Source organism: Pedobacter sp. Leaf170 (assembly GCF_920984665.1).
Classification (GTDB): domain Bacteria; phylum Bacteroidota; class Bacteroidia; order Sphingobacteriales; family Sphingobacteriaceae; genus Pedobacter.
On the sequence record NZ_CAKLBP010000007.1, the window covers coordinates 288,145 to 330,076 of the forward strand.

Annotated in this window: 37 protein-coding genes, 1 tRNA gene and 1 other RNA gene (1 of these 39 cut by a window edge); 15 read left to right on the plus strand and 24 right to left on the minus strand. The window is 35.7% G+C overall.

Translation table 11 applies throughout. The features are described 5' to 3' along the window. A protein-coding gene (locus LUA90_RS17005) for a GAF domain-containing protein (RefSeq protein WP_231459949.1) crosses the window boundary here: on the minus strand, window positions 1-24 show its 5' portion. Its footprint begins 453 nt before the window's first position; the window shows 24 of its 477 coding nt (coding positions 1-24); it begins with the start codon at window positions 22-24; its stop codon lies off the left edge, out of view. Between the two features lie 118 nt (window positions 25-142). Between LUA90_RS17005 and LUA90_RS17010 the strand changes: the two genes are divergently transcribed. Then, entirely contained in the window at window positions 143-832 is a 690-nt protein-coding gene (locus LUA90_RS17010) for a DUF3291 domain-containing protein (RefSeq protein WP_231491843.1), read from the plus strand. Between the two features lie 34 nt (window positions 833-866). After that, window positions 867-1,118: a hypothetical protein gene (locus LUA90_RS17015; RefSeq protein WP_231459565.1), complete on the plus strand. Its 252-nt coding sequence runs from the start codon at window positions 867-869 to the stop codon at window positions 1,116-1,118. A gap of 404 nt (window positions 1,119-1,522) precedes the next feature. Here LUA90_RS17015 and LUA90_RS17020 read toward each other — a convergent pair whose 3' ends face one another. From LUA90_RS17020 to LUA90_RS17035, 4 genes are all read right to left on the minus strand, one after another. Beyond that, the gene (locus tag LUA90_RS17020) at window positions 1,523-1,702 is read right to left on the minus strand and encodes a hypothetical protein (RefSeq protein WP_010602585.1); all 180 of its coding nucleotides are present in this window, start codon (window positions 1,700-1,702) and stop codon (window positions 1,523-1,525) included. Between the two features lie 161 nt (window positions 1,703-1,863). Further along, window positions 1,864-2,472, minus strand: coding sequence for a biliverdin-producing heme oxygenase (locus LUA90_RS17025; RefSeq protein WP_231459564.1), 609 nt, complete (start codon window positions 2,470-2,472; stop codon window positions 1,864-1,866). A gap of 77 nt (window positions 2,473-2,549) precedes the next feature. After that, the gene (locus LUA90_RS17030; RefSeq protein ID WP_231491845.1) at window positions 2,550-2,969 is read right to left on the minus strand and encodes a response regulator; all 420 of its coding nucleotides are present in this window, start codon (window positions 2,967-2,969) and stop codon (window positions 2,550-2,552) included. Between the two features lie 4 nt (window positions 2,970-2,973). Continuing rightward, window positions 2,974-5,184: an ATP-binding protein gene (locus LUA90_RS17035; RefSeq protein WP_231491847.1), complete on the minus strand. Its 2,211-nt coding sequence runs from the start codon at window positions 5,182-5,184 to the stop codon at window positions 2,974-2,976. A 137-nt stretch (window positions 5,185-5,321) separates the two neighbouring features. Between LUA90_RS17035 and LUA90_RS17040 the strand changes: the two genes are divergently transcribed. Beyond that, window positions 5,322-5,699: a response regulator transcription factor gene (locus LUA90_RS17040; RefSeq protein ID WP_231459558.1), complete on the plus strand. Its 378-nt coding sequence runs from the start codon at window positions 5,322-5,324 to the stop codon at window positions 5,697-5,699. A 36-nt stretch (window positions 5,700-5,735) separates the two neighbouring features. On the opposite strand, the gene LUA90_RS17045 is transcribed toward LUA90_RS17040, so the two are convergent. Together LUA90_RS17045 and LUA90_RS17050 are read right to left on the minus strand one after the other, a co-directional pair. Then, a complete protein-coding gene (locus LUA90_RS17045; RefSeq protein WP_231459557.1) occupies window positions 5,736-5,888 on the minus strand; it encodes a hypothetical protein in 153 nt (50 codons plus the stop codon). A 39-nt stretch (window positions 5,889-5,927) separates the two neighbouring features. After that, entirely contained in the window at window positions 5,928-6,272 is a 345-nt protein-coding gene (locus tag LUA90_RS17050; RefSeq protein WP_231459556.1) for an STAS/SEC14 domain-containing protein, read from the minus strand. A gap of 141 nt (window positions 6,273-6,413) precedes the next feature. On the opposite strand from LUA90_RS17050, the gene LUA90_RS17055 reads away from it, so the two are divergent. Continuing rightward, a complete protein-coding gene (locus LUA90_RS17055; RefSeq protein ID WP_231459555.1) occupies window positions 6,414-7,532 on the plus strand; it encodes an alpha/beta hydrolase in 1,119 nt (372 codons plus the stop codon). 59 nt (window positions 7,533-7,591) lie between these two features. On the opposite strand, the gene LUA90_RS17060 is transcribed toward LUA90_RS17055, so the two are convergent. Continuing rightward, a complete protein-coding gene (locus tag LUA90_RS17060; protein ID WP_231491849.1) occupies window positions 7,592-8,362 on the minus strand; it encodes a Ku protein in 771 nt (256 codons plus the stop codon). 125 nt (window positions 8,363-8,487) lie between these two features. Between LUA90_RS17060 and LUA90_RS17065 the strand changes: the two genes are divergently transcribed. Next, the gene (locus LUA90_RS17065) at window positions 8,488-10,758 is read left to right on the plus strand and encodes a glycosyltransferase (RefSeq protein ID WP_231491851.1); all 2,271 of its coding nucleotides are present in this window, start codon (window positions 8,488-8,490) and stop codon (window positions 10,756-10,758) included. Window positions 10,759-10,951: 193 nt separating this feature from the next. Here LUA90_RS17065 and LUA90_RS17070 read toward each other — a convergent pair whose 3' ends face one another. Next, complete coding sequence (locus tag LUA90_RS17070) at window positions 10,952-12,427, minus strand: glycoside hydrolase family 130 protein (protein ID WP_231459551.1); 1,476 nt, start codon at window positions 12,425-12,427, stop codon at window positions 10,952-10,954. A 179-nt stretch (window positions 12,428-12,606) separates the two neighbouring features. Between LUA90_RS17070 and LUA90_RS17075 the strand changes: the two genes are divergently transcribed. Then, on the plus strand, window positions 12,607-13,749 hold the full coding sequence (locus tag LUA90_RS17075; protein ID WP_231459550.1) for a HAMP domain-containing sensor histidine kinase: 1,143 nt from the start codon (window positions 12,607-12,609) through the stop codon (window positions 13,747-13,749). Here the strand turns inward: LUA90_RS17075 and LUA90_RS17080 are convergent, their stop codons facing one another. The 3 genes from LUA90_RS17080 to gltB form a co-directional block, all read right to left on the minus strand. Further along, a complete protein-coding gene (locus tag LUA90_RS17080; protein WP_231491853.1) occupies window positions 13,750-14,841 on the minus strand; it encodes a metallophosphoesterase in 1,092 nt (363 codons plus the stop codon). A gap of 185 nt (window positions 14,842-15,026) precedes the next feature. Then, on the minus strand, window positions 15,027-16,493 hold the full coding sequence (locus LUA90_RS17085) for a glutamate synthase subunit beta (RefSeq protein WP_231459547.1): 1,467 nt from the start codon (window positions 16,491-16,493) through the stop codon (window positions 15,027-15,029). A gap of 2 nt (window positions 16,494-16,495) precedes the next feature. Then, window positions 16,496-20,995 (minus strand): glutamate synthase large subunit, encoded by a 4,500-nt coding sequence (gltB, locus tag LUA90_RS17090; RefSeq protein ID WP_231491855.1) that lies wholly within the window; start codon window positions 20,993-20,995, stop codon window positions 16,496-16,498. A 759-nt stretch (window positions 20,996-21,754) separates the two neighbouring features. On the opposite strand from gltB, the gene ffs reads away from it, so the two are divergent. Continuing rightward, an RNA gene (gene ffs, locus LUA90_RS17095) (signal recognition particle sRNA small type) lies at window positions 21,755-21,854 on the plus strand. 113 nt (window positions 21,855-21,967) lie between these two features. Continuing rightward, the gene (gene fsa / locus LUA90_RS17100; protein ID WP_231459545.1) at window positions 21,968-22,627 is read left to right on the plus strand and encodes a fructose-6-phosphate aldolase; all 660 of its coding nucleotides are present in this window, start codon (window positions 21,968-21,970) and stop codon (window positions 22,625-22,627) included. Window positions 22,628-22,703: 76 nt separating this feature from the next. Here fsa and LUA90_RS17105 read toward each other — a convergent pair whose 3' ends face one another. From LUA90_RS17105 to LUA90_RS17115, 3 genes are all read right to left on the minus strand, one after another. Further along, window positions 22,704-24,605, minus strand: coding sequence for a S9 family peptidase (locus LUA90_RS17105; protein ID WP_231459544.1), 1,902 nt, complete (start codon window positions 24,603-24,605; stop codon window positions 22,704-22,706). 72 nt (window positions 24,606-24,677) lie between these two features. Beyond that, complete coding sequence (locus tag LUA90_RS17110) at window positions 24,678-25,172, minus strand: HAD-IIIA family hydrolase (protein ID WP_231459543.1); 495 nt, start codon at window positions 25,170-25,172, stop codon at window positions 24,678-24,680. Between the two features lie 317 nt (window positions 25,173-25,489). Continuing rightward, window positions 25,490-26,776 (minus strand): sugar MFS transporter, encoded by a 1,287-nt coding sequence (locus tag LUA90_RS17115; RefSeq protein WP_231459539.1) that lies wholly within the window; start codon window positions 26,774-26,776, stop codon window positions 25,490-25,492. Between the two features lie 530 nt (window positions 26,777-27,306). On the opposite strand from LUA90_RS17115, the gene LUA90_RS17120 reads away from it, so the two are divergent. From LUA90_RS17120 to LUA90_RS17135, 4 genes are all read left to right on the plus strand, one after another. Continuing rightward, window positions 27,307-27,379: transfer RNA gene (locus LUA90_RS17120), tRNA-Lys, on the plus strand. 246 nt (window positions 27,380-27,625) lie between these two features. Further along, window positions 27,626-28,837 carry a site-specific integrase gene (locus tag LUA90_RS17125; RefSeq protein ID WP_231491857.1) on the plus strand — a complete coding sequence of 404 codons (1,212 nt, stop codon included), beginning with the start codon at window positions 27,626-27,628 and terminating at the stop codon, window positions 28,835-28,837. Between the two features lie 68 nt (window positions 28,838-28,905). Continuing rightward, window positions 28,906-29,409: a hypothetical protein gene (locus tag LUA90_RS17130; protein ID WP_231491859.1), complete on the plus strand. Its 504-nt coding sequence runs from the start codon at window positions 28,906-28,908 to the stop codon at window positions 29,407-29,409. Window positions 29,410-29,420: 11 nt separating this feature from the next. After that, entirely contained in the window at window positions 29,421-30,071 is a 651-nt protein-coding gene (locus LUA90_RS17135; protein WP_231491860.1) for a nucleotidyl transferase AbiEii/AbiGii toxin family protein, read from the plus strand. A gap of 557 nt (window positions 30,072-30,628) precedes the next feature. On the opposite strand, the gene LUA90_RS17140 is transcribed toward LUA90_RS17135, so the two are convergent. Genes LUA90_RS17140 through LUA90_RS17150 form a run of 3 tightly spaced genes read right to left on the minus strand, consistent with a single transcriptional unit; the run spans window position 30,629 to window position 33,084 of the window. Next, window positions 30,629-30,901: a hypothetical protein gene (locus LUA90_RS17140; protein ID WP_131539906.1), complete on the minus strand. Its 273-nt coding sequence runs from the start codon at window positions 30,899-30,901 to the stop codon at window positions 30,629-30,631. Window positions 30,902-30,911: 10 nt separating this feature from the next. After that, complete coding sequence (locus tag LUA90_RS17145) at window positions 30,912-32,240, minus strand: hypothetical protein (protein WP_231491862.1); 1,329 nt, start codon at window positions 32,238-32,240, stop codon at window positions 30,912-30,914. Continuing rightward, complete coding sequence (locus LUA90_RS17150; protein WP_231491864.1) at window positions 32,197-33,084, minus strand: HEPN domain-containing protein; 888 nt, start codon at window positions 33,082-33,084, stop codon at window positions 32,197-32,199. The genes LUA90_RS17145 and LUA90_RS17150 overlap by 44 nt, the downstream gene beginning before the upstream one ends. A gap of 123 nt (window positions 33,085-33,207) precedes the next feature. Between LUA90_RS17150 and LUA90_RS17155 the strand changes: the two genes are divergently transcribed. The 3 genes from LUA90_RS17155 (at window position 33,208) to LUA90_RS17165 (ending at window position 37,827) form a co-directional block, all read left to right on the plus strand. Then, window positions 33,208-33,570 carry a helix-turn-helix domain-containing protein gene (locus LUA90_RS17155; protein ID WP_231491866.1) on the plus strand — a complete coding sequence of 121 codons (363 nt, stop codon included), beginning with the start codon at window positions 33,208-33,210 and terminating at the stop codon, window positions 33,568-33,570. A gap of 656 nt (window positions 33,571-34,226) precedes the next feature. After that, on the plus strand, window positions 34,227-35,213 hold the full coding sequence (locus LUA90_RS17160; protein WP_231491867.1) for an AAA family ATPase: 987 nt from the start codon (window positions 34,227-34,229) through the stop codon (window positions 35,211-35,213). Continuing rightward, on the plus strand, window positions 35,206-37,827 hold the full coding sequence (locus tag LUA90_RS17165; RefSeq protein ID WP_231491869.1) for a S8 family peptidase: 2,622 nt from the start codon (window positions 35,206-35,208) through the stop codon (window positions 37,825-37,827). Before LUA90_RS17160 ends, LUA90_RS17165 begins: the two co-directional genes overlap by 8 nt. Window positions 37,828-38,211: 384 nt before the next feature. Here the strand turns inward: LUA90_RS17165 and LUA90_RS17170 are convergent, their stop codons facing one another. The 6 genes from LUA90_RS17170 to LUA90_RS17195 form a co-directional block, all read right to left on the minus strand. Further along, the gene (locus tag LUA90_RS17170; protein ID WP_231491870.1) at window positions 38,212-38,898 is read right to left on the minus strand and encodes a hypothetical protein; all 687 of its coding nucleotides are present in this window, start codon (window positions 38,896-38,898) and stop codon (window positions 38,212-38,214) included. Window positions 38,899-39,150: 252 nt separating this feature from the next. Next, window positions 39,151-40,128 (minus strand): DUF5712 family protein, encoded by a 978-nt coding sequence (locus LUA90_RS17175; RefSeq protein ID WP_231491871.1) that lies wholly within the window; start codon window positions 40,126-40,128, stop codon window positions 39,151-39,153. Between the two features lie 3 nt (window positions 40,129-40,131). Continuing rightward, complete coding sequence (locus LUA90_RS17180) at window positions 40,132-40,731, minus strand: BfmA/BtgA family mobilization protein (protein ID WP_231491872.1); 600 nt, start codon at window positions 40,729-40,731, stop codon at window positions 40,132-40,134. Next, the gene (locus tag LUA90_RS17185; RefSeq protein WP_231491873.1) at window positions 40,691-41,008 is read right to left on the minus strand and encodes a hypothetical protein; all 318 of its coding nucleotides are present in this window, start codon (window positions 41,006-41,008) and stop codon (window positions 40,691-40,693) included. Before LUA90_RS17185 ends, LUA90_RS17180 begins: the two co-directional genes overlap by 41 nt. A 1-nt stretch (window position 41,009) precedes the next feature. Further along, entirely contained in the window at window positions 41,010-41,270 is a 261-nt protein-coding gene (locus LUA90_RS17190) for a helix-turn-helix domain-containing protein (RefSeq protein WP_231491874.1), read from the minus strand. A 469-nt stretch (window positions 41,271-41,739) separates the two neighbouring features. Continuing rightward, window positions 41,740-41,932, minus strand: a 193-nt coding sequence (locus tag LUA90_RS17195; protein ID WP_231491875.1) for a hypothetical protein, incomplete at its 5' end; no start/stop codon positions are given.

Genomic DNA, 41,932 nt, shown 5'->3' on the forward strand with positions numbered 1-41,932 from the left:
ATCAATAGTTAAATCTTCTGCCATAATGCAAGCAAAGTTAATCATGATAACCATGTTTTTAAGATTTCACTTTGATAATGACAAAAATTTGAAAACATGGACTTATAATTTGATTAGTTTTGAATGAATTAATGATTAATAAATGATTGTAGCATTAACCATAACAAAGTTTAAACCCATAACAATACCATTCGCTTTTATAGGAATGGCTATTTTGAGGCTACCATTAATACTAAATAGAAAGTGCTCATTCTGGAAATTGATGGGTGCCGGAAAAGATGCACAAGTAGATTTAGGTCCGGATTTTAAGCATTGGGCAATATTGACAGCGTGGGAGAATAAAGCAGATTGCGATGACTTCTACAAACATTCATTCCCAATTAAATGGTTTCGCATGTTTGGTATTGAAGAATTTACTGTATTACTTAAACCTTTAACATCACATGGTTTATGGTCAGGAAAACAGCCATTTAAGATTGAAAAATCTAATGAAAATAAATCTGGAAAAGTGGCAGTAATTACAAGAGCCGCCATTAAATTAAATAAGCGTAAAGAATTTAGAGACAACATTTCTAGAGCTGCAAAAGAAATGCGCAAAGCAGAAGGATTTATAATATCTGCCGGCGTTGGTGAAAACCCTTATTTAGATCAGGCAACTTTTTCTATTTGGGAGAATGTAGAGGCGATGAAAAATTATGCCTATAAATCTGTCGACCACTCAGACGTTATAAAATTAACCAGGCAACGGAAATGGTATTCGGAAGAATTATTTGCTCGTTTCGCAATAATACAATGTACAGGGAGCCTAAACAGACAATCCATATCTCTTTAAAAACACAATAAATTTATTTAAACAATATAAAACCATGAGAGTTGTAGCAGAACTTCCGCACCCGGAATGTAAAATATCAATTTTTTCGATGAACCAAAAGTTCATAGTGAAATTTGAACAGGGCACATTTGAACAAAGCTATAAATTAGCAGAGTTAGACTTAAGTGGGGGTGGCGTAAATGATGTGTTTGAAATCTTAGATGAAGAGTTTATAGCTACCGTGATTGAGCGCTTTAAAACGATGCGCATTGATTTTGGATTAGCTTATAAAAGACATCAATATTAGTATGTAACAAATTGATTTACAGTACATAAAATTATTAAACAGAATTTTATTTTGAATTTAAAGCCCAAATACAGCAATTAAAGCTCAGCTATATAATTATTTACTTGAGCAATATAAATCTAAATAGCTGATATTCAATTATTAATAATAGCAAACAAAATTATATTTTGATGCCTCGTATAGCCAAATAAATGATAATTTGAGCTGAATTGAGCAATCTGCATCCATTAGTAGATCAAAATAAATGTACAAGAAAATTATTCAGGTTAGATTTGATGTCGGGATTGAATAATAGTGAATTGACTATGCTAACAGACATTCACCATTACCCTTATGGAAATGGTACAAAAGCAAAAAGGTCCCGATTTATAGTCGGGACCTTTTTATTTGTACTCGCGAAATTATTATTTTCCAGAGTTTTTCTTGTCAGTTACTTCTGCACGGATTTCTTGTGCTAAAACTTTAAGATCTTGCATTGCTTTACGCACACGAGTACCAGCAGCTGCATTGCCAGCGTTATAAAATTTTTCTACATCTGCTTCTATTGCAGCTACAGCAGCTTTAACTTTTGAGAATTTTTCCATCGCTAATTGATGTTTTTAAGGTTTAAAAAATTTATTTCATCAATAATACATATTTACCTCGAATTAACAAGAGAATGCAAATATAAATTTGAAAGAAGTTTTGCACATTTTGAAAAGCCCTAACATGCCTTTGCAATATAATGAGGGTATATTTTGGATTTTCAACCTAAAAAAACAGGTGTATTCCAGTTCATCTGTTTGGATAATTTTATCAGATTTTCAAAGGTTTTATTGGCGCTATTAATGGTTCTATCGTAGTCTTGCTCCTGCACCGTTTCATTTAACACAGCAACAAAAGTTTTCCATTTTGCGCTTAAATCATCACCATAAACACCATAATAATTTAAACCAGCTTCTTTGCCTTCAAAGTTAGAATTGGCTAAAATATGCTTCTTAATCACGTTTCCGCCTAATGTGGCGCCTTCTAGTACATAAAGCGCACCTAAAACTTCAGCATTATTGGGCGCTGGCAAATACAATTCAAAATTTAATGGAGGTAAGGTTAAAACATCAATGTTCCAATAAGTCAAATCCTTTTGTAATGATTCAAGCTTCAATCTATTTTTCATATCGAGCTGGCTTGCAATGCTGTCATCTAACATATTTGCCAAGCTATGTTCTAATTTTTGATGGATGATGTAATTAATGGTAAGCAACTTTTTATAATTTTCGATGCTTAAAGTTTTGTTCATAATATCATTAACAAACATTAATGATTCTAACTGTTGGTGTTTATCTCCGGTTTGATTTCTTAATAAATTGGCAATCATTGTGATTTAAAATATCGATGGTTGTAAAAAAGAAAAGATTCGGCGTAAACCGAATCTTCAATCTATATAAGTAAAAATTAATTTAAGCGTAAATGCTGGTTAAACCAGAAATCGTGTACCGAATGTACACATTGTACCAAATTGTCGTATCCGTTTGGTTTAGTTAAGTAAGCATTAGCTCCAAACTCTATTGATGCTTTAATATCATCAGGATTATCAGAGGTAGAAAACAATATTACCGGTACAGACTTTAAATAAGGAATATCTCGGATAAATTTAAGTAAATCTAAACCAGATAAGCCTGGTAAGTTTAAATCCAGCAATATCAGCTTGGGTTTTGTTTTAGTATCGGCAAAGTTTTGAAGTTTTCGAAGCGCTTCTGTTCCATCCTCAACAATCGTTAAGTTTAAACTGTCTTTCACTTCCTGAATTGCACTCTGCATAAAAAATGCATAGTCCACATCGTCTTCTACGTAAAATATATCGGGCGTTTTCATCTTATTATTTTTTAAAAGCTACGTAAAATGTAGAACCTTCATTTAGTTTACTATCAAACCAAACTCTGCCATTATGTTTTTCTACAACTCTTTTTACAATAGCCAAGCCTACTCCAGTTCCATCTATCTCTTTAACGTTGTCCATGCGCTTAAAAAGCTCAAAAACCCTATCGTAATAACGATTATCAATTCCTATACCATTATCGGTAATTGTATAAATTATCTCATCTCCATCTATATATGAAGATACCTCGATTTTTGGTTTTGTTGCTTTAGATGAATATTTAACCGCATTACTAATCAGATTTGTAAATGCTTGCGCAATGAATGTTTTATCTCCCTTTAAATCTGTTAATTGCCCTAAAATTAGTTCGGCATTGTCTGCTTTAAAAGCATTCCACACTTCATGGGTAATTTCTTTAATTAAAGATTCCATATCAACCACTTCAAAATCAATTTCAGAGCGGCCAACCCTCGCTAAATTTAGTATCTCTTTGATTAAGAAATTCATTTTGTTGGCACCTGTTAATATCCTTTCCAGCATCTTTCTGCCGCCTTCATCAATACTTTTATTTTTAAGCAATAATTCGGTATAGGTTTTTACAGAGGTAAGAGGTGTTCTTAAATCGTGAGAAATTGTATAGCTAAAGGTATCCAACTCATCATAAGCTGCCTGTAGCTTTTCATTTAACAATCTGATTTCGTTAGCCTTTTTATTTACATCGGTAATAATAACCTCGCGAATGCGAAGAACAGATGCAATTTCTTCTGCAAGCCATTTTTCGGAAGTGTTATTAACAACCTGAGACCATTTCTCAAAAGATTTTCTTGGAGATAAACCTTCTAAGCCATCAGGCAATATTTCTGTTGGTTTTTCTGGGTTACCCGCCCATTGAACTGTGGTAATTTGTTCTGGTTTAAACCAGATTATCATTTCGTTTAAATCTTTACTTAAGTTACACGCCAAAATACCCGAACCTAAATTTTTGTATTTTTTAGCAGGATGAAAAATTTCAGGTAATCGATGTGTATAATAAATGGATTCTTCATTAATGCTCTTCAACCACTCTGCTAATTCCCATATATCTTCATCAGCAGGAACATTGCCTAAGGTTTTTAATTTATTTTCAAAAATTATGGCTACACCTGTTCCTAGCGTGATATCGAAAAGTGATTTTTTATGACCCGCTAATGCATCTATTAAATATTTATCTCTTGATAAATGCTCTGTTAATATGGTAGCAGTATCTTTAAATTTTTCAATAATTTCAGAGTCTTCCTCGCCCTGGCGATATTCTAAAGCCGAAGAAAGGATTTCACCGATTAATTTAGAGCCTTCTCTTGCTTTATAATCGATAAATTTAGCACTGTAATTATGACATGCGATTAAGCCCCAAAGTTCTCCTTTACAAATAAGTGATATGCTAAAGCTAGAATGCACACCCATATTTTTTAAGTATTGAATATGAATTGGCGAAACGGCTCTTAAAACACCATTGGTTAAATCTAGTGGTTTGTCTTCTTCAAAAGTAATAATTTTAGCATCCTCTGCGTTTACATCAGCAATTAAACGGGTTAAATTAAGTTTATATAATTCTCTTGCTTGTTTAGGAATATCTGATGCCGGGTAGTGCAAACCAAAAAAAGGCTCTAATTTTGATTCCAGCTCTTCGGCAACCACTTCACCATGCCCTTCTTCCTGAAATTTGTAAACCATTACTCTATCGTAATCGATGAGCTTTTTAACCTCAATAGCGGCGCCTTTTAAAAGTGCAGCAACTGTTTTCCCTTGCAGCATAGCTGATGCAGAACGGCCAATAGCACTTTGAAGATCGTATTGTAATGTTACCGGTTCAAACTCCAATAACCAATTATCTACCGATTCAGAAATTATTAGGTAGTAAGGCTTAACGCCTATAGCAGTTGGATGTGGACTTATAGCATGAAAACTCTTTCTTATCACTCCAAGCCTCAATAAATCTTCAATATCAAATTGAATCTCATTTTGGGTGAAAAAACTATTTAAAATGCTTACAGATTTGTTCAGAAAGTTTTTAGCAGATTCACCCAAAAAAGTTTCAGCATTTTCACTAATATATGATATAGTATGATTAGCTTTTTTTACCGCAACAAGAAAGCCATGTGATTGCACTTTGCCGGGAATGTGAATTGGCTCTTTGTCACAATTGGTTAAATCTACTGAGAAATTATTCATAAAAATATTTGTATACAAAAGTATCAGATTTATCGGCTTTACAAACTCCTGTACTTTAAATAGATTTAAAATTTTTCATTTCAGTTTTGCGGTTTATTTTTTATTATATATTTGTTCAAAATTAAAAGTTCATCCCGTTGGCAAAAAAACACATTTTGGTTGTAGAAGACAACCATGCAATTTTAGATGTAATTACCCTAATACTTGAAAGCGAAGCTTTTGATGTTGAAGGTTTAAATAAAGGTGCCGACTTTATTAAACATGTTCATGATTTTTTACCTGATGTTATCATTATGGACATAATGCTTCCGGATATTGATGGCAGGGTTTTATTGAAAGAATTAAAACAAAATCCAGAAACCAAACATATTCCTGTTTTAATGATTTCGGCAAGATATAACTCGACAAACTATATGCTTGATGATATTGCTGCAGATGATTTTATGGCAAAGCCTTTTAATATTGATGAGCTGATGGATAAAATTTATGCACTTTTAAAAAAATCTAAAGCTTAGGCAATAATCGATTTCAGCTATTTTATATATCTACAATTATTTTTTCTTAGATTTTTCTTTAGATGTTTTCTCTACACTAACCTTTTCTGCATCCTTTGCCGAGGTTACTTTATCGCCTGCTCCTTTTGCTTTTGATTCTTTTGGTGCAGTTGCTTTGCTTTTTTCTGCTGATGTTTTCGAATTTTTCATAATTAATTTTCCTTTACACAATTAAACTTTTAGCCATTCTTATGCGGCTTCAACTTCATCTGGCTTAAATCCTTTTGAACTTCCTGGTGTTGCAATTGTAAAAACATTTGTAAACCACTCCACTCCTTTTTCGTGACTAAGCACTGCAATTTTTTTCCACTTTGTGAAATTTTCTAACCCGGGTTTAGCATCCTGAATCCAAGCTCCAGCAGTGAAGTTTTTCACATCGGTCTCTAAAATCAGTAAATACCTTATTTCGCCAAATTTTTCCACTGTTCTTGCCAACCCGGGTAATAAAACAGTTTTTATATCCTCGCTTGTTACTTCACCTGTGGCTCTAACGCCGAAAATATTATCCTGTAAACCCGTTATTTCTGCTAGCATTCTTCAATTTTATAATATTAGAACATTATGTATTGAAAGAAGTTTGGATTTTAAACAAATTCTAAAAGGTTGTGAATCTTATAAAACAGTTATCTGATAGATGATGTTATAAATCAAAATTTAAACGAAGAAATTAAATCTATGAAAATCAATTTATTAAAGATTCCAACTGCCATTGTAGCACTGGCGATTACGATATCTGCATGTAATAGCGACTCAAATAAATCGAACACAACCGATTCCTTAACAACAGATTCAAATGCTGTTTCATCTTTAAAACCTGCTGGTCCGCCGCCAGAATGGGGAAAAACCATTAAACCTGAAATGCAGGCGGTTATTGAGAAACTGGTAAGCTATGGCGATAAGCCGCTAGAAACATTGAGCGCTGTTGATGCCCGTAAAAATCATACACCAACAGATGCTGTTATGGACTTAGTTTCGGCGAATAAAATAGAAATTCCTGCACCAATGGTAGACACGGTTGGAAAAGATATTGATGCAAATGGCGCCAAAATTCATTTAAGAATTTACACACCGAAAGAGGCAAAAGGACCATATCCGGTTATAGTTTACTATCACGGGGGTGGTTTTGTAATTGCAAACCTTGATGTGTATAATGCATCAGCACAGGCATTGGCAGAACAGGTTAATGCAGTTGTGGTTTCTGTAGCTTACAGACTGGCACCCGAAAATAAATTTCCTGCGGCACACCAGGATGCTTTTGCTGCTTATGAATGGGTTGTTAAAAATGCGGCCAGTTTAAAAGGCGATCCGGCTAAAATTGCTGTTGTGGGCGAAAGTGCAGGTGGTAATCTGGCTGCAAACGTTTCTATAATGGCACGCGATAAAAAAATAATGATTCCGGTTCATCAGGTTTTGGTTTACCCAATTGCACAGGCGAACATGGAAACCGAATCGTATAAAATGTATGCTGATGCAAAGCCGTTAAATAAGGCAATGATGACTTGGTTTACGGAAAAATATCTAAATAATATGGATGAGGCTCAGAATCCTCAAATCTCATTAGTAAATGCGAAATTGCAAGGTTTGCCGCCAACAACAATTATTACGGCAGAAATAGATCCTTTACATGATGATGGTACAATGCTTGCCAATAAATTATCAGCCGCAGGCGTAAAAGTAAACAGTAGAAATTATGAAGGCGTAACCCACGAATTTTTTGGAATGGCGCTGGTTGTTCCGGAAGCAAAACAAGCTCAGGCTTACGCTGCCGAACAATTAAAAACTGCTTTTAAATAAAAAAAATGGGTTTAGCAAAATAGAATGCTAAACCCATTTTTAAATTCAGAGTACTCAAATTAAGCCCCTTTTTTCGAGCCTAAACTCTGCATAAGTTGTTCATATAGATCATCGCTACTTGCTTTCTGCGGTTTCATCTTCTTAACGGTTGCACGCTTTCCTTTGGCTTTAGCTTTAATGATCTTTAGCAGTTCATTGTGATATTCATCCTTAAATGAGCTTAAATCGAACTTGCTCGAATATTGCTTAATCAATGCTAAACCCACATCCATTTCTTTTTTAGTGATGGTAATATCTGTAACCTTGGTTACTTCTGCTAAACTTCGGATTTCTTCCTCAAAGCGAATTTTGGTGATCACAATAACGCCATCCATTGGATGAATAACACACAGATTTTCATTGTTACGTAATACGAACCTTGCAACGCCTGCTTTTCCCGACTTTTCTAACGCTTTAAGCAGTAAAGCATAAGCTTTTCTGCCTTGCTTTTCTGGCTCGGTATAATACGAGGTTTCATAATAAATAGGATTGATTTCTTTTATATCTACAAAATTTTCAAGCTCGATGATTTTTGTTTTTTCCGGAGCGGCTTCCTCAAAGTCATGCTTATCCAAAATAATATATCTGTCTTTTAGAAAATGCCCTTTTACAATTTTTTCAAAAGGTACTTCTTTATGGGTATTTTCATTAACCCTTAAATATTTAATTTTAGCCTGATCGCGTTCATCAAGCATATCTAAATCCAGATTGCTGCTTTGTACACCAGAAAACAACTTTACCGGAATATTTACAAGTCCAAATCCAATTGATCCTTTCCAAATTGATCTCATATTTTTTGTTTTATTAAGAAACATGCTAATAAATCATATTGTTTTCGATTAGAAATGTCATATTTCTTTACAGGCAAACTATTTATGGCATATCATGTTATTTAAGTATCTATTCCTTTGAAATTATGAAAATTGCTTATATATCAACTTACCCACCTCGCGAATGCGGTCTAGCCACTTTTAATCAAAACCTTGTTAATGCTTTGGCGCTTAATACTGCCTACGAAGCCGACAAAAGTTTTATTGTTGCAATGAACGAATCTGATGATTTAAATGAACATCAGTATCCGCAAGAAGTTAAGTTTGTAATTCGTCAGCAAAACCAACACGACTATTTAGAAGCTGCCAATTTCATCAACAACAGTGAGGTTGATGCCTGTATAATTGAACATGAATTTGGAATTTTTGGAGGAGAAAGCGGTGTATTCTTATTATCCTTAATAAATAATTTAAAAAAGCCATTTATTACGGTATTGCATACGGTGTTAAAAGAACCGAATTTTATGCAACAAACCATAATTAAAGAAATTGCAGCTAAAGCAGCTAAAATTGTGGTAATGAGCAAAAAAGCAGTTTTATTTTTAACAAGCATTTACCAAATTCCTTCTACTCACATACAGCTTATCGAGCATGGCGTACCTGATTTGGAGCCATCAGTGGATAATGAGTTGCTACAAACTGATTTATTTAAAGGTAGAAAGGTGTTATTTACGTTTGGTTTAATCAGCAGAAATAAAGGGTTAGAAACCGTTGTAAAAGCTTTACCATCTATTGTAAAAAAACGCCCTGAAGTATTATATGTAATTTTAGGTAATACCCATCCGGGTGTTGTAAAACATAACGGTGAAGAATATCGCGATAGCTTAAAATATTTAGCGAAGAAACTTGGCGTAGAGAATAATATCGCCTTTGTAAATAAGTTTGTATCAGAGTCTGAATTACATCAATATTTAACAGCTTGCTATTTATACATTACCCCTTACTTAAATGAGGCACAAATAACAAGTGGAACATTATCTTATGCCGTTGGTGCAGGTGCCGCAGTTATCTCCACACCATACTGGCATGCACAAGAGTTGCTTGCGGATGATAGAGGAAAGATTTTTGATTTTAAAAACGATGAACAATTGGCAACAATTGTAAATGATTTATTAGAAAATGAGCAAAATCATATAAAACTTAAAGAGAATGCATACCGTTACGGTTTAAAATTGAGATGGCCTGAAATTGGAAATACTTATATCAATACTTTAAATGAAGCGATTAGCTCAGTATCAAAACCTAAGAGAGAAATACCGCCGATAATTGATGTTGAACGTATGCCTGCCTTAAATTTGAGCCATATCGAATTGCTAACAGACGATACAGGCATAATTCAACACGCAAAATTTGGAATACCGAATTTAAAAGAAGGTTATTGCATTGATGATAACGCCAGGGCTTTGATATTGGTACTATTAGCTTACGAACAAGATAAAAATAAAAAAGCATTGAAGCTGATGCCTGTGTATTTGAGTTTTATTCAATACATGCAATTGGAAGACGGTAATTTTAGAAATTTCCTAAGTTTCAACAGGAATTATTTAGATGAAGTTGGCTCTGAAGATTCTTTTGGAAGAACGGTTTGGTCGTTAGGTTATTTAATTTGTGCAGCACCAAATAATTCATACCGGGAATTTGGACGTGAGCTTTTCTCAAATTCTGTTCGGCACTTTAAAGATTTAAAATATATCCGTTCTATAGCAAATACAATTATTGGGGTAAGCTATTATCTAAAGGCACACGATGGTGATGAACTTTTAATTGAGGAAATAAATCGTTTATCAGCTGTTCTGGTTGATGCTTACCGTAAAAATAAAGAAGACAAATGGCATTGGTTTGAAGATATTTTAACCTACGATAATGCGATTTTGCCATTGGCCTTATTAAGTCATTACGAGGTAACCGGAAATTTAGAATCTTTAGAGATTGCGATGGAATCAATAGAATTTCTAAATAGTTTTTCTTTTGAAAACGGATACTTAAATCCGGTTGGAAATGCTGGTTGGATGAAGAAACATGGCAAAAACCCGGTTTACGATCAGCAGGCATTAGAAACGATGGCGATGGTTTTACTCTATCACAAAGCCTTTGAAATTACACGTGATAATAAATATTTGAATTTGATGCACATCAGCTATGAGTGGTTTTTAGGTAGAAACAGCCTACATATTCCTTTGTATGATTTTGAAACACATGGTTGTGCAGATGGTCTGCAATTTAATAGTGTAAACAGAAACCAGGGCGCTGAAAGTACTTTAGCTTATTTCATATCTCACTTAACGGTGCTAAAGGCCGCAGAGATTGAATTTCAAACCCTTTCCTCTCCTTTAGTTGATGCAGAGAAAGTTTGTTAATGAATATATTTTGAATGCAAAAAGCCGGATTTTAAAAAAATCCGGCTTTTTGTTTTAAGAAGTTTTTTATGCTCATAAGTACGGTTAAGACTTTTTGCACAATGTTATTCTGAACTTTGCAATGAACAGGAAAGTATCGGAGAACTAATACTTACACAAATTTTAAGAAAAAAAACTATTTATTACCCTATGATTATTCTTCTGCATTATTCTCCAACAATTTGTTCAAAAGCAATTCTAAATTAACCGTTGCAAAGGTTGAGCTGTAATCTGATAATCCGTAAGGAATAATCAATTCGCCATTGCTGATAATTGAACCGCAAGAATACACTACATTAGGTACATAACCTTCGCGTTCATCTCCGTTAGGAATAATTAATGGTTCTTTTAAATGGCCAATTTCTTTTGTCGGATCTTCTAAATCAAGCAATCTAACACCAATGCAATATCTACGCATTGGCCCTACACCATGTGTCATTAAAAGCCACCCTTTATCTGTTTCTATGGGCGAACCACAGTTACCTACCTGCACCAAATCCCAATCGTAACGTGGCTGTTTTAATAAAATTGGATTTTCCCATACGTTAATCTTGTCTGAAAACATCAGATAATTATTCCATCCGTCTATCCTACTCATCATCACATATTTGCCTTTAATTTTCCTAGGAAATAAGGCTAAATTTTTGTTCTGTGCACCATCGCCATACAAAGGAATTACCTTAAACTCGTAAAAATCTTCGGTTTGAACCAGTTTTGGTATAATTAAAGAACCATCAAAAGCTGTATAAGTAGCATAATAAACCACTTTTCCATCATCTTTAATAAATTTTACAAATCTGGCATCTTCAATTCCTTTTCTTTCAAATTCAGAAATCGGGAAAATTACCCTGTCAGATAAATCGGTATCTTTCGAAAAGCTGATGGTATGGTAAGTATCAGAGAGCCAAAGCACTTTATCGTACTCTATAAGTCTGTTCTGATTATCCTGATGTAAAATTTTTGAATCTTTGATGATGTTACTCAAACTGGTGTACTCAAATTTATCGTCGAGCTTGCTTTCCATTTCTTCCAAAACCGAAGGGTCGATTTGTGCATAAGCAGCCTTTTTCAAGAACATTTTTTTAACGTAAATTGCATTGCGAATTACTTCAGCTTCATCAACATAATTACCTACCGGTAAAACAGATATGTTATTTTTCGCATCAATTAAAGCACGTCTGAAAACAATAGAAGATATATGTCCTTCACCTACAGCCCTGAAGCTGATTATAACACGTTTTTCACCTTCTACTAAATCAGTTTGGTCAGGATCATCTATAATACTTGGATTAAAAAAAGCTGCCGATTCGATTGAATATTCATGTGTAAAGTAAGCTCCGATTAATAACTTGGTGTAAGGATGTAAATCTTCTAAATCTACGTTTAAGGCGGTAAGCTGTTTTTTAAGCTTTTTACAATGCCTGTTTAGTATTTTAGTAATATTTCTGTGCCTTTTAGAATACTCTTGCAATATTGGCGACACTAAAGAAAAAACTTTCTCATCAGAAAACTGCAGCACTTTTTTAATGACTTCCAAAGCTCGTTCTTCTCCGTTAAAAAAGAAACGGGCAATTACTCTTTTTGTATCAGGGTTAACTTTAACCGGTTTTCGTTCTATGTGTAATCTCATTTTTATGTGTTTATTAGCGATAAATTAAGACAAAATCTTCATCTATTTCTACAATATTTAGTAACTAATTTTTAGCTATAATTGTTTCATTTGTTTTGCTGATAATGTGGTTCTAATAATAAATAATCACAATGTGATAATAATATTTAACTTTAAAATTTTTAAAATATTCTATTTATATGTCTGAAACTGAAATTTCTGAAACTAACGTACTGAATAAAGAAAATAATCGCTTGAAAAAGTTAGCTCGTTACGAGATTTTAGATACGAAACCAGAATTAGCTTTTAATACAATAGCAAATTTAGCTGCCAATATTTTTGAAAGTGAAAATGCAGCCATTTCTTTTGTTGATGAAGAAAACGTTTTTTACAAAGCCTCAGCTTCACAAAAATTTGATAATGTAGATGAACTTTGTAGAAAAGTAATTCAGAACACTGATGTAACAATAGTTAAGGATAATATTTTAGTTCCATTTTTTATTGCTGCGCCATTAATTACGCCTGAAGGCTTTATAGTGGGTACAATACATGTAACTAGCCACCAGAAAATTGAGCCTACTCAAAAACAAATTGAGATGCTTAAAATGCTTGCCGGTTTGGTTATCGATAAATTAGAAAACAGATTTGCCATGCGTACGACAATGCGCACACAGGATAACCGAGTGAATATGCTTGTGCATGATTTAAAAAATCCAATGACTACCATTTCCCTTCAATCTGAGTTGATTGGCAGAATGCCTGGCTTGGATGAGCGTAGCAAAATGATTGCGGGAAAAATAAACGCACAATCGAAGAACATTGTAGAAAGCTTAAACCATATTGTAAGTACGGCAAGAAGCGAAAATGCAGCGGTAAAACTTCAAAAAGGAAAGGTTGATTTTAAAAGTTTACTGAATAAAATTTCAAATGATTTTGGAGAAAGACTGAATAAAAGAATTTTACTATTAAAAATAGATGCACCTGAAGTTATAGAAGTTTATGGCGATGAAGAAAAATTATATTTGGCTATTGAAGCCCTGATTAAAAACGCCATCAAGTTTTCGAACTCGGGAGCAGAAATTCATTTAATTTGTTCACTTTCAGAAAATATTCTTAATATTTCAATTATAGATAAAGGCGTTGGTATTGAAGAAGGCGATTTAGAAAAGCTTTTTATAAAATTTGCGAATTTTAATAATTCCCCAAAACAACTTCAAAGTTCAGAAGGATTAGGTTTACTACTTGCCCGAACAATTTTTGAATTACATAAAGGAAAACTTTGGGCAGAAAGTGCAGGAAAAGATAAAGGCACAACCTTCCATGTCGAAATACCTTTAAGGTAATTAAGTTAGGTTTACAAGCACATTTAATTTCATTTCTTCTAAAACAATCCGTTCAGAATCTGTTCGGTTTTTGTACGACCATTTTATTAATCTAACTAAACCATTTTCGATTTCAATTCCGGTAATATCCCCATCGTTAAAACAACAGCAACCTGTATTAAAATAAGCAGATTTGTATTTTTTAAGCGCCGGCATTTCTTCGCCTTTACCAATGAGTTTGTTAAGTTCACCTTTTAATAAGGCTGTTTCTGCCTCATTTTTTTGCTGCTCAGCAAATTGAATTTTGTAGTAAAGCCTTTCCAGATGTGTTAACGAAGCAAAAACCGGTTGATGGGTATGACCAGTAATTAAAGCTACATTATTTTCCTTTTCTACCCAATTGTACATCAACGCGTTATGAACTGTTTTAAGCTGATTATCATAAGCTGGCGTATTTGGATTAATTTTTAAATAGGATTGAAAAGGCGCCCATATTGTGCTAACAAACCATTTGCTAAACCAGTTTCCATCACTCTGCAAATCTCCCTGGTGGCCGTGGGTTAAGAAAATATCTAAATTTTTATCTTCTATATTAAATCGTAAAATTGCGCCTTCATAAATCCGAATGCTTTGGCCATAAATACGGTTCAGATTGAAGGATGATAATGGATCATTATCCCAATACAAATCATGGTTGCCAAATATTTTCGTGAAAGCATTTCTTTCTATAAACTTTCTTTCCAAATCAAATGTTTTCTGGTTGTGCTTAATAACAGATTCCATTAAATTTTCCCAAAGTTCTTCACTATCTCCCAAATTCAAATAATGGAAACCTTCCTGATTATAGAATTCTAAAGCCTTAAGGTAATTTTTCTCAGCAAGGGCAAAATCATCTGCAAAATCTCTTGCTCCTTTATGCTGATCAGAAAAGATAATATATTTCTGATTACCATCAGCGTTAAATATCAGTCCTCTTTTGCCATCACCACTATTTATTTTTTGATAAAGCTTAGTCAATGCTTCATTTATTCTGGTTGCATTTGGTCTGGAACCAAACTTATTCGACATGCGAATTACCCAATTACTCAATAAACGTTGCAACAACTTGCGCATAAATCTTTATTAAATTAGCTTTATCTCTTTAAACCTTCACTGCTGCACTCACCTTGTCATCCTGAGCTTGTCGGAAGACCTTTTAAAAGTAAGAAATAAAACAATTCAACAAGATAAATCTTTCAATAACCAAAAAAGACTGCAATAAATGCAGCCTTTCAGATTTTGAATTATTTAAGTTTAAATTATGCGTAAGCAATGGCATCTTTTGATGGTAGTTTGGTTTTACCCATTAAGTATTCATCTACTTTACGTGCGGCCTCTCTTCCCTCAGAGATTGCCCATACTACTAACGATTGTCCACGGCGAACATCACCAGCGGCAAATATTTTACCAATATTGGTTTGATAGTTATGCTCAGAAGCTTTAACATTTCCTCTGTTATCCAATTCTACACCTAATTTTTCAATTAAACCTTCTTTTTGCGGATGTAAAAAACCCATTGCAAGTAAAACCAATTCGCAAGGCAAATCTCTCTCACTGCCAGCAACTTCTTTAAAGGTTACGGGTCTGCCGTTCGCATCAATTTCCCACTCAACATCTACAACTTTTAGCGCCTTTAGATTTCCGTTTTCATCGGCTATAAAGTTTTTAGTATTTACCGACCAGGCTCTTTGGGCACCTTCCTCATGCGAAGAAGTATTTTTCAATAACATTGCATAATTAGGCCATGGCATATTTTCGGTTCTTGCCTGTGGTGGCATAGGCATAATTTCAAATTGGGTTACCGATTTTGCACCGTGGCGATTTGATGTTCCGATACAATCAGAACCTGTATCACCACCACCAATAACAATTACGTTTTTGCCTGTTGCCATAATATCTTCAGATAAAACTTCTCTGCTGGCTACGCGTTTGTTTTGTTGTTTTAAGAAATCCATTGCGTAATGTACACCTTTTGCTTCCCTACCCGGGATAGGTAAATCTCTTGGAATAGTAGAACCACCGGCTAAGACAATTGCATTAAAATCTCTTAACAAAGTGCTGATTTCTATATTCTCACCAACATTTGCATTGCATTTAAAAATGATGCCTTCGTCTTTCATCAAATCCACACGGCGATCTACCACGTTTTTTTGAAGCTTAAAATCAGGAATGCCATAACGCAATAAACCGCCTGGTGCATCATCGCGTTCAAAAACTGTAACCTCATGTCCGGCTTTGTTTAGTTGCGCTGCGGCAGCCATTCCGGCCGGGCCTGAACCAATAACTGCAACTTTTTTACCTGTACGGATTAATGGTGCCTTTGCCTTGATGTAGCCTTTTTCGAATGCAATTTCAATAATGTGTTTTTCAATTTCCTCAATAGAAACCGGCGGACGATTTATTCCTAATACACAGGCCGATTCGCATGGTGCCGGACAAATTCTTCCGGTAAACTCCGGGAAATTGTTTGTACTTAATAAAATATCTGCTGCTTGCTCCCACTTGCCTTGATAAACGGCATCATTAAATTCTGGTATCACGTTACCCAAAGGGCAACCCGACTGACAGAATGGAACGCCGCAATCCATACAACGGGCAGCTTGTCTGTTTAATTCTGATGATGGCAATTCATTTAAAAATTCACCATAATGTTTAACACGAGTTGAAGCCTCTTCTCTAGTGGGCGCAACTCTATCGTATTCTTGAAATCCTGTTACTTTTCCCATGACTAGTGTGTTTTTACCTGTTGATTACGTTTTGCTAATACTGCTTTATATTCTTTAGGGAATACTTTAACAAAATGACTCGATTGTGTTTTCCAATCACTTAAAATAAATTCCGCAACCTTACTATCTGTCAGTCTGATATGCGTTTTTAATAAAGCTAATATTCGCTCTTCATCTTCAGCTTGTAATGGGTCAAGATCAACCATTTCTTTATTACACTTTCTTGAGAAAGTTTTGTTTGCATCGTATATCCAGGCTACACCGCCGCTCATACCTGCAGCGAAGTTGCTTCCGGTATCACCAAGAATTAAAACTTCTCCGCCCGTCATGTATTCACAACCATGGTCGCCTACACCTTCTACAACCGCAGTTGCACCAGAATTACGAACAGCAAAACGTTCGCCTGCTTTTCCTCTTGCAAATAACTCACCTGAGGTTGCTCCGTAAAGCGCAACATTTCCTATAATTATATTTTGCTCTGGTATAAATGTTGAATTCGCAAAAGGATAAATGGCTAAGCGAGCGCCTGATAATCCTTTCCCAACGTAATCGTTTGCTTCGCCTTCTAATGATAGAGTAACCCCACGCGTATTGAAAGCACCAAAACTTTGACCTGCAGAACCAACAAATTTAAAATTGATGGTATCTGGAGGCAGGCCTGCGCTTAAATGTACTTTGGATATTTCGTTAGATAACATTGTACCCAAAGAACGGTCGGTGTTTTTGACACTGAAGCTTGCAAAAACAGGCTCATTATTTTGTATTGCAGGTTGAGCTGCGGCAATTAATTGATGATCTAAAACATGTTCTAAACCATGATCTTGCTGTTCAGTGTTGTATAAAGGAAGTTCGTTATCTTCAGCTTTAAAAAGAATTGCAGATAAATCTAAGTGTTTTAACTTCCAATCTTCTTCCGGCAATTCACGCACTTTTAAAATATCAGCCTGGCCAACCATTTCATGTATCGTTCTAAAACCTAGCTCAGCCATTATCTCACGTAGTTCTTCAGCAAGGAAATGGAATAGATTAACCACATGGTCTGCATCGCCGCTAAATAACTTTCTTAATTCAGGGTCTTGCGTTGCCACACCAACCGGGCAAGTATTTAAATGACACTTACGCATCATTATACAACCCGCGGTTACTAAGGCAGCCGTTGCTACACCCCATTCTTCGGCACCTAATAAAGCCGCAATGGCAATATCTCTACCTGTTTTTAACTGACCATCAGTTTGTAAAACGATTCTGTTACGTAATCTATTTTTAACTAAAGTTTGATGTGCTTCTGCTAAGCCTAATTCCCATGGTAAACCTGCATGCTGGATAGATGTTAAAGGTGATGCACCAGTTCCACCATCAAAGCCTGAAACCAAAATTACATCAGCATGTGCTTTAGCAACTCCGGCGGCAATTGTACCAACACCAGCTTTAGAAACTAATTTAACATTGATTCTAGCTGCTCGGTTTGCATTTTTCAAATCGTATATCAGCTGTGCTAAATCCTCAATAGAATAAATATCGTGGTGTGGTGGAGGCGAAATTAAACCTACACCTGGCGTTGAGTGACGAACTTTTGCAATCCAATCATCAACTTTATCGCCAGGTAATTGTCCACCTTCTCCTGGTTTTGCCCCCTGAGCCATTTTAATCTGTAACTCATCAGCATTTGTTAAATAATAACTGGTTACGCCAAAACGTGCTGAAGCAACTTGTTTAATTGCCGAACGCATACTATCGCCATTTGGCAATTTTGTATAACGCATTTCATCCTCACCGCCTTCACCAGTATTACTTTTTCCGCCAATACGATTCATCGCGATAGCTAAAGTAGAATGTGCTTCGTGAGAGATTGAACCGAAAGACATCGCCCCTGTTGCAAATCTTTTCAAAATTGATTCTGTAGATTCAACTTCATTTAATGGAACCGGAGTTCTGGTATAATTAAATTCAAACAATCCACGAATGGTATAAGCCTGCTGCGTTTGCTCATTTACTAATTTCGAATATTGCTTAAATACATTGTAGTCATTTCTACGGGTTGCATTTTGCAATAGATGGATGGTTTGCGGGTTAAACAAATGCGCTTCACCTTTTCTGCGGAATTTATAAGTTCCACCGGCTGGTAATAAGTTTTCTGTTTGTGTTGCCGGACCAAAACTACGGTGATGTTTAATTAGAGTTTCTTTTGCAATTTCATCCAAACCTAAACCACCAACGCGAGAAACAGCTCCTGTAAAATACGTATTTACAACCTGTTTATTTAAGCCCAGAATTTCAAAAATCTGTGCGCCTTGATACGACTGTAAGGTCGAAATACCCATCTTTGAGAAGATTTTAAGCAATCCTGCATTCACAGCGTAAATATAATTTTTAGTTAGTTTTTCTGCGGATAAACCAGACTCTGCCTGAAAACCATTTATCGTTTCTAAAGCCAGGTAAGGATTGATTGCCGTAACACCAAAACCTAGTAAAGTTGCAAAGTGATGAACTTCCCAGATATCGCCAGCTTCGATTACAATACCAACCGCACCACGATAACCTTTACGGATTAAATGATGGTGAACTGCAGAAACCGCCAACAAAGAAGGCATTGCAGCATGTTCCGAATCGATTGCCCTATCTGTTAATACGATAACCTGAAAACCATCTTCAACAGCATCAACCGCGTAACGGCAAAGTCTATCCAAAGCCTTCGCCATAGCACCAGGTTTTCCATCAGCTCTAAAATAGGTTTGTAATGTTTTAGCCTGAAAAACACCTGTATCGATACTTCTTAATTTCTCTAATTCCTGATTGGTTAATATTGGATGTTTTATAGCTACGCAATGCGATTGCAAAGGGTTTTCTTCCAAAAGATTACCATTGCTACCCATAAAACTAGCCAAACTCATCACCACTTTTTCCCTAATCGGATCGATTGGCGGGTTGGTTACCTGCGCAAATAGTTGTTTAAAATAATTTGATAAATGTTGCGGACGTTTTGATAAAATCGCTAAGGGTGTATCAGTTCCCATCGAACCAATTGGCTCTTTGGCATCAATAGCCATTGGTTTTAAAAGCAAATCGATATCTTCTCTGCTGTAACCAAAAACCTGCTGATATTTAAAAATAGATTCTTCCGAAAGCCCGGTAAACATTACACGCGGCTCAGGCAATTCCTCTAAGCGAATTTGATATTGGTTAATCCAATCTGCATAAGGACTTTTACTGCAAACCTGCGTTTTAATTTCTTCATCGCTGATGATTCTGCCCTGCTCCATATCCACAACGAACATTTTGCCGGGCGTTAATCTACCTTTTTCTATAATTGTACTTTGGTCGATAGCCAATGCGCCGGCCTCTGACCCCATGATAACACGATCATCAGACGTAATGGCATAACGAGAAGGACGTAAACCGTTTCTATCTAAGGTTGCACCGATCAATTTACCATCTGTAAAGGCAATTGCTGCTGGTCCATCCCAAGGCTCCATTAAAGTTGCATGGAATTCATAGAAAGCCTTTTTCATTGGGTCCATATCTTCATTACCATCCCAGGCTTCTGGTACTAACATCATTAAAACATGTGGCAAGGTTCTGCCTGCATGCAATAATAACTCAATAACGTTATCTAAACAACCCGAATCCGAATTCGTTTCGTCGATAACGGGTAATAACATATCCAGTTCTTCTGGCGTAAAATATGCCGAAGCAAAAGATTTAACACCAGCCCTAAACCAGTTTAAGTTCCCTTGTAAGGTATTAATCTCTCCATTGTGAGCAATAAAACGGAAAGGTTGAGCTAATCTCCAAGATGGGAAAGTATTGGTTGCAAAACGTGAGTGTACCAAGCCTAAAGCCGAAACCACACGTTTATCAGTTAAATCTTTAAAATAGGTACGAACTTGCAAAGAAGTAAGCTGGCCTTTATAAATAATGGTTTGTGCAGAAAGGGAAACAATGTAAAAATCTTTACCACCGTGAACTGTATTTACAATAAGTTTAATCAGGTAGTTTTTAAAGATGTATAGCTTGCGTTCGAAATCGGCACCAGGATTTACCGCGTATGGTCTGGCGATAAAAACCTGCTCAATTTCAGGCTCAACAGATAATGCCATACTGCCAATATCGGTGGTATCTACATCAACCTTTCTAAAACCTAAAATTTCGAGTCCGAGTTTTTCAGCAGCACGGTAAATAAGTTCTCTGCATTCTTCTCTCGAACGAATATCCTTCGGCATAAATAACATGCCAACACCATAATTATTGGTTTCTGGTAAGCTAAAGCCAGCTTTTAAACATTCATCATAAAAAAATTCGTGAGGAATCTGAATCATGATTCCGGCGCCATCGCCTGTGTTTGGTTCTGCTCCACTTGCCCCTCTATGATCTAGATTTTCTAAAATAGTAAGCGCATCGGAGATGATTTGATGCGATTTTCGCCCTTTCACATGCGCAACAAACCCGATACCGCAGGCATCGTGTTCGAATTGTGCATTATACAATCCACTGTTTGGTTCCATTCTTTGCTCGTTAGTTGTTAGTGTATAGGAAACACTAAGTTAAAAAAAATGAATTGCAAATTATAGAGTTGATACGATTTTTAGAATAATTTTAGTTCTTATACAATAAATTGAAGTTAAAATACAATATCAACAACAATAAAACACTTTAATTGTAATATTTATAAATGAATAATATTGGCTTTTTAACTAACTTTTAAGGTGTAATGTTTAGTAAATCGATTAAATAAATATTTTATATATAAATTATGTATTTATAAATGAACACATATAATGTTTAATTAAACTTTGGATTATATATTTTAATGACATCACAAACATTCATTTGCAATGACAGAGATATTTTCGATTAAGCCTAAAAATAATTTACAAGATTTATCTTCGCTGAACACTTCTTATTTCTCTGCGAAGGTAGAAATGACGAAACTAAATATCATTAACTGATGGAAAAACAAAGAAATTGTCTTCTTGAGCTTGCCGAATGACCTTATTTTTTTGCTATTTCAACCGTTACAAGATCTTCGACAAGCTCTGACTGACAACCGTTTTCTTATAGTTAATAATATTTGTAAGCCCCTCTTTCCTTTATCCATAATAACAATTGAATTGCCATGATATATATAATGGTTCCTTAGTATGTACATAAGTTTTACTACCTATTAAAACTTTATTAAATTACTAATCAGCGTTATAGCTTAAATGACTAAAAAATTAAATAAATGGGTTTTGCAAAACCACATCTTTTTCTACCTTTGTGCCGGGCAAGTCTTTTACGACCAGCTCCCTTTGAACTCCCCCAGGATGGGAACATAGCAAGGGTAGAAGGTTGTAGCGGTGCGATAGAAGTTGCTTGCCCATTTTTTTCTTTTCCCTTAATCCCTCCGATATAAAATCGGAGTAAACTCTGAAGGGGGAATTAAATTCTTCAGGGTTTAAATCTTATAAAACTCAAATATTTAAGAATTTATAAACATGAAATTTTTTATCGACACAGCAAATCTTGATCAGATTAAAGAAGCTCAGGATTTAGGTATTTTAGATGGCGTAACCACCAACCCTAGCTTAATGGCTAAAGAAGGTATCACAGGCGACCAAAACGTAATCAATCATTATAAAGCAATTTGCGATATCGTTGATGATAATGTAAGTGCAGAAGTAATTTCAACCACTTATGATGAAATCGTTAAGGAAGGTGAAGCACTAGCAGCGCTTAACCCGAAAATTGTTGTTAAAGTACCAATGATTAAAGACGGCGTTAAAGCAATTAAATATTTTTCTTCAAAAGGTATTAAAACTAATTGTACTTTAATTTTCTCTGCCGGACAAGCTTTATTAGCGGCTAAGGCTGGCGCAACTTATGTTTCTCCATTTTTAGGCCGTTTAGATGATATTTCTAGCGATGGCTTGGTTCTAATCGAAGACATTAGAACAATTTTTGATAATTACGGATACGAAACTCAAATTTTAGCGGCATCAATCCGCGGACCATTACACATTGTAAATTGTGCAAAATTAGGTGCAGATGTTATTACTGCGCCTTTAGCAGCAATTGTTGGCTTGCTAAAACATCCATTAACCGATAGCGGCTTAGCTACTTTCTTAGCAGACCACGCAAAAGCAGCTGGAAAATAAGTTTTGAGTCGAGCGTCTTAAAATAATAAAAGTCCTGAAATTGAACGTTCAGGACTTTTTCTTGTTATAACCATACTTATTTTTTCGGATACAAATATTTCTGCAAGAATGCCAAAGTTTTATTATCTGTAGCTATCAGGTTTTCTTTTTTAACAAAACCATGTCCTTCATCCGGGAATAAAACATATTCTACAGGAATACCATTTTTCTCTACACCTGCTACAATTTCATCGCTTTCTGCCTTTAAAACACGAACATCGTTAACACCTTGAAAAACAATTAATGGTTTTTTAATTTTTTGATAATTAAATACAGGTGAAATTGTTTTCAAACGAACACTGTCTGCCGTGTTCGGATCACCTAATTCATCGTATAAAGCTTTTTTAAAAGCCTCCCAATATGGCGGAATACTTTTTAAAGTACGCAACCAGTTAGCAACGCCAAATAAATCTACACCAACTTTAAACTCATTGGGATGAATAGTTAGCGCATTAAGAACGATATTTCCACCATAGCTTCCACCCATTATTCCAATCGAAGCAGTGTCGATATAATTTTGTTCCGCAAGCCATTTTTTACCCCAGATAAAATCTTTCAAATCTCCATTACCATGATCTTTATTATCCAATTTATAGAAAGCTTTGCCATAACCACTGCTACCGCGATTGTTAACAAGTAAAACAGCATAACCATGATTAACCAAAAACTGAATCGAATTGCTAAAACCTACCCTACTTTGTCCACCCGGACCACCATGGGCATAAACCAAAGCCGGAACTTTATGATTTTCTTCAGCATTTAATGGCTTGTAATAAATTGCCGGAATTTCTTTGCCATCGAAGGATTTAAAACGTACAACCTCTGCCTTAACCAAATCTTGCTCATCAATATTTTTATTTAGTGTTTTTGTAAGCTGTTTTAATGATTTTGATTCGGTATTGTATAGGTATAAATTTGAAGGACTTGTACTGCTGCCAACGGTGAGCAAAATATTTTTTTCACTGTCAGAATAAATTAAATCCAATACATCACCATCCTCAATTTTAGGAAAGTCGATTGTTTTATTGGAGGCATGGTCAAAAAGCAAAACCTTGTTTTTACCATCTTCATTGATGAATACAGTATGATATTTGCCGTTTTTACTTAGATAAAACCCGTCAACATCCCAATCTGTGGAGTATAACTTTGTTCTTTTATTATTAGCCAAATCATACTTCACCACATAAGTATAATCGCTAGAATCGTTAGTTAAATAGTAAAAAGATGCATCATCTTTTTCAAATCCTTGCGCTCTCCATGTTGATTCGGAATTGTTACTTATTGACGTTTTCTTCTTTGTTGCTAAATCCAATAGGTAAAGCTCATTCTTGTCTGTAGTGATGGTTTTAGTTAAGGCAATATATTTTTCGTTATTGCTGATGGAGCCAGGTTCATCACCTGTTTCATTTTGATAAATCATTGTTGGTTTCCAATCGGCTATGCTAATTTTCCATAAATCAAAGAATTTCTTATCGCGTTTATTGCTTAATATATAGATGTTGGTTTTATCACTATTCCAGCCGAAAAAAGAGTTACTGCTTCCTGCCCATGGCGTTATATCTTTAACTATAGAATCCGTTTTAGACGCTACAAAAATGTGACTATTTTCATCGCCGCCCTTATCAGAAGAATAAAAAAAATGCTTGCCATCAGGCAGATAATCAATCGCAAAATTAGATTCCTTTGTGGATTTTGTAAGTACCTTCGCAGATGTATCCGTCAGGTTTATTTCCTGTACATTAAAAATCCCTGAAGCGTTATTGCTTACTAAAATGCTCGAATCGTTTACACTGATTCCGGCACCTTCTATGGCAATATTATTGCGAAGTTGTTCGCTTGAATATTCTTTTGGAGTTCTGACTGATTTTTCTGGATTGTTACAAGAAATTACACCAATTGCCAAAAACAAGGTGTATAGAATTGTTTTTTGTTGATACATAAGAGGTTTAATTAGGGTAAAACAATCCTCTAACTTACTCAAAATGAACCAATAAAACAAAAATCTGAAAAACTAACTGTTTAGAACAGCTTTTATCTTTTCATAATTTATTTGCTCATCCGGCTCGATTAAAATCCCTTTTACTCCTGCCCCATTAGCCGCTTCAACATCGCGGGGTTTATCACCAATCATTACAGATAAAGCCGGATCGATATCGTACATATCTATTGCATCTAAAATCATTCCTGATTTAGGTTTACGACATTTACATTCGCCACCAACAGTTGGGTGGTGCGGACAATAATAAAAGCCAGCAATATCAGCACCTTTAGCTACAAAAGCATTTCTAAGCATTTGATGCATAATTGCCAATTCCTGCTCCGAATAACGTTTTAAAGCAATGCCGCCCTGGTTAGTAATCACAATCAGCAAATAACCTTCATCGTAAAATCTCTTTAAAACGGGAATTTGATAATCCAGAATTTTGAAATCCTCCACTCGGCAGATGTAATCGTATATTTCGTGATTTAGAACACCATCACGGTCTAAAAAAATGGCTTTATTCATTCGGAATTGATTTATTGTAATTTGCTGGCAAAATAAGCGAAAATAACTCGGATAAGAAAGATCTGCTTAATGTCTTCCCAGATGAGATTGCTTCAAACGATGAAAAATCGGCTTCGCAATGACGGTAAGTTATATGTCATGCCAGCAAACTGTATCATCTTGCTTGTATAGAAATATCTAACTCACCGTCATTCTGAACCTGGTCGAAGAAGCTCTTTAAAATGATGAAAAATCGGCAAAGCAATAACGGCAATGTTTGTCATGCTGATCTTCTCGAAATACTTCGCTCAATGTCATTCCGAGCGTAGTCGAAGCACCTACTTAATATTTAATCCAACCTTATGCCCCTTAACCGCAAAATATAAAATGTACAAATAACAAGGCAATACCGTTACGAAATAAGCTAGCTGAAAGTCTAACCCTAATTCATCTTTAATAAAAGCATATAATAATGGCCAGATTGCACCCCCAGCAATACCCATAACCATAATTGCAGAACCGGTTTTTGTAAATTTACCCAAGTGACTGATGCCTAGCGGAAAAATTGCAGGCCACATTAACGAATTAGCCAGCCCCAACAATGCAATAAAAATAATAGATACATAACCTGATGTTAAATAGGCAATTAGGGTAAAAATTAAACCTAAAATTGCACAAATTCGCAAAGCGAATTGCTGAGAAATATATTTGGGAATAGCAATAATACCAATGATGTAGCCCAGTAACATACCACCCAACGTAAGCGATGTGAAATATTTACTCACATCTGCACTGATACCTAAAGCCTTACCATAAACGCCAATAATATCGCCGGCCATGACTTCTGCCGCAACATAAACGAAAATACAAAAGGCACCTAAAAACAAATGCGGAAACTGAAATATGCTTTTGTGCTTAACCACTCCGCCACCATCTTCGGCCACTACATCCTCTTCAACATGTACCTCGGGTAAATCGGTAAATTTGATAAGCAACGCGAATAAAGAAAATAATATTGCCAATACAATGTAAGGCATATTTACCCTGCCTAAAACATCATTCAATAATTGTTCTTTAGCTAAACCAGTGGCAACTTCAATCTTCTTTTCGATAGCTGAAGCATTTTTTAAGAACAAGGTTCCCATGATGAATGGCACAATAATTCCGGCAAATTTATTACAGATACCGGCAATACTTATCCGCTTTGCGGCACTTTCTATTGGACCGATAATGGTTAAGTAGGGATTAGATGCTGTTTGCAATAATGCCAATGCTGCACCTTGAACAAAAATTCCGGTTAAGAATAGTCCGAAGGTTCTGCTTTGTGCCGCCGGAATAAATATTAAAGAACCAAGCGCCAAAACAACTAAGCCTAAAATAATGCCGTTTTTAAATCCTACCTTTTTTAATATCCATGATGATGGAAGGGCAAGAAAAAAATATGCCATGTAAGAAGCAAAGGTGACTAAAAAGGCTTGAATATCTGATAACCCAAAGGAAAGTTTGAAAAATGGTATAAGCGTTCCATTTGCCCAGGTTACAAATCCGAAGATAAAGAACAAGGCACAAATAACAACTAAGGGCTTCGGACCTCTATTTTGTGCGGAGCTTGAAATATTTGACATAAAAATATAGTTTGGTTGAGTTGATTTTGCCAAACTAAGAAATTATTCCAGCATTTTTTACATCAAACGTTTGCGTGATTTAATATTCATAAGAAAATATAAAATAATGACAGAAAATTTTTGCCAATTAGATTAAATGACGTATAAATCCGTACAAATTAAAGACACATACAAGCATATTTAACCTTAAGATGAACAATTAAACTCACATTTAAATTTACTACGCCATTTTGAGGCATCATTAATTAATTTTATTCAAAATACATGCTTCTTAAGTCTTTATAATATAAATTTATGTGAAAGCAGTAGAATATTGATAATCATTATTAAGCATGGAAGGCGATTTCATTTAGCGCAATATGCGCTCTCTAAAACCATGTTTCACGCTCATTTCATGCAATGAACATTTAATCTTTCTATAAATCAATATAGTTAGCACATTTAAATAATTTTTATTTGCATGAAATAGTGAAGAACCCTATATTTGCACCACTTTAAAACAAAGGGCTTAGGTCAATTAAATTAAAGTAGATTCCGTAGCTCAGCTGGTAGAGCATTACACTTTTAATGTAGTGGTCCTGGGTTCGAATCCCAGCGGGATCACAGAAGATAGTATCAAAACTACGTAAAAGCTTGCAAATCAAATGATTGCAAGCTTTTTTGTTTTGGTGGAAAAACTAAATTACTCACCGATTCTCATATTAAAAGTGTGTAATTCGGTGAGTAATTTCGGTATTAAAATAACTCACCGAATTATTTATAACCACTTGTTTAACAAGACATTCGACTATCGAACGTCTTGACGTTTTCAGACTGCAAGGCTAATTTTGTTGACCTTAATTCAGTTATATGAAAACTAATTTTAGCCTGCTTTTTTATCTTAAAAAGCAGAAAAACTATCGTGGCGGCCATGTGCCAGTTTATTTACGAATAACTGTTGGCGGAAAAAGGGCAGAAATGACCAGCGGGCTTGAGTGCGATCCTGAAAAGTGGAATGCCAAATCAGGCAGACAGGATGGAAAAAAGGAAGATGTCAGAAGCTTTAATGCTCATCTGGACAATCTCCAGTCAATGATCAACCAGGTCTACAGGGATCTTTTTGATGCCGACGAAGTTATTTCAGCCGAAGGCATTAAGTGCAGATTTATCGGGCGGGAAGTCCGGAAGCATACCTTGATGGAAGGCATCAAAGTTCATAACGAAAAAATGGAGGCTTTGGTAGGAAAGGAATATGCTATTGGTACCTTGAAGCGCTTTCAAGTTTTGGAAAGGCATCTTGTCGCTTTCATGAATGAAAAATACAAGATAACAGACATCAACATCAAAAATATCAACCATGCGTTTATACGCGATTTTGATTTTTTCCTGAGGTCAGTAAACGGTTGTGCCAACAATACCACAGTAAGGTATCTGAAAAGCCTTGGTAAAATCCTTCGCATTTCATTGAGCTTAAAATGGATTGACAGCGATCCAATGTTTGGCTACAAACTAAAGAGTAAAAATGTAGAGCGTTCATTTCTTACAGAGGATGAACTAACTAGAATTTCAGAAAAGCAGTTCTTAACCGAGCGGCTAAGTCAGGTACGAGATGTTTTTATTTTCTGCTGTTTTACCGGACTTGCGTATTCCGACATAGAAAAACTGAGCCTATCGAATATTAAAACAGGTGTAGATGGCAAAAAATGGGTTTTCACAAACAGAACCAAAACAGGAACCCGATCTGCTATTCCCCTATTACCTCCGGCAATCGCAATACTGGAAAGATATAGCGACCATCCATATTGCATCACAAAAGACAGGGCATTACCAGTTTCGAGCAATCAGAAGCTAAACGAATACCTCAAGGAAATTGCCGCAGTTTGTGAAATTGACAAACCTTTAAGCTCACATATTGCCAGACATACCTTTGCAACAACCATAACCCTACTCAATGGCGTTCCCATGGAAAGCGTATCCAAAATGCTGGGGCATACCAATATCAGGACTACCCAGATATATGCAAAGGTCTTGGATATCAAGGTAAGTGCAGATATGGCGATTCTAAATGATAAATATAATTAGATAAATAACCATCATTTGACAAATATTTAAAAATATTAGGCATTAACTTCTGTTTTGGTTAAGTTTGTATGATGTTAAAGGAATTGAACAAAAGAGTAATCGTTGTGCACTGGAAGAGATTTGCCAGTACGGACATCGACGTGTTTTCAAGTCTGAAGGGATTTTGCGACAGCTACCCCGCTTATAACTATAATACACTGAACAATTATCTTTCCAAAAAGAAGGTTCCATTCGAAAATGACGAAATCAAAATCGAAAGACAGCCACTGATACAAAAGGTCAGAAGACCCGACCTTCCAAAGGTATTGTTCTGGGACTTTGATTTTGACAAACTTGACTGGAACAGAAGTTATAGAACCGTTATGGAACGGGTGCTTGATAAAGGCGACCCTAAGGATTGGGAGGAGATGATCAGGTTTTATGGGAGAGAAAATGTGGTAAACGCCCTTAAAAACGACATTAGCTATCTTTCCGACATGACCATGGAAGCCGTTTGCGAATATTTTCAGTTGAGCAAAGAAAAACTCAGATGTTACACAAAGAAACAGTTAAACCAAGGACACTGGATCTAATCCAGACGTTGATGAAAGACCATCAGCTCAATTCCTTTTACCTTGTAGGCGGTACCGCACTATCTTTGAGAATTGGGCATAGGGAATCCATAGACATTGACCTATTCAGCTCTTCGGATTTTGATGGAAACGAACTAGCTGAACACTTACGAAATAAATATGGTGCAGACGTAAAACGTCACAAGGAAAATTATGCCAGCGGAAGTATTGGCGAAGTGGATTTTGATTTTATTTCGCACAAATATCCATCAATCAAACCAATCGAAAATATAGAGGGAATTAGGATGATGTCCAACCGGGACATATCGGCCATGAAAATCAATGCAATCGTTAATAGCGGACAACGGATCAAGGATTTTATCGATATACACTATCTTCTAAAGGAATTACCATTGGATGAAATTATTGGTTTCTACTGCCGTAAATATCCAAATGTAGATCCTAACACCGCCAAATCGTCTTTAATGTACCATAACGATATCGATTTCAGCGTTCCAGTAAAATTGATGGATGGAAAGCTAAAATGGCAGGATATTCAGGATAGTATAGTAAAAGCAGTACGGGAATATACCCGTATTCAGGAAATCAAAGAGTTGAACAATAAGTTGAAAGAAACAAGGAACGACAATAAAAATGAACGAGGCAGTGGAATGGGTCGTTAGGTTAGAGAATGCACTAATCCAATCATTTCGGCAAACCACCGTCCTAAAAGCAATCGCATTTTCATTACAAGGCTCAGCAGGAAAAATACTTCGACAGCTTCACCATCGGCGAAGTATGTTTTCTAGCAAATCCTAAGGGCTTGTCGTTGGCACAAAGGGATTCTTCAAAGGTTATCACAATTTGTGATAACCTGCCATCAATGTGACTATTAACTCATCCGAATATTTGAACCACTTAGGAATATGATTGCTGATAACACCTAAAGTCGTCTGGGTATAGAAAAGAAAAAGCTGAAAAACTATTGTTTTTTAATACCTGTTAGCGGTAAAGGAGCCACCTGTTTCTAAACGAAGGAGCATCGGGTTCAAATCGGATGAACTGTAGTACCTAGATGCGGAATCGCATTTCCTTATATACCATGGTGAAAAGCGTTGGGTAGTGATTGGGCTTTCACAGGCCGAAAATGCGGGAAGGCCAGCTCTCGCAATAGTAGATTAAAAATAACTTAATGATAACAGAAAGCAACTCCCTTATGATCATGCTCTCTGTTATTTGTTCATCTATTTTGTTTCTGCCTTGTTACTATAAAAGAAAAGTTCAGGAAGCTGATCATCTGGTTACAAAAGAAAAGCATATCAGTCATTTCCTCTCCTTCCGGAGATTCAGCTTCCAAATGCACCCAGCCCTTGTAAAGTTCCCATAAATTTGCCCTTGCCTCATGCAATGGAAAATTAACGAAAAAATATTCCATCTCAGAATCCGCATTTTCGATTTCTTCTTCTGTAAGCCCTGAAGGTTGATAATCGATTAGTTTTTTAATCTCTTCCATGTCTGTGTTTCTATTTGATTTCAAGCTCATACTGTTTTTTGATTTCATCTATATACGCTTCGAAATGCTCCTTATAATAACCCTTAGGGATTTGAATCTTAAAGTTTTTACGACCAAAAAAAAGGACTACCCTAGAATCCGTTTCACATTCCAATAGATACCAAACAGTGGGGTTTGCAGACGAACAGATGAAAAACATAGCAATCCTGTCTTCGGAAAAATGCAAGACCTTTTCTTTTACTTTGAGCCTCAATTTAAGTTCGTAATAATCACCCTTATCACTAAGTAAAAAATTTAAACGGGGTACTTCACCTGAGAATCTGGCAACCTGCATATCCTTTTTCATGGGTCTTTTCTGAATATTTCTCATCCCATAGGTAAACAGGTAATGTGTAGATGGCTCCCTCGACAGTATTGGGAGTGCTTTATTGAATAGTTCGAAAATCTTCCTCTTATTGCTGAAATTGAGATCGTCTATCTCAACAGAACGTTTATCACTGTCTCCGTATTCCGTAAACTGAATCTTTGCAATTTTCTTCATTTGGTAGCAGATGCTGTTCAGCTTAGTTTGATTTTCGGACAGTTCAGATTGTTCAAAACTATCGTCTTCTTCGAAGAGAAACCCCGTGAAAGATTTTACAGTTTTATTGTCCGCATTGAAGGTAAAGCTATACGGTATCAGAAATGGATAATGGTTGGAATGGAACCTGACGGGATCGGTATTTGCAAGGCAATAACCAATAAGGTAGTTCTGGTTTAAAGTAGCTAATCCATCATTAGCACACTTTCTCTCTAATACCTTTCGTTCTGATATGTGCAGGAAATAATCATCCGGCCTGAAAAAACCCTTAAACTCTTTTTTTAACCTGATGTCCACTCCATATCTATCACAGATTACTTGGAGATATTTGGTTTTTCCGGTTGCTTCATTAAAGCATTCCGGCCAATAATATTTCTCAAAGTCATGAAATTCATTCCATAACATGGCCCTCAAAGTACGGTAGGCATATCTTCCAAGATAATTTTCATCTGTATCAATATTGCAGCTTACCAATAAATGATCATACTCCACCTTCAGGTAAACTTTTACAGGCGGCTCATTTTCGAGCTTTACCCTAATTGTCAATATCCCTTTCTTAAATGAAAGCACTTTTTTTTCAACCATGTAATATGGTCGGTTCCCGGCTCGAAGTTCTGTGTGTGACTCCAAAACATTCAACCTCAATGTACGGGTACTCTTATCAAACGGAAGTTTATAGAACTGGGATTTAGGTTTTCCGGCAAGTATCATTTCATCACCCATTTTCAGTTTCTCCTTTCGATGCTTCCGCCTCTTCACATTCGGCAGTTAGAAGATCGATCTTTTTATCACAAAGATCTTTGGCGAGAATTAAAAAATTATGAACCAGGCTATATAGTTTATCAGCATCACCCATCTCGACATTGAAATTATCTTTATACCTGGCGTGGCTGTAACTATTCATGAGCTTCTCAAAAAGCCTTCTGTTTTCTGGCGTTCCAAGCAAAAGCGCTCTTGGCTGCTCCGAGAAACATGCACAGATATCCAGTAGCCTGCCCAAATGATGAATATCCGACCTATAAGCCATAAAAACCCTGATCATGGCAATGCAGGATTGCTCAACAACTTGGTGAAGCATAAAAACGCACACATTGAATTTTTCATTACTGTAGCATTCCCCTGCTCCGTCCAAAAATCCCTGCGCCATTGGAATCCTATGGTATAAATGCTTACGGGCTTTTTCAAGAGATATCTTTTTATCAAGAATATATTCAGGAAACAGGTTCAGCGTACCATCATGACTGTATAGCTGAATGCCGGTATTAAACACTGTAATAAAAAATCTATTGTTACCTGCAATAGCTGTATCGATGCTCTCTTTGCTATGAACAAGGATCGTGATCTTGCCATGGTCAAAATGCGTATTTACATAATCCTGAACGCCATGCTCAATTCTTGTGGTGCCCCCAATTACCATTAATAAGTAATAGTGAAAATTGCTGCTCGTCTGTTCGGGAAAGAAAGAAGTAAAAGAATTCTTTGTAGAACTTATTTCACCGAACTTTAGAATTTGCAAGGGCGTGAATCGCTGTGCAAGTTCTTTAACAAAATTGGAGAACGGCTCTTGCCAGCCCTCCACTGGCTTTAATGATTTCTTTTTCATATCTTCATCGTTATTATGAAGACCAATTTCGATTAGAAAAAGCGGGTACCGAACTAATAATGGTTGTTAAATACAAGCACAGGGTTGTTTTTAACCGTCGGAAATTTTTAAATATATTTGGCCATGGAAACCTCAGAAAAAACGAATAGAATGCATCTTGGTAGAAAAATAAGCCGTATCCGTGAACTGCGTGGAATGAAACAGGAAGCACTTGCTACAGAGCTTGGCATAAGTCAACAGGCTATAAGCAAACTTGAACAAAGTGAGGAAATTGAAGAATCTACACTGGAGAAAGTGGCAAAAGCATTAGGCGTAACCTCTGAAGGAATCAAACACTTTACAGAGGAGACAATTTTTAACAATATCAATAATTTTCATGATAATTCAATTCAGAATAATTTCAATCCCATCGAAAAAATAGTTGAATTATATGAACGTCTGTTAACAAGCGAAAAAGAAAAAAATGATTTACTTAAAAACAGATAAATGATGCATTGTCAAATAGCAGCGCTATTCTAGAATTAAAATTGACTTTCAATTAAACTATAAAAAATTCAAAGTCTTAAGATTTAGGGCAATACTTCAATGCCGCTTGCTTAATCTCGTTCATACTTTTGTATCTATGAATTAGAGATTACTTTAAAAATGTCCACAAACTATCAATTTAGGTTTACAAAGTTTTTTCAATTACTGGCAACTTTACGGGTTAACCACGATTAGTTCAAACAATAAGACAATCTTGTACTGGAAATATGATAAGTATCAATTTTAGCCCGCATTCTAATGGAATGTTAGTTTTCTAGAATAGAGGCAGATGGCTTATTATGCAAGAATCATATCTATTTTAAAAAACAAAAGTTGAGGAAAAAAGTCTAGCTAAATGCAAAGGGTGGAGTTCTTAACTATAATCATATAATTATTCCCGATGTACTTTATAACAATCATACCATAGGTTTTGTTATTTTCACTTAGGATATGTATTAATATGATAATTAAATTGTTAAATTACTGATATATATATTCCAATTTTTAATCAAAAATGAGTTTGATCGTTAGCTTTATTAAAGATTTATTTGAATTTTTGTAATAATTATTTAGATTCATCAATTAGCAATCTCCACTTTACCAAAATAAAAAGCATAATGGCACGAGCAGACCTTCTATTAAAATTAGTTAAAGCAGGTAGTTCTGGCGATAATGGATTATTTGTCAAGGTTGTCGAATCTCTAATTGCAGAAGAAAGGAGCAAACAGCACCATGTTGTTGCGAGCCAATTAGAGGATATTTTACATGCAAACAAATTCGAAAAACAGAATACGGCTCATAAAAATCCAAAAACTTTGTTGGATGAAAAACTAGAGAGTTTTCTTTTTAGACTTTACCCTTCGAGAAGCCTTGACGAAATTGTTCTTGATAGAGAGAATAAGAAAATTATAGCAGATCTTGTTCAAGAACATCATAGAAGCGACTTACTTCGCTCATATAATTTAGAGCCAAGAAATAGAATTTTGTTGGCTGGCGCACCTGGTAACGGGAAGACTTCCTTGGCAGAAGCAATCGCTCAATCTTTAATGGTTCCATTTTATGTAATCAGATATGACGGAATTATTGGAAGCTACCTAGGAGAAACAGCATCAAGACTTAAAGCTATGTTTGATTTCATAAGAACTCAAGAATGTGTATTGTTCTTTGACGAGTTTGATGCTATAGGGAAAGAACGTGGAGATACACACGAAACAGGCGAGATAAAACGTGTTGTGAGTTCACTATTACTGCAAATTGACAGACTGCCAAGTTACGTTGTTGTAGTTGCCGCAACCAATCATGCAGAGTTGCTTGACAGAGCCGTTTGGAGACGTTTTCAAATTCGAATGGAACTTAAAAAGCCAGATCGAGTAATGATAGAAAACTGGTTAAAAAAGTTCGAAAATCAAGTAAAATATAGTTTACAACACTCTCATAAAACGCTCTCGGGAAAATTGGAAGGATTAAGTTTTTCAGAAATTGAAGAATTTGTATTGGACATACAGCGTAAGTACATCCTATCTCTGCCAGAGGTAGATGTGAAGAGAATCGTTGCAGAGTCTTTAGATCACATATCCAATAAGTACCAAATAAAAAATGGCTAAAAAACCTCTCCTTATCTTCCCTAGAGCTTCCTCAGGTTCTAGAGACACCTTACCTCCTTTTAGCGGGAATTTACGCTATCCAAGTAAGGAAAAACAAATTCAGTTACTCGACAATCGCATTGGTGATTTGGAACGTGTTTTAGAGAATCAAACAGCATACCTTGGTCTGAATCCAGCCAACCTTGTGACAGAGATGATTTTGGTTTTAGAGATAGCTGGAAATATTAAGGATTTCTTTAGTGCCGTAGCGAATACTCCTGGGATGGAATTCTTAGGCGAGCTTCAATCCGAGGTGGATCCAGATGATGATTTTTACACTGTTGACAGAAACGGGCAAAAAACTAATAAAAAATTTGGTGCAAGATTATTTCTCACTATGACAAATCAAAATGCACTCAGTCAATTAAGATCTTATTGGGAGGAATATAAAAAAGACTTAAGCGCACAAAAATTTAGACTCGGAACAGCAAAATTCAGAACTCTTTTTGAACAGTTGAAAGATTTAAGGCCTTACAGTGTTGCGGATCGAATTTACGATACCGGTTTATCCGACTACCTTGAGGAAATGCGATTATTAGGGGTGGATCCTGTAAAGTTTGAAATTGAGCTTGCATTCAAAAATGACACAGCGAAGGATAACCGCGCATATGGTGAAGTTATTGAACTACTAAGAATGAACGAGGGACAAGCTGTTCAGAGCTCAAGAATAATATTACCTGAAATAAGCTATCATGCTTTTATAGCAGAGGCTCCACTTTCATCATTTGATGACCTAACAGAAAACTCAAATATTATTTTCCTTAAATCTCAACAAATTCTATACTTCCGACCAGTCGGTCAAACTATTTTTAACTTATCTGAAAAACCTAAGCTCTTAGATTATAGCGACGATATACCTGCTCTTAATATTATCAATTCACCCTCAATTGCATTGTTGGATGGTTTACCATTAGAAAATCACGTTTTACTAAACGGAAAAATCATCGTAGACGATCCCGATGAATTTTCAAGAAATTATCTTGGTCAATTTAGAGTGCATGGAACAGCCATGGCATCTCTGATAATGAACGGTGATTTGAGTGAGGGCGATGTACCGTTGAAAAGAATGTTGTATGTACGTCCAATTTTGAAACCGATCGCTAATAGTCAAGAAGGTGGAGAATTTTTGCCTGATGATAAGCTTCCGGTAGATCTAATCCATCGTGCAGTAAAAAGAATGTTTGAGGGCGAGGGCGAGACGCAACCCACAGCACCTAATGTAAAAATCATTAATTTCTCGATAGGTGATCCATTCCGACCTTTCCACAGAAATATAAGTACTTGGGCAAAACTCATAGATTGGCTATCTTATAAATATAATGTGCTATTCATTATAAGTGCCGGCAATAAAACAGATGATGTTAACATTGACATTCGCCCGAACAATTTCGACAACGCAACTGTACAGGATATCCAGTCAGCTACATTGAGAAATTTAATTGAAGGAAACTTTGACAGAAAAATCTTAACACCGGCAGAATCCATTAATTCGTTAACTGTTGGAGCTTCACACCATGATAGCTCTCCTCCGTTCAATTATCCACAAAGGAAAAACCTAATTGATAGTTGCTTTCTATTAAGCCCAATAAGTAGGATTGGCTTTGGTTACAATAATTCAATAAAACCTGATATATTAATGCCTGGTGGCAGAAAGTTGTTTAGAAAACCATTCAATCAACCAAGTCAGGATAAAACATTTCTTACTCTCGAAGGAAACCAATCAATTTCAATTGCGCCAGGTAATTTGGTTGCATTACCGGGATCTCAAGGAGATATACAAAAGTCAGGATATTTATCTGGAACAAGCAATTCTGCGGCATTGACCACAAGACTAGGAGGAAAACTTTATGAAATGTTAGTGGAACTAAACAACGAATTGCCGGAAAACCAAAAAATTCCTTCCGAATATTTCACTGTGATACTTAAGGCATTACTCGTTCACGGATCAAGCTGGGGTGAAGCACAACAGATACTATCCGATTTACTAAGAAACCAACCCGGGATTACTGGAAACACCTTAAAAAAACATATTTTCCCTTATCTCGGGTATGGGTGTGTTGATGCTGAAAAAATTCTTTACTGTACTGATCATAGGATTACTTTAATAGGATTTGGAGAACTTACCTGCAGGGCTAATAATGATGCTCACATTTATTCATTTCCACTACCTCCCTCTCTAGCTGGTGTTAACATTGATAAAAAACTGGCCATTACCTTGGCATGGATAAGCCCGATAAATTTCAAAACTGCACAGTATAGAAAAGCACATCTGTTCTTCGACAATCTGGATGGAAATGGTTTTTTAACTCTTGAGAGAAATAGTCACGATTACAGATTAGGTAAGAAAGGAACTGTTCAACATGACATTTTAACTGGGGAATATGCTGACGCATTCAGAGATGGTGACAATTTAAATATTAAAGTAAGTTGCAGAGGTGACGCATCAGGACTGTCGGTTAACACGCCTGTTCGTTATGCTTTAAATGTAACTTTAGAAATTCAAGAGAACGTTCACACAATGATATACGAAGAAGTCAAATTACGTCTGCAACAGCGAATCCAAGAAAGGGTATAGTTGAGAGATTTAGTCATGCAAACTGGAAATTTGCGAAAAATTGAGGGTGCGATTCCTCATAATGCATTTATTAGCTAAAAAACGAATGAAAGCATTATAAACCATGGCCTTCAGTATTTTTAAGTATTTAATTTAAAATTAACAAATGAGTTCAGAACGCCAACCGGATATTGCAACTACATATAAATATCTCATGTTGTGTAATATTTATTCTTCATAAGTTGCAAAGAAAAATTATTCATTTAGTAGGATTGATTTTTCAGGTTGACTTACTAAAAGGATAGAAAAACTTAAATTAAAAAGGAAAATAGGTATGGGATAGATAGCTATTTTGATTCTCTTGTGCCTTTAATATTTATTTCACTCCGATAGATTGTTTACAGTTTACGGGATTATTATTGTTTCCAGCTTTTCTACAAGTTCAACTAGATTATAAATTTCATCTACTATTGCTTTGTTATGTGATAACAAGACATCTGGCATATTTAAAAGTTTTTTAAAATTATCTCTTTCACTGTTTTCAGGTAAGAAATTTTGCATTATCAGCGAATTGTTATGAGCAAACTCATTGCGATCCAATTCGTCTAAGGCAACTTTTACATTACAAATCCATTTATAAAATTTGTCGTTTTCTAACTCTTGATGATCAATTAATAGCTGAGGCACAACGGTTGCAAAATAAGTTCGCTTTAACTCTTTAGGTTTTTTTAAGTATGTGTTAAGAACTAAGCCTACTCGGTTCCAATAGGAATAAATAGCATGGACAGTAGATTCAATCATGAAAGTGTATCTATGATTATATACATTTGGCTTGCCTGTTTCAGTACTTATTTTATCCCTGAACAATATGCAACTTGCAATCCCAAAGTGTATTTGACTGCTCAAGCCTTGTATCTCATATAAGAAATGATATCGGTATTCATCATACAATTTATTAAAAAAGCTAAGGCGTGCAAACCTATCCCAATAGGTGTCTTGATAGAATTTTTGTATCATAGACAAGTTAGTAATTTCATATTTTTCTGAAATATCTTTAATAGCCTCATCTAATTCGAACAAGTAGTCGCCCATATATTTTTTAAGTTATTAAAATTTATTTAACTGCCCTAATCTTATTGCTTTGTTAACTAAAAGAATAAAATCGAATTAAGCGCTTTGGACAAATGCAGACACGTGATTAGTCAGTTTACCATTTATCTACAATTGATTTCATAAACTTAATCTACTAAAAACTATAATTATTTAGCAATATCATTTTACGATTAATGGTGAAATAATGATAATAATTAGCATAAGCTGGTTATTAGTATTGGATTACCGAACTTACCTCCTCAACCCTCGTGACTGTTGTAACTTTTTACGCTTACGTTTCTCAGCTTCCTCAGCAGAATCGACATTTGGGGGCTCGTAGGTAGGTTCCATCAAGATTTCCAATAGCGCAACGCCAGCATCTTTTGCAATAATCATCATATCGGTAACACTGTCAAAAACTCCATCTGAAATTCCTTTCGTCAAACTATCTATACTGATATCTCTTGAAATGTCAGTCGAGAGTTCGGAGATCATCTGCATCTGGGTTTTCTGTTCAGGAGTTCCGTTCTCCATAACATTTGCATATATAAACTTATCCTTCAACCCTCTGTCAAATTTGAATAGATTATCAAACACCTCCTCACCAGACTGTTTAAATGCAGTTCGGTTAAATTGCCCTAGTATTGCAGAATGTTGTTCATTCTTGCCTTTTGAGGTATTTTGAGGACTAAGTTTGACTTTATTGCTTAAATCTTTACGACTTACGATCACCTGAACATGCATTTGTCGTCCTTCTTTTCGATCACCCTTTTGCTTTGTTCCATTTTTTACTTCTTTATCTGTGTGCTTGTAGTAACGGTAGTTTTCAACCTTACCAAACCATAAAAGATCGCTATTCATATGGATACCCGGTCTTTTAAAATTCTTGGCGTATTCGTCCATAACATTTATAGCAAATTCTTTTAGTTTCTCTTTTGCACCACTCTCTCCGTATTGTTTAAAAAGATGTTCTAGCTCCTTTTGGCTCGGACTGATATTAATCAGAAAAAACTTACTGTCTTCACGACCAAGCTTTGCGATGTTATTATCGATGTTAACTCGAACTTCCTGCCTTCTGATATCATTTCTTACACCATTGAACCAGTTTTCGTAATCTGATACTGAATTTTCCCCATTCTTCTGGTCATTCTCCTTTTCTAGATAATTGACCAAAGCTCCACTACTACCTTTGTTATTTCCCGTCTCGGATGCTGTAATGTTAATGTACATAGGCTAAATATTTTCAAGGGATTTTCTGACATGGCTTTGCAATTCCTCCTTTTTGGCAGCTGATACTGGCCATCCCAAAGATTCCCTCTGATTGATATAATAATTGAGTATCTCTCTAAAACTGGACTTCAGTTTACTTTTTTCATTATGATACTGGTGAGTTGCGGAAATTTCTTTTTCCAGTTGCCCCAGGCGGTTAGAAATTACGTCACTTTTCTTTTCCTCTTTCTGTAGATGCTGCCAGATTATTTTGAAATATTCTGTATGCTCTTTAGCTATAATAGTGAGTCCGTTACTGTCAGTAAACATGGGTAACAGAAAATCCTTTTCCTGCTTTTTGAAAAATGATATTATCCTGCTTACTCCGTTTACCAGCTCTTTTTTAAGTAGCTCGTCATTGAAGTCGATCGGGTCTTTTTTTGTACCAAAAAAATAATTCACCATCTGTATAACCACTAGTTTTTTCGGCCTACCCAGTTTCATCGAAATTTTTTCCAGTTTTTCGTCTGTTGATTTTGGGTATCTCACAGACTTAACATTGATATCTTCCATTACCATCTCCTTAAAAGTTCTTCTCCAATCCAATATTAAGTTCCACTTCACTACCAAGCTTTGGATGCCATGAGGGTTTATATCTGATAAAACCGCCTTCCTTCAACTCCCTGATATTTTTATGGTATGTAGAAACAGACTTTATTCTTGAAAAACGCATAAGCATTTTTCTATTTACATTAAATGGAAGTGTTGGGTCGTTATGATTACAACAATGAACCAATGCGATCAACATGCTTAAATGTGTTGGGAAGAAATGCGGCTGCTTGGAGGCATGCGCAAAGTATCTTCGCAATCTTTTGTGGTACGAATTTTCATCTTTCTTCATTTCATTTCCCCTCCATCATCTTTTCAATTTTTTCCCTACTGTAGAACATAGTTCCCCCAACCTTACGAAATGGCAAGTTGCCATTGATACGCAAATTCTGTAGTGTACCAGGCGAAATATTTAGCATTTTCCTTACCTCAGCACTCCTTAACCATGATTTATTTGAGACACCACTATTAGTTTTTAATATATTTTTCATTTCATTCAGCATTTCTGTCTTGAACTGCTGCAGATCATCCATTGTAATGATGTCCATCTTCATAATTAGCTCCTTTCATTTTGATATATGCATCAATGCACATATACATATATTTTTATATTCAAATATTCGGTATACCTCAAAGTATACCGTTTACTGTTTCTATCGGCCTGAAAGGCCAACAAATATCCCCGGAGGATACTTGAAGCCCCTGTAGCGATAGCTCAGGGCAAGCAAGTAGGGCCACTGCCCAACTTCCGCTTGCTCCATTTTTTTTGAAAAATGGACTTTCTGCAATACGCCTATCCCTCAAGGTTCTCTATCTCGGTTCAGCAATGTAATTCGACTGGCAAGGGTCGGATGGTACGACGGTTCGTATTTGACTAGGCCATTCGCTATCAGTTCGCTCATACATTTGTGGTAGGTGGCATAGGAACGGATTGCCGAATGTTTCATCAGTTCACGCCTTGAAATACGAATTGGGTTTTGCCCAAATGCTTTGTCATGATACATCAGTATTGCGCAATATAGACTAAGATGCGATTGACGGAAACGCCTGTTCCCGCTGGCGAGTTTCAGAAAACTGGCCAGTTGTTCTGTAAGCATACGACCAACCCATCTTTTTTTTGGCAGATATTTTAGGCAGTTGGTTTAGTCCAATTATTTGGCATAAGTTCTTTAAGCTTATTTGCTTTGTGTGATGGTATTCTTTCCAGGATATCAGT

Excerpts from the sequence above, each read along its gene's own strand:
- LUA90_RS17010 (WP_231491843.1), top strand. The coding sequence starts at position 143 with ATGATTGTAGCATTAACCATAACAAAGTTTAAACCCATAACAATACCA.
- LUA90_RS17015 (WP_231459565.1), top strand. The coding sequence starts at position 867 with ATGAGAGTTGTAGCAGAACTTCCGCACCCGGAATGTAAAATATCAATT.
- LUA90_RS17020 (WP_010602585.1), bottom strand. The coding sequence starts at position 1,702 with ATGGAAAAATTCTCAAAAGTTAAAGCTGCTGTAGCTGCAATAGAAGCA.
- LUA90_RS17025 (WP_231459564.1), bottom strand. The coding sequence starts at position 2,472 with ATGATTGCCAATTTATTAAGAAATCAAACCGGAGATAAACACCAACAG.
- LUA90_RS17030 (WP_231491845.1), bottom strand. The coding sequence starts at position 2,969 with ATGAAAACGCCCGATATATTTTACGTAGAAGACGATGTGGACTATGCA.
- LUA90_RS17035 (WP_231491847.1), bottom strand. The coding sequence starts at position 5,184 with ATGAATAATTTCTCAGTAGATTTAACCAATTGTGACAAAGAGCCAATT.
- LUA90_RS17045 (WP_231459557.1), bottom strand. The coding sequence starts at position 5,888 with ATGAAAAATTCGAAAACATCAGCAGAAAAAAGCAAAGCAACTGCACCA.
- LUA90_RS17050 (WP_231459556.1), bottom strand. The coding sequence starts at position 6,272 with ATGCTAGCAGAAATAACGGGTTTACAGGATAATATTTTCGGCGTTAGA.
- LUA90_RS17055 (WP_231459555.1), top strand. The coding sequence starts at position 6,414 with ATGAAAATCAATTTATTAAAGATTCCAACTGCCATTGTAGCACTGGCG.
- LUA90_RS17060 (WP_231491849.1), bottom strand. The coding sequence starts at position 8,362 with ATGAGATCAATTTGGAAAGGATCAATTGGATTTGGACTTGTAAATATT.
- LUA90_RS17065 (WP_231491851.1), top strand. The coding sequence starts at position 8,488 with ATGAAAATTGCTTATATATCAACTTACCCACCTCGCGAATGCGGTCTA.
- LUA90_RS17070 (WP_231459551.1), bottom strand. The coding sequence starts at position 12,427 with ATGAGATTACACATAGAACGAAAACCGGTTAAAGTTAACCCTGATACA.
- LUA90_RS17075 (WP_231459550.1), top strand. The coding sequence starts at position 12,607 with ATGTCTGAAACTGAAATTTCTGAAACTAACGTACTGAATAAAGAAAAT.
- LUA90_RS17080 (WP_231491853.1), bottom strand. The coding sequence starts at position 14,841 with ATGCGCAAGTTGTTGCAACGTTTATTGAGTAATTGGGTAATTCGCATG.
- LUA90_RS17085 (WP_231459547.1), bottom strand. The coding sequence starts at position 16,493 with ATGGGAAAAGTAACAGGATTTCAAGAATACGATAGAGTTGCGCCCACT.
- gltB (WP_231491855.1), bottom strand. The coding sequence starts at position 20,995 with ATGGAACCAAACAGTGGATTGTATAATGCACAATTCGAACACGATGCC.
- fsa (WP_231459545.1), top strand. The coding sequence starts at position 21,968 with ATGAAATTTTTTATCGACACAGCAAATCTTGATCAGATTAAAGAAGCT.
- LUA90_RS17105 (WP_231459544.1), bottom strand. The coding sequence starts at position 24,605 with ATGTATCAACAAAAAACAATTCTATACACCTTGTTTTTGGCAATTGGT.
- LUA90_RS17110 (WP_231459543.1), bottom strand. The coding sequence starts at position 25,172 with ATGAATAAAGCCATTTTTTTAGACCGTGATGGTGTTCTAAATCACGAA.
- LUA90_RS17115 (WP_231459539.1), bottom strand. The coding sequence starts at position 26,776 with ATGTCAAATATTTCAAGCTCCGCACAAAATAGAGGTCCGAAGCCCTTA.
- LUA90_RS17125 (WP_231491857.1), top strand. The coding sequence starts at position 27,626 with ATGAAAACTAATTTTAGCCTGCTTTTTTATCTTAAAAAGCAGAAAAAC.
- LUA90_RS17130 (WP_231491859.1), top strand. The coding sequence starts at position 28,906 with ATGATGTTAAAGGAATTGAACAAAAGAGTAATCGTTGTGCACTGGAAG.
- LUA90_RS17135 (WP_231491860.1), top strand. The coding sequence starts at position 29,421 with ATGAAAGACCATCAGCTCAATTCCTTTTACCTTGTAGGCGGTACCGCA.
- LUA90_RS17140 (WP_131539906.1), bottom strand. The coding sequence starts at position 30,901 with ATGGAAGAGATTAAAAAACTAATCGATTATCAACCTTCAGGGCTTACA.
- LUA90_RS17150 (WP_231491864.1), bottom strand. The coding sequence starts at position 33,084 with ATGAAAAAGAAATCATTAAAGCCAGTGGAGGGCTGGCAAGAGCCGTTC.
- LUA90_RS17155 (WP_231491866.1), top strand. The coding sequence starts at position 33,208 with ATGGAAACCTCAGAAAAAACGAATAGAATGCATCTTGGTAGAAAAATA.
- LUA90_RS17160 (WP_231491867.1), top strand. The coding sequence starts at position 34,227 with ATGGCACGAGCAGACCTTCTATTAAAATTAGTTAAAGCAGGTAGTTCT.
- LUA90_RS17165 (WP_231491869.1), top strand. The coding sequence starts at position 35,206 with ATGGCTAAAAAACCTCTCCTTATCTTCCCTAGAGCTTCCTCAGGTTCT.
- LUA90_RS17170 (WP_231491870.1), bottom strand. The coding sequence starts at position 38,898 with ATGGGCGACTACTTGTTCGAATTAGATGAGGCTATTAAAGATATTTCA.
- LUA90_RS17175 (WP_231491871.1), bottom strand. The coding sequence starts at position 40,128 with ATGTACATTAACATTACAGCATCCGAGACGGGAAATAACAAAGGTAGT.
- LUA90_RS17185 (WP_231491873.1), bottom strand. The coding sequence starts at position 41,008 with ATGAAGAAAGATGAAAATTCGTACCACAAAAGATTGCGAAGATACTTT.
- LUA90_RS17190 (WP_231491874.1), bottom strand. The coding sequence starts at position 41,270 with ATGAAGATGGACATCATTACAATGGATGATCTGCAGCAGTTCAAGACA.